At 61.2% G+C, this 57,473-nt stretch carries 50 protein-coding genes and 4 pseudogenes (2 of these 54 only partly in view); 17 read left to right on the plus strand and 37 right to left on the minus strand.

Annotation, left to right across the window (positions count from 1 at the left end):
* From ACQ86G_RS29045 to ACQ86G_RS29060, 4 genes and pseudogenes are all read right to left on the minus strand, one after another.
* Positions 1 to 886, minus strand: partial view of a fumarylacetoacetate hydrolase family protein gene (locus ACQ86G_RS29045; RefSeq protein ID WP_431258499.1) — the 5' portion only. 2 nt of this gene lie to the left of the window's left edge; only the first 886 of its 888 coding nucleotides appear in the window; the start codon lies at positions 884 to 886; its stop codon straddles the left edge of the window (only 1 of its three bases is visible, at position 1).
* A 50-nt stretch (positions 887 to 936) separates the two neighbouring features.
* The gene (locus ACQ86G_RS29050) at positions 937 to 2,565 is read right to left on the minus strand and encodes an FAD-dependent monooxygenase (RefSeq protein WP_431258500.1); all 1,629 of its coding nucleotides are present in this window, start codon (positions 2,563 to 2,565) and stop codon (positions 937 to 939) included.
* A 77-nt stretch (positions 2,566 to 2,642) separates the two neighbouring features.
* Positions 2,643 to 3,595 (minus strand): annotated as a pseudogene (locus ACQ86G_RS29055) (fumarylacetoacetate hydrolase family protein).
* A 10-nt stretch (positions 3,596 to 3,605) separates the two neighbouring features.
* Complete coding sequence (locus tag ACQ86G_RS29060; protein WP_431258501.1) at positions 3,606 to 4,700, minus strand: VOC family protein; 1,095 nt, start codon at positions 4,698 to 4,700, stop codon at positions 3,606 to 3,608.
* Positions 4,701 to 4,866: 166 nt separating this feature from the next.
* Here ACQ86G_RS29060 and ACQ86G_RS29065 point away from each other — a divergent pair, with 166 nt between their 5' ends.
* The 3 genes from ACQ86G_RS29065 (at position 4,867) to ACQ86G_RS29075 (ending at position 6,490) form a co-directional block, all read left to right on the plus strand.
* A complete protein-coding gene (locus ACQ86G_RS29065; RefSeq protein WP_431258502.1) occupies positions 4,867 to 5,277 on the plus strand; it encodes a DUF2000 family protein in 411 nt (136 codons plus the stop codon).
* A 114-nt stretch (positions 5,278 to 5,391) separates the two neighbouring features.
* Positions 5,392 to 6,099, plus strand: coding sequence for an SDR family NAD(P)-dependent oxidoreductase (locus ACQ86G_RS29070; RefSeq protein ID WP_431258503.1), 708 nt, complete (start codon positions 5,392 to 5,394; stop codon positions 6,097 to 6,099).
* A gap of 142 nt (positions 6,100 to 6,241) precedes the next feature.
* On the plus strand, positions 6,242 to 6,490 hold the full coding sequence (locus tag ACQ86G_RS29075; RefSeq protein WP_431258504.1) for a transposase: 249 nt from the start codon (positions 6,242 to 6,244) through the stop codon (positions 6,488 to 6,490).
* 478 nt (positions 6,491 to 6,968) lie between these two features.
* Here the strand turns inward: ACQ86G_RS29075 and ACQ86G_RS29080 are convergent, their stop codons facing one another.
* The 4 genes and pseudogenes from ACQ86G_RS29080 to ACQ86G_RS29095 form a co-directional block, all read right to left on the minus strand.
* On the minus strand, positions 6,969 to 8,519 hold the full coding sequence (locus tag ACQ86G_RS29080; RefSeq protein WP_431258505.1) for a methyl-accepting chemotaxis protein: 1,551 nt from the start codon (positions 8,517 to 8,519) through the stop codon (positions 6,969 to 6,971).
* Positions 8,513 to 8,869 (minus strand): response regulator, encoded by a 357-nt coding sequence (locus tag ACQ86G_RS29085; RefSeq protein ID WP_431261525.1) that lies wholly within the window; start codon positions 8,867 to 8,869, stop codon positions 8,513 to 8,515. Before ACQ86G_RS29085 ends, ACQ86G_RS29080 begins: the two co-directional genes overlap by 7 nt.
* Before the next feature lie 270 nt (positions 8,870 to 9,139).
* A pseudogene (locus tag ACQ86G_RS29090) lies at positions 9,140 to 9,454 on the minus strand (methyl-accepting chemotaxis protein); the annotation flags it as partial.
* Positions 9,455 to 9,965: 511 nt separating this feature from the next.
* Positions 9,966 to 11,060 (minus strand): transporter, encoded by a 1,095-nt coding sequence (locus ACQ86G_RS29095; protein WP_431258506.1) that lies wholly within the window; start codon positions 11,058 to 11,060, stop codon positions 9,966 to 9,968.
* Between the two features lie 122 nt (positions 11,061 to 11,182).
* Between ACQ86G_RS29095 and ACQ86G_RS29100 the strand changes: the two genes are divergently transcribed.
* Entirely contained in the window at positions 11,183 to 11,860 is a 678-nt protein-coding gene (locus ACQ86G_RS29100; protein ID WP_431258507.1) for a TetR/AcrR family transcriptional regulator, read from the plus strand.
* 31 nt (positions 11,861 to 11,891) lie between these two features.
* Here ACQ86G_RS29100 and ACQ86G_RS29105 read toward each other — a convergent pair whose 3' ends face one another.
* The 8 genes from ACQ86G_RS29105 to ACQ86G_RS29140 form a co-directional block, all read right to left on the minus strand.
* Positions 11,892 to 12,509, minus strand: a complete 618-nt coding sequence (locus tag ACQ86G_RS29105; protein ID WP_431258508.1) for a TetR/AcrR family transcriptional regulator — start codon at positions 12,507 to 12,509, stop codon at positions 11,892 to 11,894.
* A gap of 155 nt (positions 12,510 to 12,664) precedes the next feature.
* Positions 12,665 to 13,708 (minus strand): alcohol dehydrogenase catalytic domain-containing protein, encoded by a 1,044-nt coding sequence (locus ACQ86G_RS29110; RefSeq protein WP_431258509.1) that lies wholly within the window; start codon positions 13,706 to 13,708, stop codon positions 12,665 to 12,667.
* 135 nt (positions 13,709 to 13,843) lie between these two features.
* On the minus strand, positions 13,844 to 15,031 hold the full coding sequence (locus tag ACQ86G_RS29115) for a thiolase family protein (protein ID WP_431258510.1): 1,188 nt from the start codon (positions 15,029 to 15,031) through the stop codon (positions 13,844 to 13,846).
* Positions 15,032 to 15,060: 29 nt separating this feature from the next.
* On the minus strand, positions 15,061 to 15,723 hold the full coding sequence (locus ACQ86G_RS29120; RefSeq protein WP_431258511.1) for a TolC family protein: 663 nt from the start codon (positions 15,721 to 15,723) through the stop codon (positions 15,061 to 15,063).
* Positions 15,720 to 16,523 (minus strand): TolC family protein, encoded by an 804-nt coding sequence (locus ACQ86G_RS29125; protein ID WP_431258512.1) that lies wholly within the window; start codon positions 16,521 to 16,523, stop codon positions 15,720 to 15,722. The genes ACQ86G_RS29120 and ACQ86G_RS29125 overlap by 4 nt, the downstream gene beginning before the upstream one ends.
* Entirely contained in the window at positions 16,513 to 19,698 is a 3,186-nt protein-coding gene (locus tag ACQ86G_RS29130; RefSeq protein WP_431258513.1) for an efflux RND transporter permease subunit, read from the minus strand. Before ACQ86G_RS29130 ends, ACQ86G_RS29125 begins: the two co-directional genes overlap by 11 nt.
* Positions 19,699 to 19,707: 9 nt before the next feature.
* Positions 19,708 to 20,913 (minus strand): efflux RND transporter periplasmic adaptor subunit, encoded by a 1,206-nt coding sequence (locus tag ACQ86G_RS29135; RefSeq protein ID WP_431258514.1) that lies wholly within the window; start codon positions 20,911 to 20,913, stop codon positions 19,708 to 19,710.
* Between the two features lie 165 nt (positions 20,914 to 21,078).
* The gene (locus ACQ86G_RS29140; RefSeq protein ID WP_431258515.1) at positions 21,079 to 22,005 is read right to left on the minus strand and encodes a ketopantoate reductase family protein; all 927 of its coding nucleotides are present in this window, start codon (positions 22,003 to 22,005) and stop codon (positions 21,079 to 21,081) included.
* Positions 22,006 to 22,423: 418 nt separating this feature from the next.
* Here ACQ86G_RS29140 and ACQ86G_RS29145 point away from each other — a divergent pair, with 418 nt between their 5' ends.
* Positions 22,424 to 23,692, plus strand: a complete 1,269-nt coding sequence (locus tag ACQ86G_RS29145; protein WP_431258516.1) for an MFS transporter — start codon at positions 22,424 to 22,426, stop codon at positions 23,690 to 23,692.
* 326 nt (positions 23,693 to 24,018) lie between these two features.
* Here ACQ86G_RS29145 and ACQ86G_RS29150 read toward each other — a convergent pair whose 3' ends face one another.
* The 5 genes from ACQ86G_RS29150 to ACQ86G_RS29170 all read right to left on the minus strand — a co-directional run bounded on the left by ACQ86G_RS29150 (position 24,019) and on the right by ACQ86G_RS29170 (position 27,705).
* Positions 24,019 to 24,351: a hypothetical protein gene (locus ACQ86G_RS29150; protein WP_431258517.1), complete on the minus strand. Its 333-nt coding sequence runs from the start codon at positions 24,349 to 24,351 to the stop codon at positions 24,019 to 24,021.
* Between the two features lie 129 nt (positions 24,352 to 24,480).
* Positions 24,481 to 25,317 (minus strand): phosphoenolpyruvate hydrolase family protein, encoded by an 837-nt coding sequence (locus tag ACQ86G_RS29155; protein WP_431258518.1) that lies wholly within the window; start codon positions 25,315 to 25,317, stop codon positions 24,481 to 24,483.
* Positions 25,289 to 26,539, minus strand: a complete 1,251-nt coding sequence (locus ACQ86G_RS29160; protein ID WP_431258519.1) for a Tm-1-like ATP-binding domain-containing protein — start codon at positions 26,537 to 26,539, stop codon at positions 25,289 to 25,291. Before ACQ86G_RS29160 ends, ACQ86G_RS29155 begins: the two co-directional genes overlap by 29 nt.
* Positions 26,540 to 26,633: 94 nt before the next feature.
* Positions 26,634 to 27,068, minus strand: coding sequence for a nuclear transport factor 2 family protein (locus tag ACQ86G_RS29165; protein ID WP_431258520.1), 435 nt, complete (start codon positions 27,066 to 27,068; stop codon positions 26,634 to 26,636).
* A 199-nt stretch (positions 27,069 to 27,267) separates the two neighbouring features.
* Positions 27,268 to 27,705, minus strand: a complete 438-nt coding sequence (locus ACQ86G_RS29170; protein ID WP_431258521.1) for a MarR family winged helix-turn-helix transcriptional regulator — start codon at positions 27,703 to 27,705, stop codon at positions 27,268 to 27,270.
* Between the two features lie 47 nt (positions 27,706 to 27,752).
* On the opposite strand from ACQ86G_RS29170, the gene ACQ86G_RS29175 reads away from it, so the two are divergent.
* Entirely contained in the window at positions 27,753 to 27,944 is a 192-nt protein-coding gene (locus tag ACQ86G_RS29175; protein WP_431258522.1) for a hypothetical protein, read from the plus strand.
* A gap of 219 nt (positions 27,945 to 28,163) precedes the next feature.
* Positions 28,164 to 29,540 (plus strand): pyridoxal phosphate-dependent decarboxylase family protein, encoded by a 1,377-nt coding sequence (locus ACQ86G_RS29180; RefSeq protein ID WP_431261526.1) that lies wholly within the window; start codon positions 28,164 to 28,166, stop codon positions 29,538 to 29,540.
* A 585-nt stretch (positions 29,541 to 30,125) separates the two neighbouring features.
* Here the strand turns inward: ACQ86G_RS29180 and ACQ86G_RS29185 are convergent.
* The 5 genes from ACQ86G_RS29185 to ACQ86G_RS29205 all read right to left on the minus strand — a co-directional run bounded on the left by ACQ86G_RS29185 (position 30,126) and on the right by ACQ86G_RS29205 (position 33,430).
* Complete coding sequence (locus ACQ86G_RS29185; RefSeq protein ID WP_431258523.1) at positions 30,126 to 30,452, minus strand: hypothetical protein; 327 nt, start codon at positions 30,450 to 30,452, stop codon at positions 30,126 to 30,128.
* A gap of 69 nt (positions 30,453 to 30,521) precedes the next feature.
* Positions 30,522 to 31,547, minus strand: coding sequence for an MDR family NADPH-dependent oxidoreductase (locus ACQ86G_RS29190; RefSeq protein ID WP_431258524.1), 1,026 nt, complete (start codon positions 31,545 to 31,547; stop codon positions 30,522 to 30,524).
* Positions 31,504 to 31,872: a hypothetical protein gene (locus ACQ86G_RS29195; RefSeq protein WP_431258525.1), complete on the minus strand. Its 369-nt coding sequence runs from the start codon at positions 31,870 to 31,872 to the stop codon at positions 31,504 to 31,506. The genes ACQ86G_RS29190 and ACQ86G_RS29195 overlap by 44 nt, the downstream gene beginning before the upstream one ends.
* Positions 31,873 to 31,896: 24 nt before the next feature.
* Complete coding sequence (locus tag ACQ86G_RS29200; RefSeq protein WP_431258526.1) at positions 31,897 to 32,790, minus strand: NAD(P)H-binding protein; 894 nt, start codon at positions 32,788 to 32,790, stop codon at positions 31,897 to 31,899.
* A gap of 28 nt (positions 32,791 to 32,818) precedes the next feature.
* On the minus strand, positions 32,819 to 33,430 hold the full coding sequence (locus ACQ86G_RS29205; protein ID WP_431258527.1) for a nitroreductase family protein: 612 nt from the start codon (positions 33,428 to 33,430) through the stop codon (positions 32,819 to 32,821).
* A 139-nt stretch (positions 33,431 to 33,569) separates the two neighbouring features.
* On the opposite strand from ACQ86G_RS29205, the gene ACQ86G_RS29210 reads away from it, so the two are divergent.
* Positions 33,570 to 34,109, plus strand: coding sequence for a CGNR zinc finger domain-containing protein (locus ACQ86G_RS29210; protein WP_431258528.1), 540 nt, complete (start codon positions 33,570 to 33,572; stop codon positions 34,107 to 34,109).
* A 101-nt stretch (positions 34,110 to 34,210) separates the two neighbouring features.
* On the opposite strand, the pseudogene ACQ86G_RS29215 reads toward ACQ86G_RS29210, so the two are convergent.
* Positions 34,211 to 35,161, minus strand: a pseudogene (locus ACQ86G_RS29215) (IS481 family transposase).
* 158 nt (positions 35,162 to 35,319) lie between these two features.
* Positions 35,320 to 35,544, minus strand: a pseudogene (locus ACQ86G_RS29220) (SDR family NAD(P)-dependent oxidoreductase); the annotation flags it as partial.
* 821 nt (positions 35,545 to 36,365) lie between these two features.
* Here ACQ86G_RS29220 and ACQ86G_RS29225 point away from each other — a divergent pair.
* Positions 36,366 to 37,079 carry a hypothetical protein gene (locus tag ACQ86G_RS29225; RefSeq protein WP_431258529.1) on the plus strand — a complete coding sequence of 238 codons (714 nt, stop codon included), beginning with the start codon at positions 36,366 to 36,368 and terminating at the stop codon, positions 37,077 to 37,079.
* Positions 37,080 to 37,300: 221 nt separating this feature from the next.
* The gene (locus ACQ86G_RS29230; protein WP_431258530.1) at positions 37,301 to 38,320 is read left to right on the plus strand and encodes an alpha/beta fold hydrolase; all 1,020 of its coding nucleotides are present in this window, start codon (positions 37,301 to 37,303) and stop codon (positions 38,318 to 38,320) included.
* A gap of 218 nt (positions 38,321 to 38,538) precedes the next feature.
* On the opposite strand, the gene ACQ86G_RS29235 is transcribed toward ACQ86G_RS29230, so the two are convergent.
* Together ACQ86G_RS29235 and ACQ86G_RS29240 are read right to left on the minus strand one after the other, a co-directional pair.
* Positions 38,539 to 38,745, minus strand: a complete 207-nt coding sequence (locus ACQ86G_RS29235) for an integrase core domain-containing protein (RefSeq protein WP_431258531.1) — start codon at positions 38,743 to 38,745, stop codon at positions 38,539 to 38,541.
* A gap of 176 nt (positions 38,746 to 38,921) precedes the next feature.
* Positions 38,922 to 39,881, minus strand: a complete 960-nt coding sequence (locus tag ACQ86G_RS29240) for an IS5 family transposase (protein WP_431261527.1) — start codon at positions 39,879 to 39,881, stop codon at positions 38,922 to 38,924.
* Between the two features lie 366 nt (positions 39,882 to 40,247).
* Here ACQ86G_RS29240 and ACQ86G_RS29245 point away from each other — a divergent pair, with 366 nt between their 5' ends.
* From ACQ86G_RS29245 to ACQ86G_RS29255, 3 genes are all read left to right on the plus strand, one after another.
* Positions 40,248 to 41,576 carry an RICIN domain-containing protein gene (locus ACQ86G_RS29245; RefSeq protein ID WP_431258532.1) on the plus strand — a complete coding sequence of 443 codons (1,329 nt, stop codon included), beginning with the start codon at positions 40,248 to 40,250 and terminating at the stop codon, positions 41,574 to 41,576.
* Positions 41,504 to 43,942, plus strand: a complete 2,439-nt coding sequence (locus tag ACQ86G_RS29250; protein ID WP_431258533.1) for a hypothetical protein — start codon at positions 41,504 to 41,506, stop codon at positions 43,940 to 43,942. Before ACQ86G_RS29245 ends, ACQ86G_RS29250 begins: the two co-directional genes overlap by 73 nt.
* Before the next feature lie 514 nt (positions 43,943 to 44,456).
* A complete protein-coding gene (locus ACQ86G_RS29255; RefSeq protein WP_431258534.1) occupies positions 44,457 to 46,073 on the plus strand; it encodes a hypothetical protein in 1,617 nt (538 codons plus the stop codon).
* A 289-nt stretch (positions 46,074 to 46,362) separates the two neighbouring features.
* On the opposite strand, the gene ACQ86G_RS29260 is transcribed toward ACQ86G_RS29255, so the two are convergent.
* Together ACQ86G_RS29260 and ACQ86G_RS29265 are read right to left on the minus strand one after the other, a co-directional pair.
* Positions 46,363 to 46,659, minus strand: a complete 297-nt coding sequence (locus tag ACQ86G_RS29260) for a hypothetical protein (protein WP_431258535.1) — start codon at positions 46,657 to 46,659, stop codon at positions 46,363 to 46,365.
* Positions 46,656 to 46,931 (minus strand): hypothetical protein, encoded by a 276-nt coding sequence (locus ACQ86G_RS29265; protein ID WP_431258536.1) that lies wholly within the window; start codon positions 46,929 to 46,931, stop codon positions 46,656 to 46,658. Before ACQ86G_RS29265 ends, ACQ86G_RS29260 begins: the two co-directional genes overlap by 4 nt.
* A gap of 1,073 nt (positions 46,932 to 48,004) precedes the next feature.
* On the opposite strand from ACQ86G_RS29265, the gene ACQ86G_RS29270 reads away from it, so the two are divergent.
* From ACQ86G_RS29270 to ACQ86G_RS29280, 3 genes are read left to right on the plus strand one after another with little or no spacing between them, the layout of a single operon-like run.
* Positions 48,005 to 49,570 (plus strand): recombinase family protein, encoded by a 1,566-nt coding sequence (locus ACQ86G_RS29270; protein ID WP_431258537.1) that lies wholly within the window; start codon positions 48,005 to 48,007, stop codon positions 49,568 to 49,570.
* Positions 49,567 to 50,466, plus strand: a complete 900-nt coding sequence (locus tag ACQ86G_RS29275; protein WP_431258538.1) for a ParB/RepB/Spo0J family partition protein — start codon at positions 49,567 to 49,569, stop codon at positions 50,464 to 50,466. Before ACQ86G_RS29270 ends, ACQ86G_RS29275 begins: the two co-directional genes overlap by 4 nt.
* Complete coding sequence (locus tag ACQ86G_RS29280; protein ID WP_431258539.1) at positions 50,463 to 51,341, plus strand: plasmid partitioning protein RepB C-terminal domain-containing protein; 879 nt, start codon at positions 50,463 to 50,465, stop codon at positions 51,339 to 51,341. Before ACQ86G_RS29275 ends, ACQ86G_RS29280 begins: the two co-directional genes overlap by 4 nt.
* A gap of 147 nt (positions 51,342 to 51,488) precedes the next feature.
* On the opposite strand, the gene ACQ86G_RS29285 is transcribed toward ACQ86G_RS29280, so the two are convergent.
* The 3 genes from ACQ86G_RS29285 to ACQ86G_RS29295 form a co-directional block, all read right to left on the minus strand.
* Positions 51,489 to 51,722, minus strand: coding sequence for a hypothetical protein (locus tag ACQ86G_RS29285; RefSeq protein WP_431258540.1), 234 nt, complete (start codon positions 51,720 to 51,722; stop codon positions 51,489 to 51,491).
* A gap of 876 nt (positions 51,723 to 52,598) precedes the next feature.
* The gene (locus ACQ86G_RS29290) at positions 52,599 to 52,895 is read right to left on the minus strand and encodes a hypothetical protein (protein WP_431258541.1); all 297 of its coding nucleotides are present in this window, start codon (positions 52,893 to 52,895) and stop codon (positions 52,599 to 52,601) included.
* The gene (locus tag ACQ86G_RS29295) at positions 52,892 to 53,938 is read right to left on the minus strand and encodes a PRTRC system protein D (RefSeq protein ID WP_431258542.1); all 1,047 of its coding nucleotides are present in this window, start codon (positions 53,936 to 53,938) and stop codon (positions 52,892 to 52,894) included. The genes ACQ86G_RS29290 and ACQ86G_RS29295 overlap by 4 nt, the downstream gene beginning before the upstream one ends.
* 1,281 nt (positions 53,939 to 55,219) lie before the next feature.
* Between ACQ86G_RS29295 and ACQ86G_RS29300 the strand changes: the two genes are divergently transcribed.
* Positions 55,220 to 56,326, plus strand: a complete 1,107-nt coding sequence (locus tag ACQ86G_RS29300; RefSeq protein WP_431258543.1) for a phage integrase N-terminal domain-containing protein — start codon at positions 55,220 to 55,222, stop codon at positions 56,324 to 56,326.
* Positions 56,327 to 56,684: 358 nt separating this feature from the next.
* Here ACQ86G_RS29300 and ACQ86G_RS29305 read toward each other — a convergent pair whose 3' ends face one another.
* A complete protein-coding gene (locus ACQ86G_RS29305) occupies positions 56,685 to 56,834 on the minus strand; it encodes a hypothetical protein (protein WP_431258544.1) in 150 nt (49 codons plus the stop codon).
* A gap of 145 nt (positions 56,835 to 56,979) precedes the next feature.
* Positions 56,980 to 57,473 carry the 3' portion of a restriction endonuclease subunit S gene (locus ACQ86G_RS29310; RefSeq protein WP_431258545.1) on the minus strand. 1,126 nt of this gene lie beyond the right edge of the window, so 494 of the gene's 1,620 nt are visible here — the last part of the coding sequence; its start codon lies off the right edge, out of view; the stop codon is at positions 56,980 to 56,982.

Below are 57,473 nucleotides of genomic sequence, written 5' to 3' on the forward strand. Positions count from 1 at the left end.
ACATCTCGATGTGATGGGTAATCTCTCCGACCTGATCAATGATCAGACGTAGCGAATCGCCGGGCCCAACCCATCTACCCGTCTCCATGCCACAACCTCCGGGCAGGGTTCCGGAGGCAATGAGTTCACCCGCGTACAGACGCTCCTCCCGAGAGAGATATTGGATGACCTCCGCCCAGGAGTGCATCATTCCTGCGGTGCTACTCTGGCTGACGATGTGTCCATTGATCTCCACGTAAGCCTTGAGATTCTCAACTGCTGACCAGACGCCTTTGCGGAGCGCGATCTCGCCCGACATGCTGCTTAGGAAGTGTTTGCACTTCTGTGGGCCGAGCCCTGTCCGCATCTCCTCGCGCTGAAGATCGCGGAGACTCCAGTCGTTCACCACGACGAACCCGCCTATTGCGTCCTCGGCTTCTTCCAACGAAGCATTGAAGAGCGGCTTCTGGAGCACGACTCCCAACTCCAATTCATAGTCGAGCGCGGTCGAAAAACTGGGGATCTGGACGGGCGTGCCGCTCGGCGCGAAGTTGAGATGGTTTCCCAGGTAGTAGATCGGCTGCTTGCGGGCCAACTTGCTTGCACGAAATGCTGGAAATGCGGAGCCACTCAGTTTTTCGTATAGCGACGTAACCCGGCTTGCGGCTGGTAGGAAGCGGCGGGCAAAGCCGCGGCTAGCCTGGATCCAATGCTGCTCGTACAGCATGCAGTCACGGAAGGACAACGGCTGGAACGGGAGCGTGCCTCGGCCCGCCAGGGACTTGCATTGCGGCGGCAACCATGCATCCAAGTTCTGTTCGACGGCACTTTCCCAGGGCCCGTCCGGGCGGTTCTGTAATTGCCAATGGTTTTGACCGGCAGTACCGGGTGATTTGCGCAGTCTCATTCCGATGTCTCCAGCGGCCGGAACCGACCGCATACGTCAATGTTTGGGGCTCAGCGTCCCGCCACGTGCTGCAGCAGGGTCGATACATTGGCGGGCAGTGACGAGCCTCGCCAAACGATGTGCTGATCGGCCCGGACCAGAATCAGCGTTGACTGCTGGTGGTCCATGGGAGTGTTCGCGGGAACGTCAACGACCTCGATCGGCAGGCCGAGCTGACGGGCCACTGCAGTCAGTGAACCGACATCGAGCGACGCGTCAAAGCGCAGCAAGGTGAAAGCTCTCCCGAGCCGGTCGTAGATCGACGCGCCATCTTCTAGCCAGTGATGCGGATAGCGACAACCCGGCACCGTCGAGCTCGGCGCGCTGCCCATGTCATAAGAAGGATGCGGCTCGCCGTCGTACGAGATCACCGGGGATCGGTCATAGAAGTAGCCGAAGTTGAGTCCGGCTGGCGTGAACTGTGGGACGTTCAGTTTGACCAGACGGCGGCCAATCAGCTTGCGCAGTACGGCCCCCACTGGGTTGAATCTGCTTGATAGCGAACGAGGGATACGTCGCTTGCCCACGGCCTCGATGTTCTCGAGTAGGTTAGCCATCGCATATCGAGACACCTGATCCGTGATCGGGAGTCGCTCATCCTCGTAGCTGTCGAGCATGCGCGTCGACGACCAGCCGCTCAGCACCGCACTGATCTTCCAGGCGATCGCCACTCCATCGGCGATGCCCGCGTTCATCCCGTATCCAGCAAAAGGAACCCACAGATGGGCGGCATCGCCTGCAAGAAAAACACGGTCGTCTCTGAGCCGACTGGCCACCAGGCGTCGGCCAACCCAGTCTTCGTGGCTGAGCACAACATACGGAAAATCGCGGCCGACACCCAGCAGATCTCGGATGGACTGGTGAAGGTCCACGGAGTCGTAGTCCTCTTCACCGATGGGGAGGGCGCGGTGGATCAGCCAAGTGTCTCGGCCATCGATCGCGACGAGGTTGCCTTTCACCTTGTGATTGACCACCCACGACATCCAGGCAGGACGTCTGTCGCCGAACAGCGACTTAATGGCCGCAGACCGAATCAACGTGCTTCGTGTGCGGCCGAGCTCGACATCGCCGACGAGCTTGACGCCCATCTGCTTTCGAACTGCGCTTCGACCGCCGTCTGCGGCGATCACAAACTGCGCGGTGACGGTCCCTTGTCGCCCGTCAGGCAGCGCGTATCGAACGACCACGTGGTCATCGACGTTCTGATACTCGACGAACGTAGTGCAGTCCATGAAAGTGATGAGCTCGATACTCTCCAGCTTGCGGCGTAGGATCGGCTCAAGATACATCTGGCTCACACGAACCACCGGCTCAGGCGTCGCCCAGTGAGAGTCGAGGTAGTGATGATCAGCGTTCAATCGCTCCAGTCGGGACGGTAGGGGAATCCGGGCCAGTTCAATTCCCGCAACGGAAGTGCAATAGATGACGTCCGTCGGGAAGTCGTCTGGCAGGCCGGCCGCTCGAACGTTGTCGGCAATGCCAAACGTCCTGAAGATCTCCATCGTCCTAGCGGCGACGGTGTTGCATTTAGCGCCGGCCGGATCGTCGCGTCTGCGCTGCTCTATGACCAGACTCCGAACCCCGTGCCTGGCCGCCTCCAAGGCCGCGCTCATTCCCACGGGGCCGGCGCCAATGATCACAAGGGGAAATCCATCCTCGTTGCGTCTTCTCTCATGCGTGCTGTCTTTTTCTCATGTCGAAGTTGCTCGACTTACATTCATCCCTGAACGATGAGGCTTCTCTGGGTGCCCAGATTCACCCCCCATCGGCGGAAACGATGGATGACGTCATGACGTCACCGGGCTGCAGGTACTGCGTGCGCCGGGCCTGCACCTTGGCAAATATTTCCCACTTCTTCCGTTCGGGCAACAACGCGCCGATCCTCTGCTTGGCCGGGGATGGAATGGACAGCGCGCATCCCGCCGGCGTGCCGGTAGCGATCAGATCGCCAGGATGTAAATCCTGTAGACCGGAAAGCTCCGTCAGCGTCTCCTCGATCGGATGAACCATGTTGAGCGTGGAGTCCTTCTGGCGCACCTGATCGTTGACGCGCAGCTCCAGCTGAAGTTCATTGAGGAGAGGCATCTCGTTCTTCGACAGAAGCGTCAGATGGGGACCGACTGGACCAAAGGTCCGGTAGCTCTTCCCCTTGTAGAACTGCAATTGGGGGAGTTGGACATCGCGGGCTGAGACGTCGTTGACGATGACTACGCCGGCAACATACTCGTGCAAGTCCTCGCGCCGGATATGCATCTTGCGATGGATGGCCTTGCCGATCACCACCCCGAGTTCGATTTCGTAGTCGAGGAAGCGGACGTGGGCCGGTCGTACTACGTCAGCGTAGGCGGAGACTATGCAGCTAGATGCCTTGGTAAAAAGCATGTTGTAGCGCTTCTCGTCAGGGTCCATCCCCGACTCCACCATGTGTTGCCGGTAGTTGGCGCCTTGGCAAATGAACTGCTGATTGGTCGTGATGGGCGCCAGGACTTCGACCCTGTCCAAGTCGATGGGTTCGTTGGCGGTCATGGACGCGGCGGACGCTGCCGTGATTTCGCTCAGGAGCTCAGCCGTCGTGAACGCTCGAGTCTTGAGCGGAAGGAGGACCGACTTCTCGACGATCCCCCAGGAGATGGCTCCTTCGTGTCTGAATCGCAAAACGTTGATGGGCATCCGAATCTCCTCAGTTGAATATTTTTGCCAGTTGACGGAGCTTGCTGAACGTGACGTCGGAACCCTCCCGCAGGTTCGAAATCAGGTCCCGCACCGTGGCCAAGCTGATCTTCGGCCGCGTAAACGCTGCGGGCATCTCCGGCCCCCACTGCGCCATCGACTGTTTCGAAAGCGGGTGCAGTCCTGTTCCGTTGCTGGCAGTGAATAGGTCGCCGTCGCAGTAGTGCTCATGCTTATCCCCCCACGGGTCCTCCCAGTAGTCGAAGACCTGACTCCCGAGCAGGTGGCGGCCGATGCCCCAAGAGTGTTTCCAACCTTCTGCATGAAGAATGCGATTGCCAATGCCCACGGCATCGGTGTCGAGAACTTCGAAGGCGAAATGACCCAAAGACGGTCTGAAGCTTTGACCCAGAGCGACCGTGTGGTGGTCGGTAGGCTGATTACCGCGATTCAGCCGCAGGAAGGCCACGACAGGTTCTCCGCCCGGGAGAACCTGGACGTCGCTCGGGATGAATCCGAGGTGTTGGCAGTACCAGTCGAGCGAGAGGTTGAACCTGGCCACCTCAAGCACAACATGCCCGAGTTTGACGATCTCCGGTGCAACCGGCTGAACCCTCTGGGTTGAATCCACTCTTGCCGCGGACAGACTCGTCTGGGTTTCCATCAGGCTGCGAGGGAGATGCGCCTGGGAGGTGGCTTTACGCGCCAGAGAAACCTCGATCCGGTACCCGGAGGGGTCGTGAAGCACGACCATCTCGGCAGCCGCCTTCGGTCCAAAAGTTGACGCGGACGTCTCGAAAGTCGCACCGGGCAGCTGGGATAGCGCGAGTAGCTCATTAGCGGTGGCGACCTCCAGACCGAACCCGATAAAGGAGGGTTCCGGCGTACGGAGCACTCGGTAGCAGCACGGCTGCACAAGGCTCTGGAACGCCAGATGCTCGTCGCCGCGATGACATTCGACCAAGCCGAAGCTGCTGAGGAAGCGCGAAGCAAGATCCAGGTCCGGGCGTCCTACCAACACGTGACTGAGTGCGACCGCCCGTGCAGTCGGATGCTCATAGCGGCGAGGCCTGCGACTCGAAAATGCGGTGTCGGCTGAAGTCATGCTCGATGTGCGATGAGCTCGCTTTGTGTTTCATAATGAATGTTATGTCATCATGACAGGTATTGCGGGAATGACGAAGTGAAGCGGGTAAGTGCTTTCCCGCATCGTCTAGACATCGGCCACCGAGGACACCCGTATAGCTCGGTCGGCGCATCAAGGAGAACCCATGTCCAACAGTCCCTCGAAGATTGCGATCGTGCTCAGGAGCGATCTGGAGCACTGGCAACGGCTCAATGTGGCTGCATTTGTCGCCAGTGGGATGGCGCTACAGCCCGGCGTTTGTGGGGGCAAGTACCGCGACAACGACGGGGCTACGTATGCCGCTCTATTCGTCGACCCGGTCATCGTTCTCGGTGGCAGCCCTGAAGACTTGCAAAGGACGCTAGCGCGCGCCCGGGTCGAGGGCCTGGAGCCGGGGATCTTCACTGAGGACATGTTTCACACGTTCAACGACGAGGACAACAGAGCGGCGGTTGCGCAACACAAGACCCTCGCGTTGCCACTTGTCGGCGTGAGCCTGAGAGCGGACCGGCCCACGCTCAATCGCGTGGTGAAGGGCTTGCCACTCTTGGCCTGAAGCGACGCTCGGCGACGACGAACCTGATCGGCTTGACGTCTAATCATTGCGAGCGATATCATCACTATACATTTCGATCGCAATCAAACAGTTCATCACTGAAAGGACATCTCTATGAACATCAAAGGCACTGTCGCACTCGTCACCGGCGCCAACCGCGGTCTTGGGCGTGCGCTCGCTCTCGAACTGGCTCGGCGCGGTGCAAAGGTCTACGCTGGCGCTCGCGATCCCAGCACCGTGAAGGATGCAGGACTCATCCCGATCAAGCTGGATGTCACCAGCCAGGAAAGCATCAGCGAAGTCGCGGGCCAACTGGGGGACGTGAATCTGTTGGTGAACAACGCTGGCGTCGCAGAGGTGATGCACAGCACGCTGGATCCCGAGTTCCTGAACGTTTATGAGCGACTGTCGGCCGCGAACTTCACCGGCTTGGTCAGGGTGACTCAGGCCTTCGTGCCGAAGATTGTGGAGAACGGCGGTGGTGGCGTGATCAACGTGCTCTCTGACGCCACTTGGTTCTCGCGTCCGATGCTGGCAGCCTACTCGGCGACCAAGTCGGCCGCGTGGGCTTTCACGAACGCGCTTCGCGTCGAGTTCGAATCGCAGCTTCAGGTGCTGTCGATCCATGTGGGCTTCCTCGACACCGACATGACCAAGGGCTTTGACATGAAAAAGACCGCCCCTTCGGAGGTGGCACGCCAGGCAGCGGACGCGTTCGAGGCCGGCAAGTTCGAGGTCCTCGCGGATGTCGGCACCAACGAGTTGAAAGCCAGTCTGACCACCGCTCGCCCCTTCTACATTTATCCGCCCGAAATCGCATGAGCCTCGGCGTGCAACGGATGGTGCCCTAACCACGACAGGTGGGGCCCGAAGAGTCGGCTATGCAAGCGCGCGGCCCGCTCACCTTGAGCGGTATGCCTGTGCCGCCAGGATGGTGTCCACCCAAACAAATTGGGTGGACACCATGTCAGTCCCGAAGCCGAACAGTCGCTCGCGCCACAACGCAGGCCTGAAGCGTCGAGTCATTGCTGCGTGCGCGGCGCCCGATGCATCAGCGGCCCAGGTGGCGATGAGCCACGGCCTTAACGCCAACCTCCTGCACAAGTGGCGGCGTCTGGTTGAGCACGATGGCATACCTGCGTTCGTCCCGGTGTCGGTGGTCATCGGGGCGCCACCATGCGAGCCGCGGCAGTCCATCGAACTGCAGTTGTAACGAGGCCCGGTCCACGTACAGGTCGTTGGCTCATGGGGGGCGCGCCTTCCTGGGCGGCTTGGCTGTGCGAGACGCTGCGTTGATCAGAGGGACGCGGCGTGGCTAGCGGTCGAGGCGCTGGACATGCGCGCCGGCACGGACGCCCACCTGTTCGCCTGCAGGATGTCCACGGCAACGTTGTGCTTCTTGTGGAGGTGACGAAGTCGGGGGATAACTGTCTCGTAGGGCAGCCGCGCCGTAGCGCGCTTAAGCCACGCAAACTCCTGGTACAGCGGCACATCGTGTAGCACTTCTTCCCTCGCCGATCGGACAGGACCACTGCTTCAAATAGCGAAGCCGAAGCGCCGTCTCCCATGGAAACAGGGAGCTCAACGACACGCCGGCGATCATGGAATGTCGAGCGAGCGGGTGCAGCAGCATGTCGAAGACCCGCGAACGCAACATGTGAGGACATACAGCAAATTTGCGCTGCACGACCTCATGCGGCCAAGCGGAAGGTACTTACCAACGTCGTGAGTTGATCGGATTGCGAGCGTAGGCTGCTCGCCGCGGCAGCAGATTCCTCCACGAGCGCTGCGTTCTGCTGTGTCATCTCGTCCAGGCGCTGCACCGCAGCGTTGACCTGCCCGATGCCGTCCTTCTGCTCGCTCGCGGCCGTGGCGATTTCGCCGACGATGTCGGCGACCCGGCGCACGCCCAGGACGATCTCGCCCATGGCCAGGCCCGCGTTCTGCGCCAGCCGCGTGCCGGTGTCCACGCGCAACACACTCTCGCCGATCAACGCCTTGATTTCCTTGGCCGCGCCCGCCGAACGCTGCGCCAGCGCGCGGACCTCACTGGCCACCACCGCGAAGCCGCGACCTTGTTCGCCGGCGCGCGCAGCCTCAACAGCCGCGTTCAACGCGAGAATGTTGGTCTGGAACGCAATTCCGTCGATGACGCCGATGATGTCGTTGATACGACGCGAGCTCGATTCGATCTGCTGCATCACCGCGACTACCTCGCCGACGACGTCGCCGCCCTTGGAGGCTGCCACGCGCGCGGCGCTCACCAGGTCGTTGGCCTGCTGCGCCGAACTCGCCGTGTGAGTGACCGTGCCTGTCAGCTCTTCCATCGAGGAGGCAGTCTCCTGCAAGTTGGAGGCCGCTGCCTCCGTGCGGGCCGACAGGTCCTCATTGCCGATCGCGATCTCGCGTGAGGCAACGTTGATCGTCTCCGCGCCGTCCCGCACTTGGCGCACCATACGCCTCAGAGCGTATTGCATTGCACTCAGCTCGCGCAGCAGCACGCCGATCTCGTCGGTGCGGTCGATGACGATGTCCTGGCTCAGGTCACCGCTGGCGATCGTCTGCGCCACCGCGCCGGCCCTCACCATCGGCGCTCGCACCGAGTACGTGATGCGCCAGGCGATGAAGATGCCCAGCACCACCGCTACGGCCGTGAGCGACATCATCAGCGTCGCTGCTTGCGCGGCTTGCTCGCGCTGCTGCGTGGCGAAGGTGTCGGTGTCTTCCGAGATCAGCGACACCAGCTTCTCGACCGAAGCGAGGTAGGTGGCCGCCGCCGGGATCAAGGTTTGATCGACTAGGCGCGCGCCACCGTCTGGATCGGCTTTGATCGCGGCCATCACGTCAGTGCGAATGCCCACGTAGCGTTGCCGTTCCGCAGCAATCACGGGTAGCTGGGCCTTCTGCTCGGTGTCGTCGATAACCTTGTCAAGCTGCGCCTGCAGCTGGTTGATGCGGTCGGTGGTGCGCGTCATCTCGCCCGACTGGAAGCGGCTCAGTCCCTCATGGCCGCCCGACTTGGCCATCGCCAATACTCGATTGAGATTGAGTTCGGTCGCAGCGCGCCAGTTCGTGGCCATCAGCCGGCGCTGCTCCAGTGAGTGGAGCTGGTCGCTGAGCCGCACCATCTCTCGCAGCTTGAAGACGCCCACGCCGGTCATGATGGCCGCCATCGCCAGGACCGCCGCGAAGCCCAGCTGAAGGAGGGTGGTGATCTTCATGCGATTGAACGCTTTCAACATATCGAACTCCTCGAAGAAACTTGGCCAACGCTCCCACTCGGCTTGACGATGAACTCAATCGCAGCTGTGACCAGCGCCCGCATCTGGGCCTCCGCACTGGTGTGCCCGGTCACAAGGGTGATCGGAATCGCGGCCGGGGCGGGAGCGCACAGCCTGATCTGACCCAGCTTTAAGCGGGACATGCCCGGCGTCTGCTCGCCCAGCAGGACAAGGTCCGGCGCACGGGTCTTCATCGCCCGTAGTGCCGCGGTTCGGTCGGTCGCGTGCGAAACGTTGGCGAGCAGCTCAAGCATCCCGACGATGAAAGGGATGAGTTGGACGTTGTGGTCGACGATCAGGATGGACGGCATGGCGGGGTTCCTCCGGCACATCACGCGGCGGCTTGCGCGGGAAACTGGAACCTCGCAACAACCTCGTCGAGCGCGCAGCCCTGTGCGCTCGGGCTCTGGGAAGTGGGCGCGCTTTCTTCCACTAGGGCCACGTCCTGTTGTGTGAAGTGATCGATGCTGTCCACCGCCGCGCACACATGAGGCACATCCACGCTCTGGCGTCGGCCGCGGTAGGCGGCCCCACATCGCGACGCCGGGCGCATCGGCTCGCCTCGGACCGTCGCGCACCTGCTTGGCGATGTCACCGATGAGGGAAAAGATCTCGTTAGCTGTCTCCAAACAAGGCCGAGCAGGGCCCCGTACCTCGGGAATGGCCAGGGCGAATCCACGCCCCTGTTCTCCGGCACGCGCCGCGTCGACGGCCGCGTTGAGCGCCAGCAGTTCATTGGCGGCCAAGGCCCGCTGGGTGTCGCTTTGGACGCAGCCGCTGAACCGTACCCGGGTGCGCTCAAGCGAGAGGACTGCCATCGCACGGCCCGCAAGGACGGCGGCGGCCAGGAGATCGACCTCTGCGACCAGTCGGAACCTGATGCCGACGCGATTCATGGAACCTCCGATGGACTTGGGTGGGTGCGGCCTTGCTGACCGGCATGAAACTCCATGAAAATGATAAAAATACAATTGGCGTAATGCAATTACTGTTTTTTAAGTGCTATTCAAGATCGAGATCGCCGTGTGGGAGTTAACAACTTCCGGCCCAAACGGCGTCGGATCAGTCGCGAAACGAGCCTCCAAGCGTTGGCCCGGGACGTCTGTGGCAGTCGAAAACCCGAGCGGACAACTCGTCGTTCGAGGCTCTTCAGCGATGCTTCAGATAAGCCTTATTTCCTGACGAATGCAGGACGAGAAAGCGCGGACCTGACAGAGTGCGCAAAGGCCTTACTGGGCCAACTCCTCGGCATTGGAATGGTCCGCAAACACGATCTGCGACGCATGAACAGTCACCTGTCGCGTCGCGGCCGTCGATCTGTGCTGGGAGCAGTTCTTAGGCGCGCCGCAATGAACCACTCGGCCGCCGTTGGCAGGGGTTTTGCAGAAGCTCCCTGAGATCGACGAGCTAGAAGAACATGGTGGTCCGCACCTGGAAGATGTCACCTGTCTTTGCGTTGCGAGTTGAGGTGGGGCGCATCGCCTGGAGCGTGATGGAATTTTTCTCTCCGGGGAGCTTGGTCGTGAAGAACACACCGACATTACGCGACTCGAAGCGGCTGGCGCCCAGTGGGTTGCCGGCGTCGTCCTGCAACTGCTTGATGTACACGCTGTGCAGACCCAGCACACCGAAGTCCGTCAGATAGGCCAAGGCGAACTCCGCGCCACCCCAGGTGCCGCTTCTCACATGGGTGTCCTTGTTCTTCGAGTTGATGCCCAACGAGAACTTGCCAGCAACGGCGAAACGCGCAAGGGCCTGATAGGTCACCTGGAAGGACGGGCGAATCGTATAGAAGTTGCCGCCGCCGATGTCCGGAGCCGGCTGGCTGTCGTATTTCCCTGTGGGCATGACGAGCGCTGCGCCTGTAATGGTTCGAAGCGAGCCGAACTCATGCAGAACCCCCACCTGGATCTCGGCATCGCCAATGCCCGATACCGTGCCGTTCTGAGGGTCGATGGCACCGCGGATGCCTGCTTGGTAGACCTTATCGAAAGCCTCGCTCGTCAGTGTCTTCGCGGCAGTCGGCGGGGCGACCGGGCTGGGCCAGCTCAACTGGGGCGTCGTTGCCGAGGCGCTGACGATTTGCACCTTACGCCCGAAAGGGACGGTGGCCAACAGGGCAATACTGGTGTCCTTGGAAGCAAGCCTCCAGATTTTTCCAAACGTCAGATTGACGATGCTGAGACTGCCGCCCGCATCGATGTTGGAGATGTTGGCTGAGTAGCTGGGGTAGAGAGCCGGCGGAGCGGGAGCGGGGAGCGGAAAAACGCCACCGGTCACGGGAATCTGAAGTTTTCCGCCGTCCGGCCCCGTGATCTTGTCGATCGCAAAGCGGGTTGCAGCGCCCGAGAAGATCCACCCCGATTCCGGAATGGGCGAGAAGACCTCGCCCCCCAAGCCGCCGGCAATGTTGTATCTCAGTTGGAAGTATTCGGCGGCCGATGCGCTGAAGCAGAGTGAGCAAAGCGTTGCGCCCATGGCGAGCGTGCGAGGGATCGTCAAGATTGTCTCCTTTGATTTTTGGATGCGGCTCGCTGAGCAACCGCACCGCTTCATAATGAACCATATGTCATGATGACGTAGTAATCGTTTTCACCAGCGACCACATGGCGGAGAATCGCAACATGACCTCCACAGACCATCGCCCCAGAGTGGCGGCAGAGCGGCGCTCCAAAATGAGGATGCGCCTGCTGACGAGTGCGCTCCAGCTGACGGCGACCAAAGGACCGCTCGAAACAACCATCGACGATGTCGTCAAGCTCGCCGAGGTCTCCCGCGGGACGTTTTACAAGTACTTTTCCTCGCCGCAAGAACTCGTTCAAGCACTCGCCACCGAGGTGTCCAACCAGTTGATCCGGCTTGCGGAGTCCCAGGTCGTCAAGGACACGGATCCGGCGATCCGAGTGGCCAACGGGCTGCGCCTGGTTTCCCGCCTGGCTGTCCGCCACCCGCTTATCGCGAACTTTCTGGTGCGCCTTGGGTGGCCAACTGTGCTGGGGCCAGACATCTCCCTCAAGTACGTGCAGCGGGACATCGATGAAGGTGTGCGTATCGGTCGCTTCAAGCGGCTCCCACCGCCCTTGGCGGTCAATGTGGTCACCACCTCCGTGATCGCCTCAGCTCACGCAATGCTGCTTAGCAATTGCGATGGCGACTTCCCCGAGCAGGCTGCCGCTGCAGTGCTACGTGCCCTCGGCTTGTCTGACGAGGAAGCGCAAACGGCGGCATTCGCGCCGTTGATGGGGATTGAAGAGCTTGCCGCTCAAGGATGGTCATCGGAGCTTGCCGATTTGCCTGACTGACGCCCGTTGGCAAATGACCAAGGGCGCAGCACTACCTACGCTTCGTCGTGCGTGCTTTGGCGCTGGCGGCCTGATGCGAGTCGACCAGTTCCTGAAGCTTCGCTCGGACGCCGCCCGCAAAGGCGGCGGCTCTTCGCGGGGAGGCCTTTTGCATACCGAAAGAGATCGCTGCGGCGCCTACCGACGCTGCAAGCAGCAGGTCAGCCACCGCAGGATCGAGGCCGCCCGGACCTTCAACCGAAAGAAGTTCATGCAGCCGCCGTTGCGAGACGAGCACCTTCTCGCTCATCTCCATGCCCTGCCGGCCCAGCTCGCAAGTCGATGCCAGCATCGGGCATCGTTTCTCAAGATCGTCCGGTCCGTTCGCCTTTCCTATATAGAGATCCAGAAAGGTCGCTGGTATATCAGCTCCGGCGGCTGCGGCATTCTCCAGGTGAGAGAGTCCTTCACGGAATCCCTTGTCGAAGGCCTCCGCAGCAAGCTCGTCCTTGCTCGAAAAGTGAGCGTACAGGGCGCCGTGCGTGAGGCCGGCCTCATGGGCGATTTCCTTGACGCCGACCGCATCAATGCCCTCCCGCCGGAATAGGCGCGAGGCGGCCCCAACCAAGGCCGTGCGGTTCAACTCTTGCTGCTCTTTGGACACCTTCATGCGTAGATCTCGGTTCCGCTCAGGCTGGCCGACTCGCACGGGGACTTTCCGGGGTGCGGTCCACGAGCAAAAGCTCGACTCGCCGCCAGCGAGCGCAACCGATTTTCATTGCAACTGAAATCTATGTCAATCAAAACCATGCACTCGTAGCAGAACTAGGGCCTCAGGATTGCGCGTCCTTCAGCCCTCCGCTTCACGTGGCCGAACGCCTCGTCAGCGTTATCCAACGACGCAACGAGGCCCACTGGCAGGCGGATGCCTCCGGAGTGCACGAGCGAGAGCAGGACGTCGAGTGCTTCGCGTTCGGGTCGAAAGACGATCCATTCGTAGCTCGCCTCAGGCGCGCGGGCTCGGCACAGCTTCTTCCCACGAGCGCGGTCGCGAAAGGTACGGACTGCACCTGAAAGCCATCCGTGCCGATCGAAGTTCTGCATCAACGGATGGACTGCCGTTGCATACCCGCGCGCCCGGTTACCGAGCAGCGCAAGCAACGCGTGTTCATCTTCAAATGAGGCAAAGTTCAATATGGCATCAACCGATCCGACCGATGAGAGTCCGCTGCTGTCGTGGCCATCGACCCATCGAACGGCGCCCTGACCCAAACACAGCCCCGATCGCCCTTTGGAGGACGTTGCGATGACGCGCGCGCCGTATGACGAAAGGTACTGTGTCGCCAGCATTCCAAGCGCGCCCGAGCCTCCATGCACAAGCACCGTAGCGCCCTCGCATCGAGCCTCCAGCAGATCGACGGCTCGTAGGGACTGATACATCGTCGTGAATGAATATGGCAGCGCAGCAAGTTCAGCGGCGGGAATGCCGTCCGGCGCAGGACGCAGCCAGCGGGGATTCGCGGCAACGATGGAGGCGTGTGAGCCACCTCGCCCATTCATTGGTAGGAGCCCAAAGACGAGTTGGCCCTTAGCGAGGCCGTTGCGATCATCCGGTGTTAGAACTCGCCCTGCGAAGTCGTTCCCCAACACTAGCGGCGCCCTTCCAGCGCCCTTCAAGGAGAGCAAACGCTGTCCGTATCCGATCGACCGCCTCACGTCGATGGGATTTACCGATGCGGCCTCGACCTTCACCAGCACATCGCCGGCCACAGAGGTCACCTTCTGGCTTCGCTCGACAACGAACTTTCCAGGAGCCTGCTGACCTGTCTCGGTACAGACGAGCGCTGATCTGCGGATGTCGTGAAACATGGGCTGCTACACTCGTTATCATAATGACGAATCGATCATTATGTTCCGAATGCTTAAGTGCGGGGGAATTTCGATGAAGAGTTCTGCCGCCGGTGTCGTCAATGGGGGCGAACCTGCCAGCGCCTTGAGATTGGGCTACTTCAGGGACTCAAGTGCCAGCGCGATGCCTTGACCTCCACCGATGCAAAGCGTCACTATGCCGCGACGAAGGTCATCGGCCAGCAAGGAGTGAAGCAGTCGAACGACCAGCACGGCGCCAGTGGCCCCGATCGCGTGCCCATGGGCGATAGCGCCACCTTCCACGTTCACGACATCCGGGGCGATGCCAAGTTCGCGAATCACGGCAAGGGGCACCGCCGCGAAAGCCTCGTTGATTTCGAACCGGTCGACCTCCTTGAGCGCCCATCCGGCGCGCTTCAGTGCCTTTTTCACCGCCGGGATGGGACCGAGACCGAACATGGACGGCTCCACCGCACCAACCCCGTAACCGACAAGTCGGGCCATTGGACTCAGTCCTAGGGCGTCCGCCTTCGCCCGATCCGCAACCAGCATGGCCGCCGCCCCGGCATTCAACCCAGGTGCGTTTCCCGCGGTGATGGTTCCCGAGGGACGGAATGCTGGCTTGAGCTTAGCCAGCGATTCAACCGTCGTCTCCGGGCGGCTGCTCTCGTCGAAATCGAAAATTTTGGTCTCCCGTCCGCTGCTGACGTTCACTCCCACGATCTGCGAGTCAAAGCGTCCCGCAGCTTTAGCCCGCGCAAAACGCTGTTGACTGCGAACAGCCCACTCGTCCTGCTCCAGCCGTCGCAAACCGTACCGGGATGCGAGGTCCTCTGTGTGCCAGCCGGAGTGGTGGCCAGAAAAGGCATCGTTCAAACCGTCTCTCAGCATGCTGTCGTACATCACCCCATCGCCCATGCGATTGCCCCATCGACCGCTTGGGACGAGGTACGGTGCCCTGTCCATGTTCTCCATCCCGCCGGCGACCGCCACGTCGGCGAAACCGAGCAGCACCTCTTGCGCAGCGCTCGCGATGGCTTGCGCGCCTGAGCCACAGACGCGGTTGATTGTCATGGCCGGCACGGACACGGGGAGCCCACCCCCAATCGATGCCTGGCGTGCGGGGTTCATTCCGTTGCCGGCCTGGATGACGTTACCCATGAGCACGGCATCCACCTTCTCTCCGTCAAGTACAGCTCGGCGCATGCATTCGGCGATAACGGCCGCTCCGAGGTCCGGCGCAGGAATCGCCTTCAATGAGCCGTTGTAGGAGCCAATGGCGGTCCGAACGGGATTGCAGATCACGACTTCACGAGCATTCACTTCATCACCTCTGCTCAGTCAATTTAAGTTCACTTCCATCCCCCTCCGACCGCTCGGTACAGGGCGACGGCCGAACGTGAGGCATCGGCCGAGCTTTGGTGCAGGATGATGCGCGACGCGAGAAGTTGGCGCTGCGCGTCGACGACTTCGATCAACGACACCGCCCCGAGCTTGTAGGACTCCTCGGCCAAATGCTGGGCCCGATCGAGTGCGGCAACTTGCAGGCGGACATGATCGACTCGTTGCTGGCCCTCGTTGAAGGCCGTGACGGCATTCTCGACATCCTCCACGGCTTTCAGGATCGCCTTGCGGTACAAGGCGAGCGCCTCGACGTTGGCACCTTTTGCACGTCGCACTTCAGCGTCAATCCGACCAAAGTCGAAGAGCCTCCACCGAAAGCCCGCCGCACCTATGTGCTGCGCAGAGTCACTATCGAAGAGCCGTCCACCGGCCACCGTGTCGAACCCACCGCTCAGTGAGAGGGAGAGCTTTGGGTAGTACTCCGCGATGGCCGCACCGATGAGCTCCGAGCTTGCCGCGAGATGCCGCTCCGCTGCGACAACGTCTGGTCGGCGCCTCAGAAGATCAGCTGGGGAAAGCTCGGCTGGAAGGTCAGGTGCCGAAGGAATCGTCCCCGCCGGCCTCAGTTCGGAATCGACCGCACCAGGCTGCTTGCCAAGCAGGATACTCAACCGATTGAGTTGCGCGTCCAGCGCCGCCCTGAGGGGGGCAGCGAGGCTCGAGCCTGGTAGAGCAATGCTTGCGACTGAGCCAGCTCCAGATCGTTGCTGGCACCGGCCGAGATTCGTCGTTGCACCAGATCTAGCAGACGTTCGGCTGCGCCGACTTCTCCCCGGGCCGATCCGATCTCCTGCTGCAGGCCGCGAATACTCAAATACGCGTCGGCGATGTCGGCGGCCACAGAGATCTGGACCGCGGCCTGAGAGGCGCCCGCCTCGTCAGCTAACGCACTGGCCGCTCCTGCTTGCCTTCTCAAAGACCCGAACAGATCGAGCTCCCAGCTGGCCTGCAGGCCCGCCGAGTACTCGCTGTGAGTGCGACGAGCCGAGGGCGCCGCACGTCCCGCGGCACTGTTGAGGCTCAGTCGCTGACTGGCTGCGGATCCGTCCGCCTCGATCGACGGAAGCAGGGCCGCCTGAGATTGATCCAGATAGGCGCGGGCCTGGGACACCCGAGCAGCCGCCACGGCAAGATCCAGGTTCCGTGCCAGGCCGTCCTGAACCAAGCGGTTCAAGAGGGGATCATGAAACCCCTCCCACCAACGCTCAATCGGCGCCGCATCGGACGCAGACAAGTGTCTGGCCTGAGCACGCAGTGCATTGAGCTCGACCACCGGCGGCTGGTACTCAGGTCCTACCGCACATCCTGCCATCAGCAATGCGGCCGAGAACGCGGCCGCCACGACAGCGGCATAGACTCGGGAATGAGCGCGCGACATCTGATGGTCATGCAGGATTTCCTTAGGCTTCACGGGCCACCTCCGCCGTTTGGGCAACATCGGCCGCCGACGCCACACGAGGGGAGCGTCGAAGGCGACTGGTCAGGATGTAGAAGATCGGGGTGAACAGGAGTCCGAACGCCGTCACGCCGAGCATCCCAAAGAACACGGCGGTACCCAGCGACTGACGCATCTCCGCGCCGGCACCCGTGGCCAAGGTCAACGGTGCGACGCCCAGGACGAAGGCCAGCGAGGTCATCAGAATCGGTCGCAGACGTGTCCGGGCCGCGTGCACGGCCGCCTCGACCGGGGTAGCCCCCTGGTCTTCCTTTTGCTTGGCGAATTCGACGATCAGGATGGCGTTCTTGGCGGCAAGGCCGATGAGGACCACGAAGCCGATCTGAGCCAGGATGTCGATCGGCATCCCGCGAAGCGAGAGCCCGCTCACGGAGGCCAGCAGGCACATCGGAACGATGAGGATGATGGCCAGCGGAAGACGCCAGCTCTCGTACTGGGCAACAAGGACCAGGAAGCAGAACAGCGCCGCCGCGGCGAAGACCACCCAGGTCGGAGTGCCGCCTTGTTGCTGCTGGTAGGCGAGTTCGGTCCATTCGTAGCCCACGCCGTTCGGAAGCACCTCCGCTGCCAGCTGCTCCATCCGCCTGAGCGCATCTCCAGAGGCCACGCCAGGTGCGACTGAACCCTGGACCTCGGCCGCTGGGTACAAGTTGTACCGTGGCACACGATATGGGATCGTGTTACTGCGCAGGTCGGCAACGGCGCTGATCGGCACCATGTCTCCTTGCGCGTTGCGGACGCGGAGGCGGGCGATGTCCTCCGGCCCGCGCCGGAACTGGCTGTCGGCTTGCGCGATCACCTGATAGGTGCGACCCAGGTAGTTGAAGTCGTTCGCGTACTGTGACCCCAGGTAGGTCTGCAAGGTTGCGAAGACGTCGCTGGTCTTCAACCCAAGCTTTTCAAGCTTTTCGCGGTCGATGTCGGCATACACGGACGGCGAACCCGCATTGAACAACGTGAAGACGCCGGCGAAATGGGGATCCTTGTTCGCCGCGTCGATCAGCTTCCTGGTCGCATCCACCAGCACCTGCGTTCCGACGCCTCCGCGATCCTCGAGCATCAGCTTGAAGCCGCCGGCGTTGCCGATGCCCTGAACGGGTGGGGGCGGGATGGTCAGGACGTAAGCGTCCTTGACCACGGACAAGCGCTTGCGAAGGTCGGCCAAGACGGTGTTCGCGTTCACCCCTTCCAGCTCATGGCTGTACAGGGACGGCAGCCCGGTGAATACCGCACCGGTGTTCGACGCCACGGTGCGGGTCACGGCATCGAGGCCGACGAACGGGGCAGCGTGTTCAATGCCCGTCGTGTCCATAGCGATGTCGATCACCTGCTTCACCACCTTCTCGGTGCGCTCCAATGAAGCGCCTGCGGGAAGCTGAACCACAGTGATCAGATAACCCTGGTCTTGTTCGGGGATGAAACCCGTCGGCGTCCGCCAGAACTGCCAGCCCGTCAGTGCGATGAGGCCGAGGTAGGCGACGAACATCAGGACGGACACGCGAGCGATCCGCCGAGTGACGTTGCCGTAGCCGAAGGAGAATCTGTCGAACCCGTTATTAAACGCCTGGAATGCTCGCTGCAGACGCTGCTGGAACCAATTCAGGCGGTGATTGCCGCCCTCCGCATGATCCTTGAACAGCAGGGCGCAAAGGGACGGGCTCAACGTCAGCGAGACGACGAGGGAGATGACCGTCGAGGCGGCAATCGTCACCGCGAACTGCCTGAAAAACGTTCCTGAGATGCCGCTCAGGAAAGCCGCCGGCACAAACACCGCACAAAGCGTCATGGCGATGGAGATCAGCGCTCCGCCAACTTCGTCCATCGTCTTGTGGGCGGCTTCGCTCGGGGAGAAGCCCGAGCGCATGTTTCGCTCCACGTTTTCCACGACCACGATGGCGTCATCGACGACGATGCCGACTGCAAGCACCAGGCCGAAGAGGGACAGGTTGTTGAGCGAGATGCCGAAGAGATAGAGGACGATGAACGACCCGAACAGTGAAATTGGAATTGCCACCACCGGGATGATCGTCGCCCGCCAGTTCTGAAGGAAGACGAAGACCACCACCACCACGAGCAGGATTGCCTCGAAGATCGTCTTGACCACTTCGTCAATCGACTTTCCGATGAAGATGGTCGGGTCGTAGATGATCTTGTAGTCGACGCCGACGGGAAACTCCGACTTCAGGCTGGCCATTCGGGCGTGGACTTGCTCCTCCACCTGAATCGAGTTCGCGCCTGGCTGTGCGTAGACGAGCAAGGAGGCAGCGTCTTGTTTGTCCATGAACGCCTTCGAGCCGTAATCGGAGGCCCCGACCTCTACTCGTGCGATGTCCTTAAGGCGTGTCACGTGGCCTAGCGAGTCCGCCTTGACGACAATCTCTGAGAACTCGTCGGGCGAAGCAAGGCGCCCAAGTGCTTCGACGTTCACCTGGTAGGCCTGACCGGTCGAGGTCGGCGGCTGATTCAAGACACCCGCAGAGACTTGAATGTTGTGTGAACGCAGTGCGGCAGTGATCTCCGGCGCGCTGATCTTGTTGGCCGCTGCGCGGTCAGGATCGATCCAGACGCGCATGGCGTATTCGCGCCCGCCCTGGAACTGGACGTCGCCGACCCCCTCGATCCGGGCGAGATCGTCCTTGACATGCAAGGTTGCATAGTTCGACAGGTAGAGCGTGTCCCGGGAGCTATCGGGCGAGAACAGGTGCACCGCCAGAAGGATGCTGGGGGTTGCCTTGCGGACCTGGACACCAATGCGCTGCACGTCCTCAGGGAGCCGCTGGATGGCGTTCTGGACCCTGTTCTGCGTCAGATTGAGCGCGAGGTTCTGATCGGTCCCGATCTTGAAGGTGACGGTGATGGTGAGCTTGCCGTCCCCCGTTGACTGGCTGCTCATGTAGAGCATGCTTTCGACGCCGTTGATCTGCTGCTCCAATGGCGTGGCAACCGTCTTCGCTATGGTGTCGGCAGACGCGCCAGGATAGGCGGTCGTGACCTGCACGGTGGGCGGGACAATTTCCGGATATTGGGCGACCGGAAGAACAAACATGGCACCCAGGCCGATCAGGGTGAGGAACGCGCTGACGACGATCGCGAACCGCGGCCGATCAATGAAGAAATGAGCGATCTTCATGGCGGTGGCTTATTGAGGTTGGTGGGGTTCTGGACGAGAGTCCAGCTGTTCCCGCTGCGGGGCCACCTTGGAGCCAGGGCGTGCGTAAGGGAGTCCCGAGACGATCACGTCCTCGTCCTTTGTGAGCCCGGCCTTGATGACGGTGAACTTTCCAGTGGTTGAGCCCACCTGTACCGGACGTGGGACAACCGTACCGTCGGCACTTGCCGTCAAGACCAAGTAGTTCGACTGGTCCGGGAGCACTGCCGACGATGGCACGAGGAGTTGGTTGGAGGGGCGCGACAGCGCCATACGCACGCGGGCGAACTCGCCAGGGGTGATCCGGCCGTCCGGATTGGTCACGGTCGCTCGGACACGTATCGTCCCGCTTGCCCTATCCAACTGGTTGTTCACAAAATCCAGGGTAGCGACTTTGTCGAAGACGTCCCCACCGTTCAGCGCAAGGAAGACGTCGCGTGAGGCGTTCTTCTCTTGTTGCGTGCGCTTGAGCGATTGAAAGTCTGATTCGCTGAGGTCAAAGCTCGCATAGATTGGATCGACGCTCACGAGCGTGGCCAGCAGCGTTGTCGCGGAACCGCCCGCCCGGCTCCCTGCGATCAAAGTGCCTAGAGAGACCAGGTGGGTGCCGATGCGGCCCTTGAACGGTGCAGTGATGCGGCAGTGGTCGAGGTCGAACTGAGCGTCGTCGGTCAGGGCAGAGGCCTCTGCGAGCGCCGCAGCGGCGATGTCGCGCGCGGCCTTTCGCTGTTCGACGCTTTGCTGGGACCCGGCATTGACGTTAGCCAGCGACGACGCACGACTCAGCTCCCGCTCTGCAAGGTCCAGTGTCGCCGAGGCAGAAGCGCGCTTGGACTTCGCCTGTGCAAGCTTGATCTCATAGGGTCGGGGATCGATCGAAAACAGGAGGGCCCCTTTGGCCACGAGCTCTCCGTCCTTGAAATGGATCCCCACCAGCGTCCCACCGACTTGCGCTCGAAGGTCCAGTTGGTTCACCGCCTCAAACTGACCAAGCGTGGCCAACTGGTCATCCACCATTCGCGATAGAGGATGAGCTACCCCAACGGCCGGTGCCGGCGCATGCTGTGCCGAAGGCTCGCTGGCCGCTCCAACTCTTCGCGCAAGGGCACCAAGCGCGATAACGCCGATCGTCAGCGTTGCAACGAGCGCTGTCGCCCGTAGTCGCTTGGAAGAACTGCCGGCCTTCATTCCGTTCATGATTTCCACCTCACAGAGTCAAACATGTTCATGTCCTTATTCGTTTCGCCCGCAATTATTAAACTCAAGCGAAAGGGCGTGGTGTCGCCTGGGCGATTGAAGCACGCGTATTAGATGTGCGAGATCGGCTCGCACGTTTGCCTATGTCGATGATGACTGACGAGATCAACTGGCCGAGTGACGTCTCATATACACCTGCAGGTGCGCGTAGGCGATCTCCAGCAGCGGCGTACGGAGACCATGTCTAGCCGCGCGAGTCAACATGTCCCCCACGATGCAGTCCGCTTCAATCCTTGAAGCACCGATGTCGATATCTCTCATCATGGATGCCATCCATCCGGAACTCGGATCAAGAAGCAGCTTGCGCAGCCCCTCGCGATGGGCTGGCAATAGTTCGTACCCTTCGGCAGCCGCGGTGTCTTGGCACTCTTCGATAATGGCCTCGACGATCTTGCGGCCGTGCAACGTGGAGAGAATCTGCGAGACACTGCCCCGCATCAAACATGTAGCGGCAGCGCCGGCACACAACATCACCCACTTTGCCCAAAGGTCGTGGTCAATGTGATCACTAAGTTCTCGTTGACCCGCCGCCGTCGAGATCACTGAGTGGACCTTGGAAGCGATCGACCGCCCTGGAGCCGTTCGCGCACCGATGATCATCCGATCTGATGGAGATAGATGACGTGTTGTGCCGTCGCTCTGCGTCGTGACGGCGATATAGGACACGCCACCCAGCACGCGGTCCTTGCCGAACCGGACCGACAAATAGTCATACGGCTGCATCCCATTCAACAACGGGAGGATCGCCGTGTCGGGGCCGATCGCTGCTGCGACCGAATCAACTGCCGACTCGAGGTCATAAGCCTTGCATGTCAGCAGCACGAGATCCGCGATGGGTAGCGCACTCCCTGTCTCTATGACACTTACAGGGTGTTCGAAGTCTCCTAGGCTGCTACGAACAACGAGGCCACCAGCGCGCAACGCAGAGGCTCTCTTGGTGCGAACGAGAAATGACACTGCAGCGCCCGCCTCGATCAGTCGCGCGCCGTAGTACGAGCCCATTGCGCCAGCGCCTAATACCAAGACTTTCATGACTTGGCCTCGGAGGTCGGCTGGCTGCCGTGCAGGAAAGTGCTGGAGACTAAGGAGTGCGCCATGAGGGTAGGTTGGTAAGGCCGCAGAAAACGAGGGATGCATCCAGATGCCGCACGGCAACCGCGACTGGATGCGGCGCAAGAAGCCTCATCTGGGCGATCGAAGTTTTCGTGGAATGGCAGACGTGGACATGATGATGTGTGCAATTGCACTTTGTCAACCGATGCGCCTCCATCAGGACAGGTCTTTTCGTGGCTCTTGCACCAAACAACCGGTAATTTCGGTACCACCGCTCGCCTCATCTAAAGAGTGCCAGGGTTCACGGCGACGTTGCTCCGGCGTAAGGGAAAACCTTCTTACCTCATAGTGACACATTGATCATGATGAAAACATGACAGCCGTAGGGGTTACCTCAATGATTTCGAAACGCGGCCCTGCTTCCAACCGAGACAGGTCCATCCCGAAGGAAGAGCCTGGTCGTGGCTTCCACGCCCGAGTTGTCGCTGCGGCGGCGCTGGGGTTGGTCGGCGGCTTCGCCGCGCTTCACTTCAGTACATTGGCGATCTTTCTTAAGCCCATTGCTGCGGACTTTGGCTGGGGACGCGCAATCACGTCCCTCGCAACAGTCTTGAGCATGCTGGGAATGGCCGTGGGCGCAGCGCTGGTCGGGCCACTCATCGACCGGGTGGGGACGGCTCGCGTCATTGGCACATCCATCATCGGAATGAGCGTGCTGACCTGCGCTCTATCGTGGGTCCCAAACAGCCCGGTGGCCCTTGCGGCGTTGATGTTTTGCATCGGCATGGCTGGGGTAGCTACCACGCCCCTTGGCTATCTGACGGAGGTCTCACGTTGGTTTGGCGGCCGTCTGGGATTTGCACTTGGCGTCGCGATGCAAGGACTCGGCCTGGGCGCCATCATCTTTCCGGTTGTCACCCAGAGCCTGATAGCCAAGAGTGGGTGGAGGGACGCCTACATAGTTTTGGGCCTGACGGGGCTACTCATCGGCGCGCTCGCCTGGGCGCTGCTTTTCTCGGGAGCCGGTCGACGCGCTGCGCAACATCGGGAATCTGTTGGCGAGCCTGAGCAGTTGCGAAGCTCCTCCTTGTCGGATGCGCTGCGACAAAGGCGATATTGGGTGCTGCTGGTTGTACTTCTGAGCGTCTCAAGCGCTGGGCTTGGTACTGCGGTGCATGGCGTGGCACTGCTGACCGACAGGGGCATCTCGCCTGGCGACGCGGCATTCATCGCCAGTCTTTCTGGCGCTGGCGTGATGCTGGGACGACTCGTCGCCGGCGCGCTCCTGGATCGGCTGTCTATATCACTGGTGTGCGGCACTTCGTTTCTGCTTGGTGCCGTAGGCATGACGCTTACTGCATTGACGCAGGGCCCAGCCGTTCCGCCTCTCGTGGTGGGTGCATTTCTAGCCGGCCTTACCTTGGGAGTGGAAGGCGATCTGATCCCATTCGCTGTGCGGCGCTACTTTGGCAGTCGATCCTTCGGTGGGATCTATGGCACCCTGTTCGCGGTCTACATACTTGGCGGTGTTGCTGGACCTGTCATCTTCGGATGGAGTTTTGATCAAACAGGCACATATCGCCAGGCTTTGCTGGGCGGTGCAGGGCTCTGTACGCTATCGGCCGCCTTGTGCCTTTGCCTAGATCGCCCATTCAGACTAGCATAACCACGACCGAGATCTCATCGACGTTGATATCGTCGTCTCGTGGGACGTTGGCAAAGATCGCACTGTACTTTTCAGAGTGTGGGAGACACTGCGGGCGCGACGTCGCAGATGGCCTCAGCGACGCACTGAGCGGGATGCGCTGGCCACCGCTCATCCAGCCAGAACAATCGGCACGCGGCTTTCGTCTGTGCCAACCGAGGATCTATATATGGAGAGCGAAGTCATCATGAAGGCCGGCGACTCTCGCGGGTCACTGCCGCCTTCGTTACCCCTGGAGTCCAGAGGTGCGGACACCAGCGTACTCCCTGGAGCCACTGCCGTGATCCTCAACGTGTGGAGGCAGCGTCGTCCTTGTTCGCACCTTGGCTAAGGCGTTGCACTAGCGCTATGTAGTAAGGGGAATACCTCAGCTGCGTGTACTTGGCCCGAGCCTCTGCGCGCGCGACGGTGTCGTTACCACTGTTCTCTGAGAGTTCAACGAGTGCCAGGCCAGATTCACGATAGATCTGCAGGTCCGCCAGAACTTCCGCGCGAGTGATAGGCACCGTCTTTGAGGCGTCGGTCTTGCTGCCGCCGGAGTTGTCGAAAGTTTCCGCGTGAGCGGTGATGGCGGAAAGCGAGGCGATGAGCCCGGCCTTGAAGAGGAACTTGAATTTCATGAGGACACTTCCTTTAGTGGTTACCTAGCGACGAGTGACTAAAGGTGCTGGCAAGTGCGGCCCAAACGCCAGCCGCGGGTGTTCGAAGGCGTTGCACTGGACGTGTCACGAGATATGCAGCGATTCGATTTATCGGACTCGTTTGAACGATGCGACCGTTGCAGCGATCGCCTGTTCGACCGGCAATCGCTCCATACTTGACGCGCCGAGGAATCCATCCAAACCGGTAGTCTTGGAACGGACGAACTCCCAGTCCGCACTTGTTGCGATCGGTCCGCCGTGCGCCAGGACAAGAACTTCGGGCTTGAGTCGTCGCGCGGCGTCGCAGATCTGCTGGCATCGTCGCGCCGCCTCCTCCAACGCAACGGCCACGCTCGCCCCAACGGCGCCGGAGGTCGTGAGGCCCATATGCGCGACAACGATATCGACGTCAGCTAGGCGCACCATCGCCTCCGTCTCTGCGACGTTGAAGACGTATGGGGCCGTGACCAGACCCAGCTGAGATGCCGCCTTCATCATCTCCACTTCACGGTCGTAGCCCATCCCAGTCGATTCGAGGTTGGCGCGGAACTCTCCATCGAATACGCCTACCGTGGGGAAGTTCTGGACGCCTACGTAGCCAGCGGCCTGGATGCCCGACAGGAATTGAGGCATGAGGCGGAATGGATCTGTGCCATTAACCCCAGCAAATACGGGCAGACCGGGTACAACCGGCAAGACCTCGGACGCCATGTCCATCACGATTTCGTTGGCGTCTCCGTATGCCAGTAGGCCTGCCAGTGATCCGCGCCCCGCCATGCGAAAGCGGCCCGAGTTGTAGACAACAAGGAAGTCGGCGCCACCGGCGCGAGCCGTACGGGCGGATAGACCGGTGCCGGCGCCGGCGCCGATGAGCTGCCGGCCCTCCGCGCCCTCGTGACGGAACGTGGCCAGGATTTCAGATTTTGTGACGGACATTTGCTTCATGATTTGATGAGGAGATGAGTTCGATCAGCTCGGTGACTGCAGCGCGGATGAAGCGCTCGTCGTTGATTTCGGCGTCAATCTCGATAAGCCGGATGTTTGGAGCCAGGTTTGCACGGATGGATGCAAACAGTGCCGCATCAGCAGCTCCGTCGTGGAACGGTCCGCCGGCGGTGGAGATCGACGAGGTGCCACGAAGAGGCAGCGCAACCGAAGCTCGCCCGCGCGTGGCCGACACCTTTTTCGCGAGGCGCGCGCCCAGCTCCGTGTTTTCGGCGACGGTCGTGCGCATGAGTGTCATCAAGGAGTTGTGCGGGATCAGCCGACGCGCTCTGAACTCAGTAGCGATACCTTCCTTGGGTCCGAGGTTCGCCATGTCCAGCGCGCCGACGGAGACAACTTGTGGCACACCCAATTCGGAGGCTGCGGTCAGACGGTTGGGCCCCGCGGACATGACGCCCCCAACCAGATCATCGACCAACTCCGTAGTCGTCAGATCGAGGACGCCTCGGAAGTACCCGGCGCGTATAAGCGCTTCAAGCGATTCGCCGCCGGTGCCCACCGCGTGAAACACCATGGGTTCATAGCCCCGCTCTTCCAGCAGGCGGCGAGCGATTTTTACACCCTCAGAGGTGACGCCGAAGGCGGTGACCGCGACCATTGGGCGCGCGGAATCGGGCTCGTCCGGCTTCGCGCTCGCGAATGCAGTAGCCATCCCAGAGATCGCCCCTGCTGCGTTCCTGATGATCTTGCGTGTAACCGGGTTTAGACCGGCGATGTCCAGCACTGCATAGGTGATGCTGACGTCACTACCGTGCAGAAAAGGGCGCATTTCCTGGCCCGCGATTGTCGAGACGATAAGCTTCGGGAACCCAACGGGCAGGTGCTGGAAGGCCAAGGAGGCCAAAGTTGTGCCGCCTCCGCCGCCGAGAGCCACGGCGGCATGGATCGCGCCCCTGGATTGCAGCTCCCGGAGGATGGCGCCAGCGCCTCGGCCCATGGTTTCTATCGCGCCGTCCCTTTTTCGAGATTCGTCCAAAGCGCCAATGGTTTCGCCTGCCGCGGTGGCGACCCGATCGTTTGTGACGTCGACCGGGAACGATGAACGACGAATCCCCACGTCTATGATTGTGACGGCGTGCCCACTGGCGCGGATCAGTTCCGCCAGTAGCTGATGCTCCTCACCTTTGGTGTCCATCGTGCCGATGACAGCGATAGTTGCCACTTGATTTCTCGCTCGTTTGTTGCCAAGCACCCGGGAAAGCACGGCACCAGTGATCTCACTGTCGCGTGCCCTGCCCTCAAGGGTCAGTTCTGAGTCAGCTGCTGAATTGCTCCAACCCAGTTTTCAACGTGGAAGGACTTCTTGATTTTTCCGCGTTCGATTGTGTGGATGTTGACAGCCAACACACCCTGGAAGCTCCTGCCGGTATAGGGAACGCCAAAAAAGCAGTGGCGGGCGTGCCTGACGCCTCGCTTCGAACAATCACACGATCGCCAGTGACAAGAACCTCTTTGAGGTCCCATTTGAGGTTGGGCACCGAATATCCGAAGGTTTGCCAGAACGAAATGATCTGGTCCCGCGTCAGGCACTGGCCATCGCTGCCACAGTCGATCCAGTCATCTGTGGTGGCCCTTGTCACGAGAGCAGCGGTGTTCTTCGTCCGGGGATCGTTGAGCGCGTCATACAACGGCGCCACTATCGCCAGAGCGCGTTCGACGCTGTCGCGCTGGTTGATATCCAAAATAGCCACGGCCATCTGAACAAAAGGCGCGGGAATCCCTTGTTTGGTTAGCTCGGAAGGCCGCCTGAGAGGGCGACAACGCGCTCCGGATCTATATCAATGTGCAATTACACTATAAGCTGTATTTCTCTAGAAAATATTCTGGTCCGGGGTCCAAGAGGCGTGAGCCTCGCCAAACCAGACAGCGTTACGTTCGCTAGTTGTCGTTTTAAGTTGCAGCCCGTGCCGCAGCGCAGACAACGAGGTTGTTGTCTCGGATGGAAGCCGCGCGCTTGTCGCCCAGCGTGGACTCGAATTCGACCTGCGCCGCCTTCCAAAGTGGAAAGCAGTCAGCCGCCTTCTTCCGACCCTCCTTGGTCAGATCGAACGAGAGCGCACGACCCGTGCTGGCCTTCTTGCTTTCAATCCAACCAGCCTCAATGAGCGGCTTAAGCGCGCGGACCAGGGTCGTGCGCTCCATCACCATGATCTCAGCCAGGTCGCTGATTTGAACGCCTGGGTTGTAGCTAACGGCGGTAAGCAAAGTGAATTGCGACGACTTGATCTGCTGTGGGGCAAGATGGCGGTCATACAACCGGGCGATGTGCCTCGCTCCGCGTCGAAACGCGGAGCAGTGACACTGATCTAAACCGAGATCTTTGCTCATGCGGCACAACAATATATGTGCAATTGCACTTTGTCAAGAGATCCTTCATGATTCGCGTCGACGGCGCGCTGACGCCGCCCCGACTTCAATCTTCTTTCGAAGCAAAGGATCTCTTCGTGACGGACATCGACAAGACGACTGCGCCTCGGCGCCACCCCTTCCTCGACGATCTTGCAGCGGACGTGACACTCATCACCCGAAGCCTGTGCTTGGCCGAGACGGCGTGGCACGCGTCGTGAAGACTGGGGCGCAACTTTACGAGAAGCAAGTTCCTACATACACGGCACGGGTTGCAAGCATTGAGGCGCTCGTGCCTACAAGCAAACCAATCACACCATCTTTCAACACAAAACTGTTCTGTTCACTGGTCGAAGTTGCGGCATCGAATCCATCAGCCGCGCGAACTTCCGAGTCGGTATCGAGCAGAGCAGAGTAGACCTAACTCGTATATGAATACCATTCAAGAACTCACTCTGCAAATGTCGGCGGACGCCCGCGCCGTCAGCTATATCGCTGGAATCGACACGAGACGCGTTGTGCCCGATGCAGCGGCCATCGATGCGCTAGCGAAGTTCGATGAGCATCTGCCGGAAATCGGTTGCGATCCTCATGAAACACTTCGAATTCTCGATGAGGTGGGCTCGCCAGCGACGGTGGCGAGCAACGGACCTCGTTACTTCGGGTTCGTCGTAGGCGCGGCGCTTCCAGTGGCCGCAGCGGTGGAGCGCTTGATGCTTGCGTGGGACCAAGGTGCACCTTTGGCGGTGACCTCTCCTGTCAGCGCCGCCGTTGAGGAGATCGCTTCCCGCTGGCTGTTGGAAATACTCGATTTGCCCCGCGGGAGTGCGATCGGCTTTGGGACATCGGCCTCCTCAAGTGCCTTGATTTGCTTGGCCGCCGCACGGCGATCGCTCTTGGTTCGAGCGGGATGGGATGTCGATCGGGCCGGGACTAACGGGGCGCCACGGATCAAGGCCGTCGTTTCAGACAAAACGCACATTACAGTGTTGAAGGCGCTACGCATCCTTGGCCTGGGAACTGATGACATTACCTCGGTTCCGACGGACCAGTTTGGTCGAATCATCGTCGACAGAGTGCCGCCACTCGATGCCCTGACCATCCTTTGTCTTCAGGCAGGAGAGGTGAATACCGGTGAATTCGACTCGTTCTCCGAGCTTGTGGCGCAAGGACGGAAGGCCAGCGCCTGGGTGCATATTGACGGCGCCTTCGGACTCTGGGCCCGTGCGACGCGTGGCCATAAGTCTTTGACCGAGGGCGTTGAGGACGCTGACAGCTGGGTCGTCGACGGCCACAAATGGCTGAATACGCCGTACGACTGCGCCATGGCCATTTGTCGCGATCCGCAGTCCTTGGCTGCTGCAATGAACAGCGACGCTGCCTACGCCGCGGGAACGGCCAGCGCTCAGAAGAATCTCACCCTTGACTTCTCCCGGCGTCCTCGTGGGATTCCAGTTTGGGCGGCACTGCGATCGCTGGGGCGCAGTGGCGTCGACGATCTGGTATCGCGCCACATCGCGCAGGCGGCCCTCATTGCGGAAAGCCTGAAGGCCGCCGGATACACGGTACTGAACCGAGTGGTGCTGAACCAGGTCCTTGCTCGATGTGAGACAGATCAGAAAACACGTGCTGTGGTCAAGGCTGCACAGGACTCCGGGACAGTTTGGTTCGGCAGCACGACATGGGAAGGGCAAGCCGCCTTTCGAATCAGCGTGTCGTCGTGGAGAACTAGCGATGACGACATCGCGCAACTTTGCAGACTGATGGGGCGCCTGATTGAGCGATTCGATCCGGCAGGGCTTGTCCTGGGAACGTGAGCCTCCGCAACAGCTATCCGCTTGATAGCCCGGTGTTGCGGGTCAGGCTTGAGACCGCCGCTCGACTCGCGCGGCTGTCGCCCAACGCCACCGGCCGATCGTTCGCAGCCGCTATGCGGCCGCTCATGCGTGAGAGCAAGTCGTCAAGGGTCCGGCTTCACCATCTGCAACAGGGGCAACTCGTGTTGTTTGAGGGTTAGACATGGAAATCGAAATCCTCAAGCGCTTGGCCTCGCTGCCTCGTCCAGTACTAAAGGAGGAACCCAATTCATGGCTGACGCGGGCAGCGTGCTCGTAGGACGAGAAAGTCGGATCCTTCCGCAAGGCACTGGGTATCGATGGAGGCAGCGATCTCGACCTCGCCGCCGTGCGGCGGCTCGTTCGCAGCGACGCCAAGGCCGAGAACGAATGGCTGCGGATCCTCATACCGGCCAGGCGCGTGGTGTTGTCATTGATGAGCATCGACTCAAGGAGATTCGCCTACCTGCTTAAGTCGGCTCAAGGCGGCGCCAGCTTTCGGTTTTGCCCGGCATGTCTTACCGGGATATCAGAGCATGCCTGCTCATGGCGTTGTCGCGGTCCATTTCAGTACACGCCCGCCCTCCCCGACTTCGCCAGCGATTCAAGCTTGACATTCAAATCGTCGATGCGCTCCAGCAACGCGACGAGGTACTCGATCAACTCCTCGCATAGGTACAGCACGAGCGTCGCCAACTCCTGCGTCGATTCTTCCTCGAGGCTGAAGTACGCGCCAAGATCCCCGCCTTTTGGCACTGAACCCGCGAGCTTCAACAGCGGTTTGCCGAGGTTCACATGCGGGGGCAGTGCTTCGGCCTGTGTGGCGAGAACTTCTCGCTGCAACTCGACACACAAGGCCGTTTTGGCGAGGCCTTCAAGCGAGCGCCTGCACATCGGGAGGAGCTCGTGGGCGCATCGCTAGCGCGGGTTCGCGTGCTCAGTGTTGCACACGGGCGTCGCGGATCACTGCCGGTCGCCTCCAAACGACAGCAAGACTTTGCCACCCTTGAGGGCGTGGGCCACCGCTTCCTTCACTTGAGCCATTGGATACACCGCAGCAACGGGCTGGCGGATGCCATTCGGACGCAGGAACTCCTTGAGCCGGTTGAGCACGCCAGGCACCCGCGAGGCGTTCTCCGGGTGACCTTCGAAGAACCCGTGCACGTTGATGCGTTTGAAGATGAGGTGCTGGGCGGACACCTCCATCGGCTCATGGCTGGCTGCTGCATAGGCCACCAGGCTGCCACCGACGGCTAACAGTTCTGCCAAACGCCGTGCCGAGGCACCGCCAACCCCGTCGAGCGCCAGCCGCACGTTCAAGCCGCGCAGGGCCGGTGCGCTCGCCACGCCGTCCTCGTCCACCAGAACCACCTCGCAGCCAATCGCCTGCACGCGGGCGATATCGGCCTCTTTCCGTACCAGCGCGATGGCACGCAAGCCACGGCCCCGAGCCAAACCCACCAGCCACTGCGCCAGTCCCGACGTGCCTGCGTTGAACACCACGGCATCACCGGGCTGCAGGTCTACATAGTCATCGAGCAACATCGAGGCGGTAACCGCATTGATCGTGGCCATGGAGGATTGCTGCAGGTCGGCATCGGCGGGCAGGGCCACCGCCAGGCTGGCGGGCACAACCAGACGTTCCCGCCAGGAGCGCGCCATGAAAGGCACCGCCACGGGCATGCCGGGCACAAGCCCGGTAACGCCCTCCCCCACCGCCAAAACCTCGCCGGCGCCTTCGTTCCCCAGTACTTCGGGTGGCTGCGGCTTCCAGCTGTAGACGCCCCACACAACCATCAGATCACTGACGTTGACGGGTGCGTAGCACATCTGGATCAGCACCTCGCCCGGTCCCGGTGGAGGCGGTTCGGGCAGGTCATGCACCTCCACCCCGTCTATCGCGTCGCCGTAGGCCACCAAACGAATCGCACGCATGGTGGCACCTTCAGACAAACAGGCCGACATCGAACTCGTCAGCCAGAAGGTCACGCGTACCCTGGGCCATGGACAAGACCACTTGCAAAGGGCTGAAGCAGATCTCCAGGCTGGTCACCTGCCGCCTGCCGTCCCGGCGGATTGACACCAGGCCCGTGCCCGACGTGCCGTCTTTCAAGGTGACCGCATATTCGAAATAACTGCGGTCACCGACGTCCCCCAACACGATAGGGGTCTGCTGGGCGTATTGGGCCGCGCCAGCTTTGACGACTTTCAGCACGTCGCGTCGGCCCTTCACGGAACCGCGCAAGATGGATGATGTGAGGATCACGTCCTCGGCAAGGTCATCGAGGAAGGGATGTCGTTTGGCTTCAGTCATGAGAATTCCAGTCACTTGGGGGGGTCAGACGCCCGGGGCCAGCAGATCGCGCTGGTGGGCTTTCACAAAGGATTCCAGGGGGCGGGGCGCTCGGCCTAGCAATGTGTTCAACTCAACGCCGCTGACGTCGAAGTGGCCCGCGCGTTGGTTGGCCTCGGTCATCGACACCATGCCGACGATGACCGGGTCCACGCCCTGTCGAAGCATCTCGCGCTGCACGACGTCCGGCGTGGTGTGCACTACGCGGAGGCTGCGGCCAAGGATGTGCGCCACCACGGCGGCAATGTCGTCGATCGTCAAGGCTTGGGGGCCTGCAACGTCCATCACGCCTCGGTCCTGGTGGGTCGCCAGTACAGCGGCGGCCGCCGCAGCGGCGTCTTCTCGGGCAACAAAGGCGATCCGGCCGGCACCGGCAGCGGTGAACCAGGTGCCGTCCCGCACGATCTGCGGCAGATAGGCCAGCAGATTCTCCTGGTACCAGCTGTTGCGCAAGCTCGTCCAGGGGCGGCCGCTATGGCGCAGCCCTTCCTCCATGGCCGCATGGTCTGCAGCAAATGGAATCGCCACGCTGCGCGCGGGGTCCGGCATGGACGTGTAGACCAGATGGCCTACCTGCTGCCGCAGCGCCGCCGCCAGAGCGGCCGCATGTTGGACAAGACGATGGCCCGGCACCGTCAGCGCGTCGGTAGAGATGATGAGCGCCTGGCTGGCGCCGGCAAATGCGGCCTCCAGTGTGAAGGGCTGGTCAAAGTCAGCTAGCACAGGTATTGCGCCGGCGGCAGCCAGGTGGCCCAGCTTTGCGGGCATCCTGGAGCCGGCGACGACGCCCTTGTGGCCGGCCGACAGCAGGGCTTGGCACACCAGCCGGCCCAAAGCGCCGCCGGCGCCAGTCACCACGATGCGCGTATCCGTGAGCATGTTGCGCCCTCAGACGGTCGTGACCAGTTCACCCAGGGACTTGCGCACCTTGGCCACGGGGGCCAAAGGGATCGTCGCTGGCACGATGGCCCAGCAGCGTGAAGGTGGTCGCGCGCAAGCCCTTGGCTTCGAGGCCGAGGATGCGATCGACGCTGGCGGAGTCAAACCCCTCCATCGGACATGCATCAATGCCAGCCTCGGCGGCCGCCGCCACCAGCACGCCCATGGCCAGATACAGCTGTCGCTGAGCCCATGCCAGACGACCGATTTCATCCAGCTTACCGAGTTGGCTGTTGATCAAGGTCTCGCGGCCAGCCAAAGACTCTCGCGGCACCCGGCGAATGGCGGCAGCACGATCGGCAAACTCACTGACCATCTCTGGCCCCACGCGGGTGGACGCGGCCCACACCAGGAGGTGCGAAGCGGAGTTGACTTGTCCCGGGTTCATCGTGGCACCGCCAATCTGCTCGCGCAGGCCGGCATCCGTCACATTGAAGACATGGAACGGCTGCAGTCCGAAGGAAGACGGCGCAAGGTTCACGGCTTGCATCAACTCGTCCACGCTGTGCGGTGAAAGGCGCTTGGTGGAATCGAACTTCTTGGTGGCGTAGCGCCATTGCAGGGCAGACAGAAGAGACATCTTGGTTCCTAGGTTGCGGTCGAAAAACGCTGCCCATCAATGTAATGGGCTAAAGCCACTATGCCAATTACGATACAATCATGCAAGCGAAATCTTTGACACTTCCGTCCACCGTCTTCTGTCCCCACGAGGCATCGCCATGGCGCTATTCGATCTTTCCCCTGCGGTAGCCGCCGAGCGGCTCGTGCTGTTCCTGAATTCGCATGGCGTCGGATTCAGCCCTATCGACCTGTTGCGCGTGCCGGGCGCGGCCGACTGCGCGGCGCTTGGCTATCCCGGTGTGCAGTTCCCTCAGGGGAAGCCGCTGGCGCAGGCCTTGCGTTTCAGAACGGTGTTGATCCGCCAGGTCCATGGCGACGCGGGTTCGGAGATAGCCGAGATCAATGAGATTGCGGGAGAACTGCCATGGGTCTACTTGTTCGGGATCGACGGAGTGGCTACGCCCGTACCGGTGAAGGAGGGGCTGGCGTCGTTGGCGTTACTCGACCTTGCGGTCGTAAGCCGCGCTGGGCAGTGGGATCGCATCAAGGTCTGCGCCAACCACGCCTGCGGAGCCCTGTTTTACGACAACACAAAGGCCAAGACCCGGCGCTGGCACTCATTCCAAACCTGCGGCAACAAAGCGAATGTGGCGGCGCACCGGCAGCGATTGGTCGGTCATGGGAGCCATGCAAAGTAGCGCCTATCGCCGCCAACGCCCTGCGATGCTGGCGGCGAGACGGCTCAGCCTTGCCCGGCACTGAGTTGGATCGGGGGCTGCGCAGTCAGGCCAGCATGGACCTAGTTGTGAAGCGTCAAGACGTTATCTCCTGAAGCGTTGAGCCTGGTTATTGGCGCGACGTCACCGATGCCGCTGTGCGGGCGATGCCAGTTGAAGTGGTGCATCCAGCTGGCCAAGGCGGCGGTCCGATGCCTGGAGTTCTGGTAGGTCCAGCCGTAGGCCCACTCCCGCAACGCCGACTGGATGAAGCGCTCAGCCTTGCCGTTGGTCTGCGGTCGATAGACCCGCGTGAAGCGATGCTGAATGCCCAGATCCTTGCAGGCGACCGCGAAGTCGCGCGATCTGAAGGCTGCGCCGTTGTCGGTCAGGAGCCGCTTGAGCCGCACGCCCAACGACGCGTAGTACGCCGTGGCATTGCGCAGGAACTGCACGGCCTGCGGTGTCTTTTCATCGGGCTGCATCTCCGTGAAGGCGATGCGCGCGTGGTCGTCGACGGCAACGAACAAGGTCTCCCATCCAGCACCCTCAACGCGGTCACGGCGGTCGCCGGTGACGCGATGACTGGGCCTGACGATGCACCCGAGCTTCTTCGTGTCGATGTGCAGCAGATCTCCTGGCGCCTCGTGCTAGTAGCGTTGCACCGGCTCGACCGGCTTGAGGTCGCTGAGCTTGGAGAGCCCGGCGCTTGCCAGCACACGGCTGACGGTCGACTCGGACACGCCCACAGCTCGGGCGGCGCGTGCTTGCAGCAGGTGCCGACGCCGCAGCTCCACGATCAACAAGGCCTTGGCCGGAGAGATAGAACGCGGCGACTTGGCTGGCCTTGAGGACGCATCCTCCAACGCGGACTCACCGCCGGCGAGATAGCGAGCCAGCCACTTGCGGACCGTCGCCGGGATCACTCCGTGCTCGGCTGCGGCTTGGGCGAAGAAGAAGCCTTCGAGGATGAGCTGCTGGACCATCTGTAGTCGACGCGTGAAGGTGCGTCGGACATGCTTGTGGGTGTTCATCCGACTGCTCTCCTGAGTGACTGGGGGTTTGGCGATCTCCAGTCTCTCAAATTCAGCCCGGTGAACACCCGACACAACCTATTGAAGCTTCACACCTAGTCAGTCATCTCTCGGTCAACACTTCGCTCTCACCCGACTCCAGGAGGCCGTAGGGGTCTTCACGACAGAGTCAGGCGACGACTTGGGCGCTTCAAATCCGCGGCGAGGTCAGTGTCAATGAATCCAACGTGCAGCCCCAGCAACAGCGTGTTATGGGCAGCCATCTCAATGCGGGTGCCGGTGGTGAGAGCCCACGCCGCTGACTTGCCCATGCTGTAGCTGCCCAGTACCGATCCGCTGATCCCACTCACCACCGACCGCACGTTCAGGACGGCACCGCCGCCGTGGGCAAGAAAGAATCGGTCGGTTCAAAGGCCTGGGTAAGGCGCAGCGGACCGAAGCCATTGTTCTCCACGGGATGGCATGCCGAGTCGATCGAGCTCAGGGCCAGGAAGCCTCACTACCTCGGCAATGCCTGCATTTTTGATCAGCAGCGTGACGTCGCCGCAGACTTTGTCGGCGGCCGCCAAAGGGCGGCCTCGTGGTCGGATGAGTGTTCGCCGCCCACCAATTGGGCACCGCCGTCGCAGTGCATGGCGCCGGCCTCACGCGCACGTTACTGCTACTGACCTCGCCCCCCGTCCTCATGGCCGCGGCCACCGCCAGCGTGGATGCCGCCAGATGCAACGGGCTGCAAAGCCTTGTGAGAAAAGACCCCTCGGATCGCACGGCGTTTGCTCGACACTTGCTGGCGCACGCACGAGAGATCTATTATTAATTGCGTTCGCAATCTTAAAGCTTGGATGCGTGATGTCTGTCGTGAATTAAATGAGCAGCAAAGTGGCGCTCCCGCCATCCGCAGCCACGAGCCATTGGCAGAGGTCTGCCACCAGCTGTGAGGTGGCACCACTTCTGAAGAGCTCTTGTGGGTCTGAACGCAGGCCATCGAGCGCTCGCGCTATGTACTTACGACCACGACAAGAGGCACCGACATGCACTTCGCGAACGCCAGGCCAGCAGATCACTCTATTGACACGGAAACGCCATACCAATGAATCGATTGAACCGTCGAGAAGCCCTATTGGCCCTCAGCACCAGCGCGATGGTCGGTGCGGTAGCACCCCGAGTCAGCGCATCCCCCCAAAACCTCAGCAGGAGCAACGAAATGAATGATCTGTTGAAAAGCGCGATCGAGGCCCATGGAGGGCTTGAGAACTGGCGCAGCGTGAAAAGTCTTGATGTCACCGTATCGTTTAAGGGTGGGCTGTTTCCATTCAAAGGTCATCCAGATGGGTTTCCTTCAGTGGTCATGAACATCGATACCCACAAGCCTGAGGTTGTTACCGCCCCCTACCCTTCGCAAGGTCGCCGCGGGCACTACACGAGCAAGCTGGTTTCCATTCGCTCGCTGGACGGCACCATCCTGGAAAGGCGTGAAGACTTTCACCATCGCATCCACTCGCAGCAGCTAGCTGACCCATGGGACCAGTTGGACCGACTGGCGTTTGTCAGCTACGCGATGTGGGAGTACTTGAACGTGCCGTTTGTCCTTGCAGAGCCGGACTTTGTAGTGGAGGAAATAAAGCCCTTGGCAGAGTATGGGGACAAACCCTGGCGAGCTCTTCGCGTCATCTTCCCGGACAGGATTCCAGTTCATAGCAAGGAGCAGTTCTTTTACTTTGACGAGCAGTCATTACTTCGCCGATTTGACTTCCAAGCAATCGGGAGTGGCGCCCATTACTGCTTTGATTACATATCTATTGATGGGCTGAAGTTCCCAATGCTGCGACGAATTATTGCCAAGGAGGCGCAGAACTCAATGTTTCAATCCTCTACCGGGGTGCTTATTGAAATCTCGGACATCCGCATTAATCGCTAGGCAATCGCTAGGTTCGTAGACGCGACGCGATGAATGCGAGCCAGTTTGTAGCTTACCCCAATATGAAATTGCCGCAGGTAGTTTGCGGGGGTCTTTTTGATAGACCTCGTAGGTATCTGGCCACCGAGCTGGCGCGCTGTGAAATTAAATCGTCGATGGACGAGGTGCTCAAGCGAGGCAAAATTTAAGTTAAGTTAAGTCAACTTGGTAAAGAATAGGTCATGAACAAATCCAATCAATCTACTTCGCTTCGGACTCTTCTCCGAGCAAAACTTTCAGCTGCTCTGATTGCAGCAACGTTAGCAAGCGGACTAATGTCAGCGGGAGCGGCCGATGCCGCCGGCCCACCGCAGATTTCTTCGGACTTCTCGACAGCGCCCAACGAGTATGCGACTGTAGGAACTGCGCAGATTGCATATCGTCGGATCGGCAACGGTTCCCGAACACCAATTCTCCTCCTGCAGCACTTCACCGGAACCATGGACGGCTGGGACCCGCTCATCGTCGACGGATTGGCGCAGGATAGGACTGTCATCTTGATGAGCGGTCGCGGCGTTGGATCTAGTACCGGGACACCATCTGACAGCGTCGAAGGGATGACTGATGATGCCATCGGCCTTCTCGATGCGCTGGGCATGAAGACGGTGGATGTGTTCGGCTTTTCTCTCGGCGGTTTCGTTGCGCAAGACCTTGGCCTTCGCTTCCCCAGTCGAGTGCGCAGAGTGATCCTTGCCGGGACTGGCCCGCGTGGAGGGCAGGACATGCAGGAGTCCTCGCCAGCAGTGGTCAATGCCCTGGCGGAAGCCATTAAGGCAGGCGACTATGGCAACGCTCGCCCATTTTTGTTCTTTTCGCCCTCTTCTGCGGGCCAAGCGGCAGCACATCGCTTCATGGCGCGCTTGAAGCAACGGACTGGTGAGCCCGATGGCGCCATGAACAGTGGAGCGGTAGCAGCCGCCCAGGGGAAAGCGATCCATGCCTGGGGGCAACGCGGATCTCATGCAGATTGGATTCAACGCCTCAAGCAGTTCAAGCCTGCAACGCTTATCGTCAACGGAAGCGACGACATCATGGTGCCCACCATTAATTCGTACATGCTGGCGCAAGCCATTCCGAAGGCTCAGTTGATTGTCTATCCAGATGCGGGGCACGGTTCGCAGTTCCAATATCCAGGTCTGTTCTTGGAACATGCGAGGGTATTTCTAGACCGCGACGATGACGGTCTTAACGATACGCGATGACGCCCGAAATCCAGCGGCCGATACCGAGGATTGATCCGCTAATCCAGATCACTGAGGAAAGCACGTTGAGGATTGCCGCGGAAGCCTTTATGAATTACACCATCAGTCAAAAATGAGGTCAGGGAAACGTTCACGCGTTACTCGGCCGGCTGTACTCGACCCAGCGATTCGTCGGGTCGATGGTTCTATAACCATAAAGCCAGTCAACAGTCCCGCCCTCACCTCGGCCAGCGAATCGAAGTTGGACCGGTCGGGACCTCGGTGCGATAGCTCTTGTTGAAACGCTCGACATAGGTGTTCTGGCTTGACTGACCAGGGTGAAAGTGACGTAGTTCGATGCCTTTATGCGAAACAAAGTCGCATAACGCCCGGGCAACGGCTTCGGGCCTGTTGTCCAACCGGATCGACAACCGCGCGCCGCACACCTCGACCAGTTCGCTTAAGGAAGGTCTGCAAAACGCGATCTGCGACGCATGAGGAGTCCGCTTTCGCGACGCACTCGCCGCTCAGCATCGGGGTCAGTTCTTGAGCGTGCTCTTTCGAGCTGTTCGGGCGCTGTTTTCAGCGCCTGAAGCAGCCGTTTCGGCCACTTCCGGCGGACTCATCCCCGCATCTCCATCAGCTGTTTGCGAGCCATCCACAGATTGGACAGCGCGAACAACGTGACGATCTGGCTGGTGTTCTTGAACAGTCCGCGGTACCGGACTTTGGTGAAGCCGAACTGCCGCTTCAACACCCGGAACGGATGCTCGACCTTGGCCCGGATGCTGGCCTTCATCTTCTCCGCTCGCTCAGCCACGAAATCAGGCTCGATGAACGGATTGAGCAGGCGCCGTTTGCCCGGGCGCATCGCGACGTGCCACGTCGGCCCTGCGGCTTCGGGGCGCTTGTGAACCCCTTGGTAGCCCGCGCCGCCAAACGCGGCCTCTTCATCGCCGTGGAGCAGCGCTCCGGCCATGTTGATATCGCTGACGTTGCCCGACGTCGTGACGACGGTGTGCACCAGCCCCGAGGCCGCGTCCACGCCTATGTGCGCCTTCATCCCGAAGTAGTAGTTGTTGCCCTTCTTGGACTGCTTCATCTCCGGATAGCGCTCGCCTTCGATGTTCTTGGTGGAACTCGGCGCCGCGATCAGCGTGGCATCTATAGCGGTCCCCGAGCGCAGCATCAATCCCTTGTATCCCAGCAGATCGTTGACCACTCGCAGCATGTCCACGGCCAAGTTGTGCTTCTCCAAGAGGTGGCGGAAGCGCAGGATCGTCGTCTCATCGGGAAGTCGGTCCGTTGCGCCTTCAAGCCGCGCAAACTCGCGGTAGAGCGGCACGTCGTGCAACGCTTCTTCCATCGCCGGGTCCGACAGGCCGAACCACTGCTGCAGGTAATGGATGCGCAGCATCGTCTCTACAGGGAACGGCGGACGCCCGGTCTTGGCCTTCGGGTAGTACGGGTCGACAACCTGCACCAGGACGCCCCAGGGCACCACATGCTCCATTTCCTCGAGAAACTCGCGCTTGCGCGTCTTCTTCGTGGAGAGATTGAATCCAAGTCCGAGCCGCTTCATGAGCAGCATGCTCCCCGAACCATCACGCTCTTGCAAGGCAGATCAGTGCGGGGTTTTGCAGAGTCTCCTTAGCCCCCAAAGCTCAAAGCAAGCAAAGAGGGGCTCAAGATTGGAAGGGAACGGCGGGCCGGGATCGAATGCGAATCAACGCAACGTCTCGTGTTGCAAGCCCTGAAAGAAGTTGCCCCCGATGCCACCTTGTGCATTGCGGCAGGCACGCAGTCCCCGACAGAGTGCGGCCACACACACCCGGAAGAGGTAGTTGCCTATCGACGCTTACTGCTGATTGCAGTTCTTGCGACTCTCCATTGGAATCGCTTTCAATGCGCGGGAAGAATGACCGTCGACTCACAACGAGAGACGCGCATGCCCCCTTCTTCCCGCCCGGACTTCGGAAAGCTCCACGCCGCACCGAGCACGATCGCATTGGCCGTCAGCCTGTTGTTGAGCGCCTGCGGCGGCGCCGACTCGCCGGACTCGATGGCCGCCTCCGCGGACACGACCGGCACGGCATCCTCCGATCGCGCGAGCGCCCAGGCGCTGGCCGCCGATCCGTCCCCGGTGGTGGCCGCGGGCCGCTACGTCCTCATGAACGCGCTGACCGGCAAGTGCGTCGAGGCCGTGCCCAGTGCGGCGGACGGCGGGCGCGTCCAGCAGAACGCCTGCGGTGACGGCCTGAACCAGGCGTTCGACCTCAGCGTCCAAGGCAACGGTTTCTACAAGCTGGTCAATGCCGGCACCTCGAAGGTGTTGGAGCTGGCCGGGGCCTCGCGCGCCGACGGCGCGGCGATCCAGCAAGCCGGCAGCAACGACGGCGACGCGCAACGCTTCCGCTTGTGGCGCGCCAACGGCAATCGGGTCCGCGTCGTCAACGTGTCCAGCGGCAAGTGCCTCACCCTGCCCGGCCGGTCCGCCGCCAACGGCGTGCAGATCCAGCAGGCCAGTTGCCTGACCGCGGAGGCGGTGCACCAGTTCTTCCTGTATCCCCGTGACGTGGCCCCGCGCGGTCTGCTGCCCGTGGGGCAGTACCGCGTGCGCGGCGTCCAATCGAACCTGTGCGTGGACATCGAAGGCGCTGCCGCCACGGACGGCGCGCTGACGCTTCAAGCGGCCTGCAGCAACGCATCGAGCCAGCGCTTCGAAGTCCGCGCCGCGGCCGACGGCAGCTACGCCTTCCTCAACGTCAACAGCGGCAAGGCGCTCGATGTCAGCGAGATCTCCACGGCGAACGGCGCGCTGATCCATCAGTGGGGCTACGTCGGCGGCGCGAACCAGCGCTTCGCCGTCACGGCCAAGGGTGATGCCTTCAACATCGCCGCCAAGCACTCCGGCAAGTGCCTGGACGTGAAGGAATTCAGCGTCGCCGTCGGCGGCCGCCTCCAGCAATGGGATTGCGGCAACAACGACAACCAGCGCTTCCAGTTGCTGGCCACGGATGCGCAAGGCCCGACACCGACACCGACACCGGCGCCCGCACCGTCACCGATGCCGCCACCAGCGCCCGCCCCCTCTCCCACTCCTCCGGCTCCTGCACCGGCACCTTCTCCTACACCCGCGCCGTCGCCCGCACCCGCACCCGCACCGGCGCCGGCTCCCCCGCACCGCCTCCGCCGACAGCCTCTGTGTTGCAGCTTCCGCTGGAAGTGCTGGGCGACGGGTCGCCGTCGGCGCCGGTGGTGGCCGAGGCCGGCCTGACGATCTCCACGGGTGATCTCGCGAAGGTGAATCAGCTGTGGTTCGTCTGCCATCGCTGCGGCTTCTTCGGCGCGCCGGAGTTCGAGGCCACCACCCAGCCCACGACGTTGGTCAAGGCGAGCGTGCGCGTGCTGGGCGGCGCCTCGACCGCCCAGGCCGCCAGCGTCCCGTGGGTCGACATCACCGACGCCACGATGAAGCTCGCCGATCCCGAGCGCGTCCAGGGCGGCCTCACGCGCGGCGGCCTCTACACCACGCGCATGAGCCTGGTGCTCGACACCACGGCGAAGGCGCGCCTCGTCGCCGGCGTGAACCGCGTGCAGTTCCGCTTCAACGGCACCGACGGCGAATCCAACGGCTACCGCATCGTCGAGCTGCAATTGCAGGACGCCCAGGGCCGCAGCCTCGCGACCGACACCGTGCAGCGCGCCGACATCGGCGCCGAGAAGGCCGCCGGCAAGACGCTCACCGCCGACGTCACCGCCGGCGACGCGCTGTGGCACGGCCTGGGCCTGCTGAAGAAGTCCAGCATCGTCAACCGCAACCTCAAGGCCGCCTGCGCCTCCTGCCATGCGGTCGACGGGCGCGACCTGCAGTACTTCAACTACTCCAACAACTCGATCGTCCAGCGCGCGCGTTTCCACGGCCTGAGCGACGCGCAGGGCAAGCAGATCGCCGCTTACATCCGCTACAGCCAGCGCGACGTGCCGCACGTGGCCCAGGCCACGCCTTGGAATCCGCCTTACCAGCCCGGGCCGGGCCTGGACGCGAAACCCACCGTCGAATGGGCGGCCGGCGCCGGCATCGCCGCGGTGCTCGACAACGCGACGCAGGCGACCAAGGCGCTGTTCGGCAAGCCGCTGGATCAGCCGCTCGCGCTGACGCAGGCGGACATCGACAGCGTGATGGACGTGACCAAGACGATGAACGTCCGCGAGATCCAGATCCCGCTGCAGTTCCCCGACTGGAACGCATGGCTGCCGACGATCCACCCGATGGACGTGTGGCCCGAGGAGAACGCCGCCGCAGCCGGCGGCTCCTTCCTGAAAGGCGGCACCTTCGCGAACGGCAAGCAGGACACGCTGGCGATCCACACGCGGGCACGGACCTGGCTGCAATCGCATCTGAATCCCAACGGCAAGTACGGCGACTGGAGTCACCTCACCGACGCGCAGCGCGACGAGATCCAGGCGATCTTCCTGGGCATGGGCTTCTCGCCGAATTCATTCCTTGGCAATGCGGACGATCCGAACCAGGCCACCGGCGCCATCGTCGGCGGTCGCTACCTGAAGTCCAAGGCCAACACCACCACGATGGCCCGCGCCGACGCCGGAGCCTTCACGGTCCCGGCCTTCACCGAGCGGGCCAAGATCTCGCTGACCAACTGGGGCGCGCTGCAGCAGTGGGAACTCGCCCACACCTTCGGGCTGGAGGGCAACCAGAAGTGGTTCATCCGCGCGGCCGACAAGCAGAAGAGTGGCGCCTGGGTCGGCGCCGGCGAGGTGCGCGGCTGGCCCTTCAACACCTTCGGCGTGTTCGAGCTGGCCCCGCACTTCATGCATGTGAACGAGCGCCTGCCCAACGGCGTCGACCGCAACCGCGTGATGGCCTGGGAGGCCAACAACATCGTCGCGTCGCTGTATCACACCAACCAGTGGTACCAGCTGCAGATGACGCTGAACTCCGGCGCGCAGCAGGCGTGGAGCAACTTCCCGATGGACTGGCCGTACATCGTGACCTGGGACGCGATGCTCACCGACGAGATCGGGCTGAAGAACGGCGCCCAGCACGAGGCCTTGAAGGCCAACCTCGTGCGCACGCTGCAGGCGCGGATCAAGCTCGCGCAGTACGTGAACAACGGATATCCGATCAGCAAGCCGGATCCCGCCGCGCCCAACATCCCGGAACGGGACCAGGGCAACAACGGACGGGCGAAGGCGCTGTTCCACGTCGTGCCCACGCTCTACGTGGACGGCGGCGAGGCCTACAACTCGACCTCGCCGCAATCGCGCTACCGGCTGTACGACAGCCTGCAGCCCGGGCTCTACAAGATGGCGCTGAACGGCGGCATCCAGATGTTCAACCAGCTCTATGCGACCCAGCCGGTATCGGCCTGGCGGCGTTGCGACCCGAACGCCCTGATCGCCGGCGAGCCGGAAGAGACGACCGGTTTCCGCTTCTGCCTGGACCGCGCCATCAATCCGCTGCCGAGCGACGGCAAGGGATCGGTGCAGCTGCCCTTCGGCGCTCGGACCGACCAGATCGTGCGCTACGGGCTGATCAAGACGAAGGAATTGGGCACCGGCATCGAGCCGGCGCGGCTGAAAACTTGGAGCGATTGGGTCAGTGCCGCTTGGCCGCCATAGCCAAGTTGTACATCACGCAAACTCACTCAAGCGGCATCGCTTCGATGAGTGTGGTGTCGAAGCTTTGGCTTGGTCAGTGCTGACATGGCCCGTGCCAGGGTATGGGCAATACCAAATGAAGCGATAAATACGCCGGGCCAAAGCCAGCGGTGCGATTCCCAGACTTCCGAAACGCTCAGTTCAATCCAAAGCTTGAGGAAGCTCGAAACTTTTAGCTTGGCACCCACTGCGCGCACCACAAAACCGCGAAGGACCTTAGATATCTCCGTCTCTTTTAAATCTGGATAAGGGTTTTAGCGACAAACCTCACCCCCTCCAATTAACTCATCAAACTTTGCCCTCTCACAGGAAACAATTGCGTCGCCTTGCAGCCGAAATTCAAATGTGCGCTATATTTTTCATAAAAGCTTGCACTAACTGGAGCCGAGGGCAAAAATTTGCGAGAGGGAAGTCAAAACCATCTCTTATGCCGTTGCAACCAAACACACCTATAGCCTCACGGATTATTAGCGCCTTGGTGACTTCCATCGCCATCCTGCTGATGCCGGCGCAAGCACAGACCGTCGATGCTTCCACCCTCGACGGCAAAGTTATCGTAGGTTATCAAGGCTGGTTTCGCTGCCCCGGCGATGGAAGCCCTGGAAATAACTGGTCGCACTGGTCAAACGGCCAACCTTCCGCATCCACCTTGGCGATTGATGCGTATCCAGAGCTTAGCGGAATGAGCAAGGCATCATTGTGTGCTGTCCCAGGGATGACAGTGCAAGGGCGACAGGCCAATTTATTCTCGTCCTATCCGAAGGAAACCGCGGAAACTCATTTCCAGTGGATGCGGAGCTATGGAATAGATGGTGCATTGCTGCAGCGGTTCGTCAGTGATATTCCATGGCTGCGCAGCGAGAAGGACGTTGTGCTTCAAAATTTGAAGGCAGCTGCTGAGAAAAACGGGCGCGTTTTTGCAGTTGAGTACGACTTAAGCCTTGATTATCGTAGTGCCAGCGAAGATGAAGTTCTTTCAAAACTCAAGGAGGATTGGATTTATCTGGTCAACGAGATAAAATTGACGTCAAGCAGCGCATATTTAAGACACAAGGGAAAGCCAGTAGTTTCCGTTTGGGGCCTCGGTTTTGGCGATTCCAATCATGTAAGCAAGCCAGCATTAGGGCGTAAAATTATCGACTGGTTCAAAAACCAAGCTCAGGTGACAGTCATGGGTGGAGTGCCGGGCGGCTGGCATACTGGTGGACGATCTAGCTCGGATGACCCAGGGTGGCCGGCGGTTTATGAGATGCTGGATGTCGTTCAACCGTGGACCGTGGGTTCGTTTGGAAATTTGGCTGAAGCGGACAATTGGAAAAGTCAGGTGATACAAGCTGACATGGTCAAGACAAAATCAAACGGACAGTCCTATTTGCCGGTCATTTTCCCTGGATTCTCGTGGCACAACTTGATGAAGAATGCTCCGCAGAACCAAATCCCCCGCAATGCTGGCGAATTCTTATGGCGTCAAGCTTTCAATGCGCGTGCGGCTGGAGCTGTGGCAGTGAAAATTGCGATGTTCGATGAGGTTAATGAGTCGACTGCAATTTTTAAAGTGGCGAGTCAGCGAGCCTTAGCGCCAGATCAAGGTTATTGGCTTACATTGGATGCAGACGGAAAAAGTTTACCAAGCGACTATTATCTCCGATTGGCCTACGAAATAAATCGCGTATTTTCAGGTCGAGCCGCAAATTCGAGTTCCATTCCTGCCCGGCCTGGTCCTGCACCTTCATCCGACCCCCCACCCGCCGCCACCTGCGGAATACTTCTTGCAAATTCATTTCTAACAGTAAACCAGCATTTGGACTCGTGTGATGGGCGCTTCCAGTTGTGGTTGCAATCAGATGGAAATCTGGTCCTTTATTTCCTCAATCAGCCTCTGTGGTCAAGCGGCACTGTCGGAAGAGTCCCCGGTAAGCTGATAATGCAAGGTGATGGGAATCTGGTAATTTATGACTTATCCGGCCACCCATACTGGTCAAGCAGGTCTTCTGGCGATATCAATTCCCGTCTCCTCATGCAGAATGATGGCAATGCAGTGATCTACAAGGGGGCGACTCCTAAGTGGGCAAGCGGCTCCTGTTGCCATTGATCCGTCAGGAGTGCGACGGAAAATTCGATTAGAACTGATCGAGACGCAAGGGTGATCTTCTTTTACGGTGAGCGCGGCCGTTTGCAGTAGTGACTTAGGTCCGATAGCCCGCCTGCCCAACCAGCCGTGTAAATCCCCGTACCTTTGGAGAAGGCGGGGCAGTTAGACTCGCGCCGCTGCCCTGAGATTACCGCCGAAATCCTCCCTGACGCGGTGGCAGCTTCAAGGCGCTGGCTTGTCCAGCGCCTTTTCTTTTTGCTTCAGACCGCTTGCGAGAGGACTGTTCCGTCTACTTCCCCTCGATCGAAGACGGCGTATCAAACGCCAGATTGGTCTGTCGAGCGACTGATCCGCTGACCCTCAAATCCGCCGCCCCGTGTAGCGCGACCGCTGCCGCGACACCCTCTTGCGCCACCGTCCGGTGCTGCGCCATAAGTCCCTCGTGCGCGAGAAATCGCAGCCGGTTCACACGCTTGGTGCCCTTGTTGAAACGGACCAAGTCGTCGTAAAGACGTGGGTTGTCGTCGCGCGAGAGCTCAAACAGCAGCCGTACCGACCCGGCCGAGTTCGACCGATCGTCGCTCACGAGCGCTCTCCTTCGAACGCGGCGGCGCGCGGCCGGGACGCGGAGCCCAAAACGCTCTGTGCGTAGTTCATTCCGGCGATCTGATACCCGCGCACATTCGCGAACATCGGCTCTTTCACTTCGAGGATCTGGTGCGTGCGGAAGGCCTGTTTGACAGCTTTGCGGAACAAGAACGCGCCGCCGCCCACCAAGATCACGTGCTGCACGTTGAAGGCCCCGCCGATGCGCCGCATCATGGCAGCGACCGCATCCCTTGCGATGATCTCCACCATCGGGTGTCAAGCGACATCGAGAACTGACCCCACTCGATTGTCAACTCATAGGCGCATGCCCCAGGGCGGCTGTAGAACTCTACTGGATCGTTGCGAGCGATACCGTCAGCGATACCGTTAACACTGCCCGCTTGCGAAGCCACGCTTCCAACTCAGGAGGCCGGTACTTTTGGAGGCGGTGCGAACCTACCAACTCTCCGTCACGTCGGTAGCCATGGCCAGCCTACATGACGGTATCTGAGCGCGCGTTTTCACCTCCATCGACGGTATCAGCTACGGTACCGGCACTGTGATCTGGACAAGCCACCTAGGACCGCGCTCATACCGATGGCACGCGTTCACGACGCCGCTGACTCCGCCTCACTCCGCCACCAACGAACTGATCGCCCGACTCTGCATCCATCTTGATCCTGGTGGACCATGCGTGCGCCGAGTTGAGGAGTAAGGTCAGCCGACGGTGGGCCCGCTCACGAACAGGCGGGTGGCTACATCTCCCTCGGAGTCAGATATGAGCATCAAGCGCTGCCTCGCCTGTGCGGAGCCGTTCAAAGCGGACGCCCGCGTTCCCAATCAAAGCTACTGCTCTCGTCAGCAGTGCCAGCGGGAGAGAAAGCGCTTATGGCAGGCGCGAAAGCGTCGGGAAGACGTTGACTATCAGTTCGCCCAAAAGCAGAGCCAGAAGCGATGGCAAGAGCACCATCCAGAGTACTGGAAGCATTACCGCGAGTCCCATCCCTTATACACAGATGCGAATCGACTTCAGCAAACCGTGCGAAGGCAGTCGAGACCTCAGAAGGGGCTTGCAAAGATGGACCCGACGCTATCGCTAGCGCTTGATTCTGGCCTCTATTTGCTTCAGCCAGCCCGCACTGACCTCCCCGCAAAGATGGACGCGTACCTTGTGCAGATCACCGTGCTAGCGAGGGCTTGAAGCACGCGACGCCACTTGCAAAGAGCCTACTAGATCGACCTGGAGCGACCAGGCTGCTAACTTGGCTTGGCTGCGAGGCCCTTCCGCGCGCGACGCAGCACCAACTCAAGATTGGCTTAGGCGCGGGGGACCGGGGGCAGCTATGCAATCCCACACTTCGACAGGCTACGCGACGATTTACGGCGCAACGCATCGCGCCGCTGAGTATGTCCGTATGTCGACTGAACATCAGCAGTACTCCACGCAGAACCAAGCCGACAAAATCCGCGAGTACGCCGCCCAGCGAGGCGTCGAGATCGTTCGGACCTACGCCGATGAAGGAAGAAGCGGGCTGCGCCTCGATGGCCGCGATGCACTGAAGAGACTTCTCTCCGACGTGCAGAGTGGTGGGGTCGACTTCAACACCATCCTGGTCTACGACGTCAGTCGCTGGGGCCGATTTCAGGATGCCGACGAAAGCGCCTACTACGAGTACATGTGCCGCCGAGCTGGCATCCAGGTCGCTTACTGCGCAGAACAGTTCGAGAACGACGGCTCGCCGGTCTCGACCATCGTGAAGGGGGTGAAGCGTGCGATGGCGGGGGAGTACAGCCGGGAGCTCTCCGCAAAGGTGTTCGCAGGTCAATGCCGGCTGATCGAGCTCGGATTCCGCCAAGGAGGACCGGCCGGAATAGGACTGCGCCGGGTACTCATCGACTCGAACGGTGCGCTGAAGGCGGAGCTGGCGCGCGGGGAACACAAGAGCCTGCAGACGGATCGCGTCGTGCTAAGGCCCGGTCCCGAGGACGAAATCCTGCTTGTACGGGATGTCTATAACTGGTTCGTGAACGAAGGGCTGGATGAACGGGCGATCGTCGATCGCCTGAACGCGTCTGGGAGGAGAACTGATCTGGGGCGCCCGTGGTCACGATCTTCCGTCCGGGAAGTGCTCAGCAATGAAAAATACATTGGGCACAACGTCTACAACCGGATCTCCTTCAAGCTCAAGAAGCTGCGCGTCCGCAATCCGCCGGAGATGTGGATCCGCAAGGAGCACGCGTTCGAAGCGATCGTTCCACCGGATCTCTTCTACACAGCACAGGGAATCTTGCGAGCGCGCGGGCGGCGCTTCTCAGACGACGAACTCATCGCACGCCTGAAGGCTGTCTTTCAGAGCCGCGGCTACCTTTCAGGGCTGGTGATAGACGAAGCGGAAGAGCTGCCTGGCGCGACGGTGTACGCCCATCGATTTGGCGGTCTTCTGCGCGCCTATCAACTTGTCGGTTTCAATCCTGGGCGTGATTACTGCTACCTGGAGATCAATCGCCAGCTCCGACGCATGCATCCGGAGCTTGTGCTGCAGGTCGAGACTGAGATCGAGAAGCTAGGCGGCGCGGTGCAGCGTGACAGCCTCACTGACCTGCTTTCGGTGAACGCTGAGTTCACCGCCTCGATCGTCCTTGCCAGATGCCATCGGACGTCAGCAGACCACCTGCGCTGGAAGGTTCGCATGGACGCGAGCCTGGTCCCTGACATCACCGTGGCCGCCAGGCTGAATGAAGAGAACGACGCGATCAAGGACTTCTATCTTCTCCCCAGGGTCGACTTCAACGGGTGTCGCGTCCGTCTGGCTGAACACAACGCGGCCGAGCTTGAGACCTATCGCTTCGAGACCTTGGATTACCTCTACGGCATGGCGTGTAGGGCTCGACTGAAGGTGGCCGCATGAACACCGATCGTCCAAGGGAGATCCGAACGATCCCGCTCTCAAGCGTGGAGGTACTGAACCCCCGCGAGCGCAATGCTCACGCGTTCGAGGAAATCGTGCGCAACATCAAACTGATTGGACTCAAGAAGCCGATAGTCGTCACCGCTCGCCCCTCGGCCAACGGCGGAGAGCGCTACGTTCTGGTGTGCGGCGAAGGCCGACTAAAGGCCTTCAAGGCGCTCGGAGAAGCGGAGATCCCGGCACTCGTGATCGACGTTCCAGACGAGGATGCCTTCATCATGAGCCTCACCGAGAACATCGCTCGAAGGCAATGGCGCCCGCTGGAACTGTTAGCGGGCATCGAGCAGCTCACCGCGCAGGGCTATTCGACCAAGGACATCGCGCAAAAAACAGGCCTTACCGCGCCGTATGTGCATGGAATCCTGACACTGCTTCGCCAAGGCGAGCAACGCCTCTTGGCGGCGGTTGAGCGGGGAGACATTCCCCTGAACGCGGCGCTGTCGATCGTCGGCGCCGGCGACGATGACGCGGCAGTCCAGATAGCACTTCAAGACGCCTACGAGGCTGGCACCTTGCGCGGCAAGCGTCTCCAGGATGCACGGCGCATTCTTGAGCGTCGCTCGAAGTTGGGTCGCTCTCTCGCAAAGCGCATGCCCCGCGGCTCCGTCGAGGTCTCCACTTCAAGCATCGTCAGGACTTATCAGAAGGAGGTTGAGCGCCAGAAGGCAATGGTGCGGAAGGCGTCCTTCGCGCAGGAGCGGTTGATGTTTGCGGTGGGTGGACTCGTCCAACTGTTCCGCGACGAGAATTTCGTGAACTTGCTCAGAGCCGAAGGACTGGACACCCTTCCCAAATTCCTTGCTGAGCGGGTTTGGAGCGATGGGAGAAGATCGTGACCGGCGTAAGCCTTGCGTTTGTGCCCGATCCAGTTTCCGTGGAGCTCACCCGACTGCTGCCCTCGCGGCGTGTCCCTGATGGTCTGACGGCAACACGGAAATTCCGGCAGATTCGTTCGTCGATCGAAGAAATCGGATTGATCGAGCCACTCAGCGTCACACGCGCTGAGCCATCGAGCGGCCAGCATGTGATCCTTGATGGGCACGTTCGGCTAGTGGTGCTTCGAGATATCGGCTGGCTGGAGGCCCCATGCCTCGCGTCCACTGACGACGAGGGCTACACCTACAACAATCGCGTGAATCGGCTCTCCAGCGTGCAGGAGCATCTGATGATTCGTCGCGCGATTGACCGCGGAGTCTCGCCCGAGCGAATTGCCAAGGCCCTCAGCGTCGACGTTTCACACATCCTCAAGAAGAATAGCCTTCTCGACGGGCTGTGCTCAGAGGTCATCGATCTGTTGCGGGACAAAAACTTCTCCGTTGAACTCGCACGTGTGCTGCGCAAGATGAAGCCGCCCAGGCAGATCGAGTGCGCCGAACTTATGGTGTCTGCAAACAAACTGTCCGTGTCCTACGGCGAAGCTCTACTCGTTGCGTCGCCCCCGTCAAGCCTGATAGACGGACCGCATGTGCGCAACATGCGAGGGGTCACTCCAGAGCAGATGTCGCGAATGGAGCGAGAGATGGCCAACCTGCAGGGCCAGTACAGGCTGGTGGAGCAGTCTTACGGGCAGGACGTGCTCAACCTGGTGCTGACGCGCGGCTACCTGAAGAAGCTGCTCGCGAATGAAAAGATTGCTCGGTACCTGCGACTTCACCAGCCAGAGATGACCGACCAGTTCACGTCGATCGTGGAGACAGAGTCCCTGGACTGATCTCCCGGTCGGAATATGGAGGTGCTAGCAGCTGCCCGGCCTCCGATTCTGGTTCGTTCGTCAATAACGCAGTGCCACCCATGACATGGATGCGTCCCATGAACTCACCCTGGACGACCCGGCGAAGGCGCCCGGCACGGTGAGCGTCTAGAACGGGGTTCGATCGAAGTTGACCACGCCGGGACCGAAGACATCCACCGCCTTGGTCTTCACCAACTCCAGCGTCATACGAAGCTCGATCAGGTCATTTCCGTAATCGGCGACTTCGTCCTCGTCATCGGAAGTCTGGCAGATACGGGCCCACTTCGCGTCCAACTCCGTGAGCGCCTTAAGAATTCGCTGCGCTTGCCAGTGCGTCAGTTCTAAGTCCAAAGTCTTCATGCTTGCTTGCCCTGCTTATAGAAGACGCGGAGTGCTTTCACAGCCACCTCCTCTAGAAGTCCCTTGTATTTGTCCATCGGAATATTAGTTGCAGGACCGATCATGTAGTGATCCCTATGCGGTCCCGGCGAGTTGCCCACGGTGCCGCAATGGCAGAATTCTCGGGGAAGGCTGATCGTCACGGCAGCGCTGGAACCCTCTAAGAACCAAGTCACGCACTCCTGTTCCTCGGCCAAGACACGACGCAGATGGTGTAACTGATTGAGCGTCTGCTGGAGGAATATGCGGAGAAGAAGACGCTCTACCTGTCTTGGGACGCGGCGTCCTGGCACGACCCGAAGGCGCTGAAGACGTACATCGGGAAGCACAACGACGAAAGCACCTCAGGGCCACATCTGGAGCCGGTTCGGCTTCCGGCCAGCTCGTAATTCTTGAACGTCATCGAGTCTTTCCTTAGCAGCATGTCGCGAGCCATCATTCACAACAGCAACTACGCCACGATGGACGATACGAAAAATGCGATTGATAAATACTTCCAGAGCCGGCACCAGCACGTCCGAAAGAACCCCAAGAAAGCGGGCGACCGGATCTGGGGAAGAGAACGATCCGCATCATCATTCTCTGCAGCGAACGACTGCCAGGATCCGGCCTACCGCTAGCGAGATGTAGTCTCCGAAATGAACCAGTGCGGCGTTAGGGCGCATTGAGAGCAATTTTTCACACGTGTACCATTGGAGGAGGCGGGTCAGTTAGACTCGCGCCGCTGCCCTTAGAAAACCGCCGAAATCCTCCCTGACGCGGTGGCAGCTTCCAGGCGCTGGCTTGTCCAGCGCCTTTTCTTTTTGCGTCAGACTGCTTGCGAAAGGACTGTTCTGTCTACTTTCCCTCGATCGAAGAAGGCGCATCAAACGCGAGATTGGTCTGTCGAGCGATTGATCCGCTGACCCTCAAGTCCGACGCCCCGTGTGGCGCAACCGCTGCCACGACACCCTCTTGCGCCACGGTCCGGTGCTGCGCCATCAGTCCCTCGTGCGCGAGAAAACGCAGCCGGTTCACGCGCTTGGTGCCTTTGTTGAAGCGGACCAAGTCGTCGTACAGACGCGTGTTGTCGTCGCGCGAGAGTTCAAACAGCAGCCGCACCGACCCGGCCGAGTTCGTGCGATCCTGGCTCACGAGCGCTCTCCTTCGGTTGCGGCGGCGCGCGGGCGGGACGCAGAGGCCAACACGCTCTGTGCGTAGTTCATCCCGGCGATCTGATACCCGCGCACATTCGCGAACATCGGATCTTTCACCTCGAGAATCTGGTGCGTGCTGAAGGCCTGCTTGACCGCCTTGCGAAACAAGAACGCGCCGCCGCCCACGAGGATCACGTGTTGCACGTTGAAGGCCCCGCCGATGCGCCGCATCATGGCCGCGACCGCATCCCTGGCGATGATCTCCACCATCGGGCGCATGCGGGCGGGGTTGTACTGGCGCTGGTAGACGGTGAGGGCTTTGCCGCTGCGCAGTGCCCAGTCGATGAGGTCCAGGTTCGTGTACGGCTGGCCGATCTCCTGACTGATGTCGTCGGCCACCAGCTGCAGGATGTTCGAGACGCCGCGATCGACCGAGTAGCTCTGCTTGGACGAGAGCTTCATGCCGCGCGCGATCAACCAGTCGAAGGTCCGAGATCCGGGGTCGATCACCAGGCTCTGCTCATGCTCCATCGCTTCGACCTGGTCGTGCTGCGTGGCGTAGTCGATCAGCGCGCCGTTGGGCTGCGCCATGGCCAGTGTCTTGTGCACGACCACGGTCTTGCCGCCGCCCACGTCGTGACGACCGGTCATGAGCTTCTCCAATGCGCCCCGCTTGGCGGCGAACGCCGCCACCGGCAGCCCGACCACCAACAAGTCGATGGCCTCGACCTTCATCATCCGCAGCGCGCCGCGCGCCAGTGTCAGGTACTGCGGCGTCTCGATGTAGTCGCCGTGGATCTCGGTCGCCCGGAACGCGTCAGCCGCCAGCATCACGTCCGGACCGACCTCGTAGTACAGGCCGCCAAGGGGGATGGCAAAGGTCTTGCGCCCCTCTCCGCCCAGCGCCTTCGCGGGGTCACGCGGGCTTGGATAGGCCCGCGACGGGAAGCTGGCGCAGCGAATGTCGCCACCGGCGCCAACGCCGGTGACGAACTTGGTATTGCCGAATCCGACATCCACCGCTCGAACGATCAGGTCCATGGGAGGGCTCCGGTTCAAGGTTGCCGTGCGCGAAGGATCGACACGCCGACGCACCCCGTCCACACAGAACTCCCCCGTCAAAGCCACAGCTTTCGCACGCAGCTGCGACCCGGGGTCCAACTGGGTTGTTGCCAGCTCCCACCCGATCAAGAGCGCACCGAGAGCTGGTCAAGAATTCCGCGGTCCGAGAGCGGTCACGACAACTCCATTCGGACTCCGCTCTCACTCGAATGCGGTTCATGAGTCCTGGCTCGGCGCTTGTCGCACCGGGAAGCGGCGCACGATCACCTTCATCGAAGCGGTCCCGTGGAGACCAGAGGCCGCCGCTCCTGCTGTCAACCCCGCATGCGCTCGCGCTCGCGCCCTCCCCCGCAAGATAAGCCCCACTCAAGCACGCGCCACAAGCCGTCATCCGCCACGCCAAACACCGGCATTTTCGGGGCAGTCGTGCTCGTTCCCGGTTGACCTCGCGACAAGCCAGGTATCCACTGGAGCTTCCCGAGGGCCACCCTGGCCCGCTCCTGATGGAGCACAAAGGCGTCGCAGTCGTGACCTGCCCTCCAGACACGGGCCCTGAGCCTGTGTTGTCCACACCCTCGGAGGCGTGGGCGTCGAGGACCTACTCGTAGTGCAAGTGCCGTGGCCCAGCCGGCGTTCCTCGCCGGGCGTTCCAGAAACGCGCCATCGCCAGCGATCCAGACAGCGGCACCCGATGCTGCTTGCTGCTCCCGCCATCCCCTGAGCATGCGTTCCACGCACCGAGCGGCCGTGTTTGCCTTCTAGGCTCCCCGCTCGACCCCGCTCACAGCTCGACGCCGCCCTGGACTTTCGGTCAGGGGCGGACCCACGCGAGCGGATGGCGCTACGACCCCAGAACTGATCCACCACAGACGCGCCAGGCCAGACCTGGGCGTTGATACCGAGATGCGAGCACAAGAGGCCCGCCGGCATCACCAATCTCGTCGCTGCAGAAATGCACACGCGAGGCGGATCACCCGTTTCATTTTTAAGACCGACCGAGCTGGCCGTGCCGCGGGCACGTGCCAGCGAACCCTGGGTAGGCGCCGCAGCGCTCGTGATCGCGTGCGGCGCCAAATGTCCTGATCACGCGCCGGCGGGACCAGCGGAATGGTCTCGCCGGCGTCTGCCGCCAATTCCGCGTTCATTCCATTGGGCTCGCCGTTCGGGCGACGGGCCCTCAGCCTTGGAGCTTCGCCATGTCCATCCCGTCGTCGCATTCCCCCCGCGCCCACGGCACCGCCCACACCCCCTCCCCCATCCATGCCGGACCTGATGAGACGCCAACTACAGGCCCACAGCCCGGGCCGGCTGCCAGCTCAGCAGATAGGTCGCGCGCAGGAATGGGCGGGCAGGACACCGTCGGAGATCCTGGCGCGATACCGTCCCGGCAAGGCGCCGCCGCGCATGGTGCTGGAGGTGTTGCTGGCCTTGTTCAACGCCCAGCACACCGCACTGGAGAAAACGGTCTCCCACAAGACGCGCCACGACCGGGCGCAGTTCCTGCGGCGGTTCTTTCGTGACCTCCACGACAAGGCCGGTTTCAAGCAGCTGCCCGATCCGCGCAACCTTGGGCAGAAGCACCTCCGCGCCATGGTGAAGGTGTGGCAGCAGGACCGGCTCGCCCCGGCCACCATCCAGACCTACCTCAGCTTTCTGCGGGGCCTGGCGTTGTGGCTGGGCAAACCCGGATTGGTGCGGGAGCCTGCCTTCTACGGCCTGCACATCGACGAGTACCAGCGGCACGAGGGTGCCCGACGCGACCGGAGCTGGTCGGCACATCATGTGGACATCGACGCGCTGATTGACGAGATCTGCGCCTTCGACCGCTACGTCGGCGCGTCGCTTCGCCTGATTCGTGCCATGGGGCTGCGTCGCAAGGAGTCGGTGCTGTTTCGTCCCTTCGCGAACGTGATCGCTTTTGAGGGCACGGGGCTGGCGCCAGAGGAACGATTGGCGGATCGATACGTGTGCATCAAAGGCAAGGGCGGGCGAAAGCGCTACATCCCTCTGGACAGTGCCGCGCGTGTCGACGCGGTCGAATTCGCGCAGCGCGTGGTAGGCCATCGAGATGCGCACATGGGCGATCCCGCAAACGACCTCAAGAAGAACCTGCGACGCTTCGACTACGTGCTGGCCAAGTTCGGCATCACCTGCGCGCGACTCGGCATCACGGCGCACGGTCTGCGGCACGAAACGCTGATCGACCACTTCGAGGCGTTGACGGGAACACCGCCACCCGTGCGGGGAGGCTCGCCACCGACACCCGCGCTGGACCGGTCCGCGCGTCTGGCCGTCTCTCGCCTAGCCGGTCACGCTCGCATTCGCGCCGCTAACCCATATTTAGGCACGCCCACAGTAAGCGGCTAGACAAGTCATGTTGACGCGGAAGTGCTGTTGTCGGGCAATGACTTCGAGTGCACGGGATTGAATACGCCTGTCAGCGTACCGTGCCGCTGGACGCGCAGGGACGTCTTCGCCACTCGTCGGCTGATCGCCTGAGCGTCCGGCCCGCGAAGAACCGCCGCTGCAGGTCTTCTCGCGGACCAAGCGTTTGGCCCCTTGCTGCAAAGCCCGCGCAGCCTCTCCTGGATCTGACTGCCGTCCGGTCCGCGGGCGGGCACCGGCTCGCTCATGACCGAGGCCGGCCCGTGCATCGAGCGGGTCGCGCTCGCCGGCCTTGAAGCGCGGAAGACCTGCGTGATGCCGTCGGTGCCCAGTCAGGACACTAGGAGGCGTAGTCCAGAGCCTGCGCCACGATCTCGCGCGGCGCACGCTCGCGCTTCACGTCTACCAGCACCAGCGATCCATCGGGCGCGATTCCCGGCAAGTCGATGCGCCCTGCATGCGAGGTGGTTTCCTGCGTACCGATCAGCATTCATCCAGGCCGGCGACAAGATGCTCAAGTCCTGCACGATCAGCTGTTCGAGCAATGCCTCGCTGGTGAATCTGCTGGGCTTCAACTGCACAGCGGGCCGACCAACTTGCCAGAAGGCCTGTTGGATGGGCATGGTGAAAAGGATCTAACAAGCTTGTCCGTGCAGCGGCCGAATCGCTGAAGCGACGGCTTGTTCGACCAGTACCGACGCGAGGTGTTCGTGATGCTGGCGAGCTTGGCCAAGGCCAGCCTTCAATTGATCGCAGCAGGCTAAGAGTTCCCTAACTTTAGCGACGATGAGATGCTGCTCTGCCGGCGGCGGAAGTTCGACCGGAATGCTGCGGATCTTGCCGACGCTCAGGTTGAACAGGCCGCTCGTGGTGATGGCTAAGCGCCGCATGTGAGCAGTACCGATTGGCGAGTTGAGGTACAGCGCCAGGTAATCAACGGCATCGTCCCCGGTCGGGCGAACACGCATCAGGTGATTCTGGTACACGCAATCATCGACCTCGCCGTGCCAGATCGCGCAACGACCGATCTCGCTCTCGCTGCCGTTGCCTTCTACGATGAGCAGATCCCCGGCGTTCAAACGCCAACGCTGCAATTCCTCCATCGCAAGCTCGTACCGCTCCAGTTGAG

The organism is Roseateles chitinivorans (assembly GCF_050632145.1).
Lineage (GTDB): Bacteria > Pseudomonadota > Gammaproteobacteria > Burkholderiales > Burkholderiaceae_C > Roseateles > Roseateles chitinivorans_B.

Coding starts and splice junctions, on each gene's coding strand:
- ACQ86G_RS29085 (WP_431261525.1), bottom strand. CDS start 8,869: ATGCCGTCCATCCTGATCGTCGACCACAACGTCCAACTCATCCCTTTC.
- ACQ86G_RS29230 (WP_431258530.1), top strand. CDS start 37,301: ATGAACAAATCCAATCAATCTACTTCGCTTCGGACTCTTCTCCGAGCA.
- ACQ86G_RS29270 (WP_431258537.1), top strand. CDS start 48,005: ATGCAATCCCACACTTCGACAGGCTACGCGACGATTTACGGCGCAACG.
- ACQ86G_RS29265 (WP_431258536.1), bottom strand. CDS start 46,931: ATGGTGGAGATCATCGCAAGGGATGCGGTCGCTGCCATGATGCGGCGC.
- ACQ86G_RS29110 (WP_431258509.1), bottom strand. CDS start 13,708: ATGTTTCACGACATCCGCAGATCAGCGCTCGTCTGTACCGAGACAGGT.
- ACQ86G_RS29205 (WP_431258527.1), bottom strand. CDS start 33,430: ATGTCTCTTCTGTCTGCCCTGCAATGGCGCTACGCCACCAAGAAGTTC.
- ACQ86G_RS29195 (WP_431258525.1), bottom strand. CDS start 31,872: ATGACTGAAGCCAAACGACATCCCTTCCTCGATGACCTTGCCGAGGAC.
- ACQ86G_RS29080 (WP_431258505.1), bottom strand. CDS start 8,519: ATGTTGAAAGCGTTCAATCGCATGAAGATCACCACCCTCCTTCAGCTG.
- ACQ86G_RS29065 (WP_431258502.1), top strand. CDS start 4,867: ATGTCCAACAGTCCCTCGAAGATTGCGATCGTGCTCAGGAGCGATCTG.
- ACQ86G_RS29175 (WP_431258522.1), top strand. CDS start 27,753: ATGATTCGCGTCGACGGCGCGCTGACGCCGCCCCGACTTCAATCTTCT.
- ACQ86G_RS29105 (WP_431258508.1), bottom strand. CDS start 12,509: ATGAAGGTGTCCAAAGAGCAGCAAGAGTTGAACCGCACGGCCTTGGTT.
- ACQ86G_RS29130 (WP_431258513.1), bottom strand. CDS start 19,698: ATGAAGATCGCTCATTTCTTCATTGATCGGCCGCGGTTCGCGATCGTC.
- ACQ86G_RS29075 (WP_431258504.1), top strand. CDS start 6,242: ATGTCAGTCCCGAAGCCGAACAGTCGCTCGCGCCACAACGCAGGCCTG.
- ACQ86G_RS29170 (WP_431258521.1), bottom strand. CDS start 27,705: ATGAGCAAAGATCTCGGTTTAGATCAGTGTCACTGCTCCGCGTTTCGA.
- ACQ86G_RS29240 (WP_431261527.1), bottom strand. CDS start 39,881: ATGAAGCGGCTCGGACTTGGATTCAATCTCTCCACGAAGAAGACGCGC.
- ACQ86G_RS29060 (WP_431258501.1), bottom strand. CDS start 4,700: ATGACTTCAGCCGACACCGCATTTTCGAGTCGCAGGCCTCGCCGCTAT.
- ACQ86G_RS29245 (WP_431258532.1), top strand. CDS start 40,248: ATGCCCCCTTCTTCCCGCCCGGACTTCGGAAAGCTCCACGCCGCACCG.
- ACQ86G_RS29155 (WP_431258518.1), bottom strand. CDS start 25,317: ATGAAGCAAATGTCCGTCACAAAATCTGAAATCCTGGCCACGTTCCGT.
- ACQ86G_RS29135 (WP_431258514.1), bottom strand. CDS start 20,913: ATGAACGGAATGAAGGCCGGCAGTTCTTCCAAGCGACTACGGGCGACA.
- ACQ86G_RS29140 (WP_431258515.1), bottom strand. CDS start 22,005: ATGAAAGTCTTGGTATTAGGCGCTGGCGCAATGGGCTCGTACTACGGC.
- ACQ86G_RS29100 (WP_431258507.1), top strand. CDS start 11,183: ATGACCTCCACAGACCATCGCCCCAGAGTGGCGGCAGAGCGGCGCTCC.
- ACQ86G_RS29275 (WP_431258538.1), top strand. CDS start 49,567: ATGAACACCGATCGTCCAAGGGAGATCCGAACGATCCCGCTCTCAAGC.
- ACQ86G_RS29295 (WP_431258542.1), bottom strand. CDS start 53,938: ATGGACCTGATCGTTCGAGCGGTGGATGTCGGATTCGGCAATACCAAG.
- ACQ86G_RS29300 (WP_431258543.1), top strand. CDS start 55,220: ATGCCGGACCTGATGAGACGCCAACTACAGGCCCACAGCCCGGGCCGG.
- ACQ86G_RS29145 (WP_431258516.1), top strand. CDS start 22,424: ATGATTTCGAAACGCGGCCCTGCTTCCAACCGAGACAGGTCCATCCCG.
- ACQ86G_RS29185 (WP_431258523.1), bottom strand. CDS start 30,452: ATGTGCAGGCGCTCGCTTGAAGGCCTCGCCAAAACGGCCTTGTGTGTC.
- ACQ86G_RS29150 (WP_431258517.1), bottom strand. CDS start 24,351: ATGAAATTCAAGTTCCTCTTCAAGGCCGGGCTCATCGCCTCGCTTTCC.
- ACQ86G_RS29200 (WP_431258526.1), bottom strand. CDS start 32,790: ATGCTCACGGATACGCGCATCGTGGTGACTGGCGCCGGCGGCGCTTTG.
- ACQ86G_RS29285 (WP_431258540.1), bottom strand. CDS start 51,722: ATGAAGACTTTGGACTTAGAACTGACGCACTGGCAAGCGCAGCGAATT.
- ACQ86G_RS29225 (WP_431258529.1), top strand. CDS start 36,366: ATGAATGATCTGTTGAAAAGCGCGATCGAGGCCCATGGAGGGCTTGAG.
- ACQ86G_RS29070 (WP_431258503.1), top strand. CDS start 5,392: ATGAACATCAAAGGCACTGTCGCACTCGTCACCGGCGCCAACCGCGGT.
- ACQ86G_RS29210 (WP_431258528.1), top strand. CDS start 33,570: ATGGCGCTATTCGATCTTTCCCCTGCGGTAGCCGCCGAGCGGCTCGTG.
- ACQ86G_RS29305 (WP_431258544.1), bottom strand. CDS start 56,834: ATGCTGATCGGTACGCAGGAAACCACCTCGCATGCAGGGCGCATCGAC.